The sequence below is a fragment of the Burkholderia sp. COPS genome (assembly GCF_019425585.1).
Classification (GTDB): domain Bacteria; phylum Pseudomonadota; class Gammaproteobacteria; order Burkholderiales; family Burkholderiaceae; genus Burkholderia; species Burkholderia cepacia.
Genome location: NZ_WIXR01000059.1, coordinates 1 through 55,562, shown reverse-complemented (window position 1 = coordinate 55,562; position 55,562 = coordinate 1). Strand labels below are relative to the sequence as shown.

General features: G+C 69.1%; 54 protein-coding genes and 1 pseudogene (1 of these 55 running past the window's edge). 17 read left to right on the top strand and 38 right to left on the bottom strand.

What is annotated here, in order from left to right; genetic code table 11:
- The 3 genes from FOZ70_RS33745 to FOZ70_RS33735 form a co-directional block, all read left to right on the top strand.
- A protein-coding gene (locus tag FOZ70_RS33745; protein WP_021161233.1) for a PRC-barrel domain-containing protein crosses the window boundary here: on the top strand, positions 1-110 show its end. 373 nt of this gene lie to the left of the window's left edge; the window shows 110 of its 483 coding nt (coding positions 374-483); its start codon lies beyond the left edge, outside the window; its stop codon occupies positions 108-110.
- Between the two features lie 457 nt (positions 111-567).
- Positions 568-1,242 (top strand): UdgX family uracil-DNA binding protein, encoded by a 675-nt coding sequence (locus FOZ70_RS33740; RefSeq protein WP_219707634.1) that lies wholly within the window; start codon positions 568-570, stop codon positions 1,240-1,242.
- A complete protein-coding gene (locus tag FOZ70_RS33735; protein WP_219707633.1) occupies positions 1,239-2,537 on the top strand; it encodes an Nramp family divalent metal transporter in 1,299 nt (432 codons plus the stop codon). The genes FOZ70_RS33740 and FOZ70_RS33735 overlap by 4 nt, the downstream gene beginning before the upstream one ends.
- Before the next feature lie 89 nt (positions 2,538-2,626).
- On the opposite strand, the gene FOZ70_RS33730 is transcribed toward FOZ70_RS33735, so the two are convergent.
- The 7 genes from FOZ70_RS33730 to FOZ70_RS33700 all read right to left on the bottom strand — a co-directional run bounded on the left by FOZ70_RS33730 (position 2,627) and on the right by FOZ70_RS33700 (position 7,357).
- Complete coding sequence (locus tag FOZ70_RS33730) at positions 2,627-3,235, bottom strand: DUF892 family protein (protein WP_048028552.1); 609 nt, start codon at positions 3,233-3,235, stop codon at positions 2,627-2,629.
- A gap of 56 nt (positions 3,236-3,291) precedes the next feature.
- Positions 3,292-3,897, bottom strand: a complete 606-nt coding sequence (locus FOZ70_RS33725; protein WP_219707673.1) for a DUF4142 domain-containing protein — start codon at positions 3,895-3,897, stop codon at positions 3,292-3,294.
- 36 nt (positions 3,898-3,933) lie between these two features.
- Positions 3,934-4,791: an SDR family oxidoreductase gene (locus tag FOZ70_RS33720; protein ID WP_219707632.1), complete on the bottom strand. Its 858-nt coding sequence runs from the start codon at positions 4,789-4,791 to the stop codon at positions 3,934-3,936.
- A 129-nt stretch (positions 4,792-4,920) separates the two neighbouring features.
- Positions 4,921-5,487, bottom strand: coding sequence for a hypothetical protein (locus tag FOZ70_RS33715; protein WP_219707631.1), 567 nt, complete (start codon positions 5,485-5,487; stop codon positions 4,921-4,923).
- Between the two features lie 61 nt (positions 5,488-5,548).
- Complete coding sequence (locus FOZ70_RS33710) at positions 5,549-5,848, bottom strand: DUF2795 domain-containing protein (protein WP_219707630.1); 300 nt, start codon at positions 5,846-5,848, stop codon at positions 5,549-5,551.
- A gap of 34 nt (positions 5,849-5,882) precedes the next feature.
- A complete protein-coding gene (locus tag FOZ70_RS33705) occupies positions 5,883-6,911 on the bottom strand; it encodes an SDR family oxidoreductase (protein ID WP_021161241.1) in 1,029 nt (342 codons plus the stop codon).
- Between the two features lie 26 nt (positions 6,912-6,937).
- Complete coding sequence (locus FOZ70_RS33700; RefSeq protein WP_042976175.1) at positions 6,938-7,357, bottom strand: BON domain-containing protein; 420 nt, start codon at positions 7,355-7,357, stop codon at positions 6,938-6,940.
- A gap of 242 nt (positions 7,358-7,599) precedes the next feature.
- Here FOZ70_RS33700 and FOZ70_RS33695 point away from each other — a divergent pair, with 242 nt between their 5' ends.
- Both FOZ70_RS33695 and FOZ70_RS33690 read left to right on the top strand, forming a co-directional pair.
- Entirely contained in the window at positions 7,600-8,919 is a 1,320-nt protein-coding gene (locus FOZ70_RS33695; protein WP_021161244.1) for a glycosyltransferase family 1 protein, read from the top strand.
- Positions 8,919-9,965, top strand: coding sequence for a UDP-glucuronic acid decarboxylase family protein (locus FOZ70_RS33690; protein WP_219707629.1), 1,047 nt, complete (start codon positions 8,919-8,921; stop codon positions 9,963-9,965). Before FOZ70_RS33695 ends, FOZ70_RS33690 begins: the two co-directional genes overlap by 1 nt.
- Before the next feature lie 19 nt (positions 9,966-9,984).
- Here the strand turns inward: FOZ70_RS33690 and FOZ70_RS33685 are convergent, their stop codons facing one another.
- Complete coding sequence (locus FOZ70_RS33685; RefSeq protein ID WP_219707628.1) at positions 9,985-12,297, bottom strand: ATP-binding protein; 2,313 nt, start codon at positions 12,295-12,297, stop codon at positions 9,985-9,987.
- A gap of 101 nt (positions 12,298-12,398) precedes the next feature.
- Between FOZ70_RS33685 and FOZ70_RS33680 the strand changes: the two genes are divergently transcribed.
- Both FOZ70_RS33680 and FOZ70_RS33675 read left to right on the top strand, forming a co-directional pair.
- Positions 12,399-13,109, top strand: a complete 711-nt coding sequence (locus FOZ70_RS33680) for a PIG-L family deacetylase (RefSeq protein ID WP_219707627.1) — start codon at positions 12,399-12,401, stop codon at positions 13,107-13,109.
- Entirely contained in the window at positions 13,088-14,011 is a 924-nt protein-coding gene (locus FOZ70_RS33675) for a glycosyltransferase (protein ID WP_219707626.1), read from the top strand. The genes FOZ70_RS33680 and FOZ70_RS33675 overlap by 22 nt, the downstream gene beginning before the upstream one ends.
- A gap of 17 nt (positions 14,012-14,028) precedes the next feature.
- Here FOZ70_RS33675 and FOZ70_RS33670 read toward each other — a convergent pair whose 3' ends face one another.
- Positions 14,029-15,396 (bottom strand): sigma-54 dependent transcriptional regulator, encoded by a 1,368-nt coding sequence (locus tag FOZ70_RS33670; protein ID WP_021161249.1) that lies wholly within the window; start codon positions 15,394-15,396, stop codon positions 14,029-14,031.
- Positions 15,397-15,746: 350 nt separating this feature from the next.
- Between FOZ70_RS33670 and FOZ70_RS33665 the strand changes: the two genes are divergently transcribed.
- Complete coding sequence (locus FOZ70_RS33665; RefSeq protein ID WP_219707625.1) at positions 15,747-16,775, top strand: sigma-54 dependent transcriptional regulator; 1,029 nt, start codon at positions 15,747-15,749, stop codon at positions 16,773-16,775.
- A 10-nt stretch (positions 16,776-16,785) separates the two neighbouring features.
- Here the strand turns inward: FOZ70_RS33665 and FOZ70_RS33660 are convergent, their stop codons facing one another.
- The 11 genes and pseudogenes from FOZ70_RS33660 to FOZ70_RS33610 all read right to left on the bottom strand — a co-directional run bounded on the left by FOZ70_RS33660 (position 16,786) and on the right by FOZ70_RS33610 (position 26,626).
- Positions 16,786-17,736, bottom strand: a complete 951-nt coding sequence (locus tag FOZ70_RS33660) for a glycosyltransferase family 4 protein (RefSeq protein ID WP_059492688.1) — start codon at positions 17,734-17,736, stop codon at positions 16,786-16,788.
- The gene (locus FOZ70_RS33655; protein ID WP_059813559.1) at positions 17,726-18,814 is read right to left on the bottom strand and encodes a glycosyltransferase family 9 protein; all 1,089 of its coding nucleotides are present in this window, start codon (positions 18,812-18,814) and stop codon (positions 17,726-17,728) included. The genes FOZ70_RS33660 and FOZ70_RS33655 overlap by 11 nt, the downstream gene beginning before the upstream one ends.
- On the bottom strand, positions 18,811-19,812 hold the full coding sequence (locus FOZ70_RS33650; RefSeq protein ID WP_219707624.1) for a glycosyltransferase: 1,002 nt from the start codon (positions 19,810-19,812) through the stop codon (positions 18,811-18,813). Before FOZ70_RS33650 ends, FOZ70_RS33655 begins: the two co-directional genes overlap by 4 nt.
- On the bottom strand, positions 19,809-21,554 hold the full coding sequence (locus FOZ70_RS33645) for a carbamoyltransferase C-terminal domain-containing protein (RefSeq protein WP_219707623.1): 1,746 nt from the start codon (positions 21,552-21,554) through the stop codon (positions 19,809-19,811). Before FOZ70_RS33645 ends, FOZ70_RS33650 begins: the two co-directional genes overlap by 4 nt.
- Before the next feature lie 3 nt (positions 21,555-21,557).
- Positions 21,558-22,760 (bottom strand): glycosyltransferase family 9 protein, encoded by a 1,203-nt coding sequence (locus FOZ70_RS33640; protein ID WP_219707622.1) that lies wholly within the window; start codon positions 22,758-22,760, stop codon positions 21,558-21,560.
- Positions 22,757-23,368 (bottom strand): HAD-IIIA family hydrolase, encoded by a 612-nt coding sequence (locus tag FOZ70_RS33635; RefSeq protein WP_219707621.1) that lies wholly within the window; start codon positions 23,366-23,368, stop codon positions 22,757-22,759. Before FOZ70_RS33635 ends, FOZ70_RS33640 begins: the two co-directional genes overlap by 4 nt.
- The gene (locus tag FOZ70_RS33630) at positions 23,359-24,108 is read right to left on the bottom strand and encodes an SDR family oxidoreductase (RefSeq protein WP_059486169.1); all 750 of its coding nucleotides are present in this window, start codon (positions 24,106-24,108) and stop codon (positions 23,359-23,361) included. Before FOZ70_RS33630 ends, FOZ70_RS33635 begins: the two co-directional genes overlap by 10 nt.
- A 183-nt stretch (positions 24,109-24,291) precedes the next feature.
- Complete coding sequence (locus FOZ70_RS33625) at positions 24,292-24,795, bottom strand: hypothetical protein (RefSeq protein WP_059555958.1); 504 nt, start codon at positions 24,793-24,795, stop codon at positions 24,292-24,294.
- A 135-nt stretch (positions 24,796-24,930) separates the two neighbouring features.
- Positions 24,931-25,206, bottom strand: a pseudogene (locus FOZ70_RS33620) (hypothetical protein); the annotation flags it as partial.
- 46 nt (positions 25,207-25,252) lie between these two features.
- Positions 25,253-26,056: a BON domain-containing protein gene (locus FOZ70_RS33615; protein WP_059485940.1), complete on the bottom strand. Its 804-nt coding sequence runs from the start codon at positions 26,054-26,056 to the stop codon at positions 25,253-25,255.
- Positions 26,057-26,248: 192 nt separating this feature from the next.
- The gene (locus tag FOZ70_RS33610) at positions 26,249-26,626 is read right to left on the bottom strand and encodes a hypothetical protein (protein ID WP_060223830.1); all 378 of its coding nucleotides are present in this window, start codon (positions 26,624-26,626) and stop codon (positions 26,249-26,251) included.
- 277 nt (positions 26,627-26,903) lie between these two features.
- Here FOZ70_RS33610 and FOZ70_RS33605 point away from each other — a divergent pair, with 277 nt between their 5' ends.
- On the top strand, positions 26,904-28,496 hold the full coding sequence (locus FOZ70_RS33605; RefSeq protein ID WP_219707620.1) for an ATP-binding protein: 1,593 nt from the start codon (positions 26,904-26,906) through the stop codon (positions 28,494-28,496).
- Between the two features lie 10 nt (positions 28,497-28,506).
- On the opposite strand, the gene FOZ70_RS33600 is transcribed toward FOZ70_RS33605, so the two are convergent.
- From FOZ70_RS33600 to FOZ70_RS33590, 3 genes are all read right to left on the bottom strand, one after another.
- Positions 28,507-28,830 (bottom strand): hypothetical protein, encoded by a 324-nt coding sequence (locus tag FOZ70_RS33600; RefSeq protein ID WP_059485944.1) that lies wholly within the window; start codon positions 28,828-28,830, stop codon positions 28,507-28,509.
- 29 nt (positions 28,831-28,859) lie between these two features.
- Complete coding sequence (locus FOZ70_RS33595) at positions 28,860-30,065, bottom strand: zinc-dependent alcohol dehydrogenase (protein ID WP_219707619.1); 1,206 nt, start codon at positions 30,063-30,065, stop codon at positions 28,860-28,862.
- A 120-nt stretch (positions 30,066-30,185) separates the two neighbouring features.
- Entirely contained in the window at positions 30,186-30,824 is a 639-nt protein-coding gene (locus FOZ70_RS33590; RefSeq protein ID WP_060309311.1) for an NAAT family transporter, read from the bottom strand.
- A gap of 134 nt (positions 30,825-30,958) precedes the next feature.
- Between FOZ70_RS33590 and FOZ70_RS33585 the strand changes: the two genes are divergently transcribed.
- Positions 30,959-31,177 carry a DUF6566 family protein gene (locus FOZ70_RS33585; protein WP_034189953.1) on the top strand — a complete coding sequence of 73 codons (219 nt, stop codon included), beginning with the start codon at positions 30,959-30,961 and terminating at the stop codon, positions 31,175-31,177.
- Positions 31,178-31,226: 49 nt separating this feature from the next.
- On the opposite strand, the gene FOZ70_RS33580 is transcribed toward FOZ70_RS33585, so the two are convergent.
- Positions 31,227-31,604 (bottom strand): DUF5594 family protein, encoded by a 378-nt coding sequence (locus FOZ70_RS33580; protein ID WP_059485948.1) that lies wholly within the window; start codon positions 31,602-31,604, stop codon positions 31,227-31,229.
- A gap of 37 nt (positions 31,605-31,641) precedes the next feature.
- On the bottom strand, positions 31,642-33,174 hold the full coding sequence (locus tag FOZ70_RS33575; protein ID WP_059620457.1) for an FAD-dependent oxidoreductase: 1,533 nt from the start codon (positions 33,172-33,174) through the stop codon (positions 31,642-31,644).
- Between the two features lie 235 nt (positions 33,175-33,409).
- On the opposite strand from FOZ70_RS33575, the gene FOZ70_RS33570 reads away from it, so the two are divergent.
- Positions 33,410-34,570, top strand: a complete 1,161-nt coding sequence (locus tag FOZ70_RS33570) for an NAD-dependent formate dehydrogenase (RefSeq protein WP_060125413.1) — start codon at positions 33,410-33,412, stop codon at positions 34,568-34,570.
- Positions 34,571-34,609: 39 nt separating this feature from the next.
- Here the strand turns inward: FOZ70_RS33570 and FOZ70_RS33565 are convergent, their stop codons facing one another.
- From FOZ70_RS33565 to FOZ70_RS33545, 5 genes are all read right to left on the bottom strand, one after another.
- A complete protein-coding gene (locus tag FOZ70_RS33565; protein ID WP_059555798.1) occupies positions 34,610-36,034 on the bottom strand; it encodes a PLP-dependent aminotransferase family protein in 1,425 nt (474 codons plus the stop codon).
- A 382-nt stretch (positions 36,035-36,416) separates the two neighbouring features.
- A complete protein-coding gene (locus FOZ70_RS33560) occupies positions 36,417-36,671 on the bottom strand; it encodes a hypothetical protein (protein ID WP_060223373.1) in 255 nt (84 codons plus the stop codon).
- Positions 36,672-36,705: 34 nt separating this feature from the next.
- A complete protein-coding gene (locus tag FOZ70_RS33555) occupies positions 36,706-37,161 on the bottom strand; it encodes a DUF1269 domain-containing protein (protein WP_048028537.1) in 456 nt (151 codons plus the stop codon).
- Positions 37,162-37,273: 112 nt separating this feature from the next.
- Entirely contained in the window at positions 37,274-37,723 is a 450-nt protein-coding gene (locus FOZ70_RS33550) for a phosphate-starvation-inducible PsiE family protein (protein WP_042973791.1), read from the bottom strand.
- Positions 37,720-38,139 carry a LysR family transcriptional regulator gene (locus FOZ70_RS33545; RefSeq protein WP_059485954.1) on the bottom strand — a complete coding sequence of 140 codons (420 nt, stop codon included), beginning with the start codon at positions 38,137-38,139 and terminating at the stop codon, positions 37,720-37,722. The genes FOZ70_RS33550 and FOZ70_RS33545 overlap by 4 nt, the downstream gene beginning before the upstream one ends.
- A gap of 368 nt (positions 38,140-38,507) precedes the next feature.
- Between FOZ70_RS33545 and FOZ70_RS33540 the strand changes: the two genes are divergently transcribed.
- Complete coding sequence (locus tag FOZ70_RS33540; RefSeq protein ID WP_042973787.1) at positions 38,508-39,569, top strand: Dyp-type peroxidase; 1,062 nt, start codon at positions 38,508-38,510, stop codon at positions 39,567-39,569.
- A 179-nt stretch (positions 39,570-39,748) separates the two neighbouring features.
- On the opposite strand, the gene FOZ70_RS33535 is transcribed toward FOZ70_RS33540, so the two are convergent.
- The gene (locus tag FOZ70_RS33535; protein WP_021157953.1) at positions 39,749-40,138 is read right to left on the bottom strand and encodes a GIY-YIG nuclease family protein; all 390 of its coding nucleotides are present in this window, start codon (positions 40,136-40,138) and stop codon (positions 39,749-39,751) included.
- A gap of 440 nt (positions 40,139-40,578) precedes the next feature.
- On the opposite strand from FOZ70_RS33535, the gene FOZ70_RS33530 reads away from it, so the two are divergent.
- From FOZ70_RS33530 to FOZ70_RS33515, 4 genes are all read left to right on the top strand, one after another.
- Positions 40,579-41,394: a family 1 encapsulin nanocompartment shell protein gene (locus FOZ70_RS33530; RefSeq protein ID WP_021157952.1), complete on the top strand. Its 816-nt coding sequence runs from the start codon at positions 40,579-40,581 to the stop codon at positions 41,392-41,394.
- 102 nt (positions 41,395-41,496) lie between these two features.
- Positions 41,497-41,766 (top strand): hypothetical protein, encoded by a 270-nt coding sequence (locus tag FOZ70_RS33525; RefSeq protein ID WP_059485958.1) that lies wholly within the window; start codon positions 41,497-41,499, stop codon positions 41,764-41,766.
- A gap of 628 nt (positions 41,767-42,394) precedes the next feature.
- Entirely contained in the window at positions 42,395-45,238 is a 2,844-nt protein-coding gene (locus tag FOZ70_RS33520) for an AAA family ATPase (RefSeq protein ID WP_059485960.1), read from the top strand.
- A gap of 124 nt (positions 45,239-45,362) precedes the next feature.
- Positions 45,363-47,642 carry an FdhF/YdeP family oxidoreductase gene (locus FOZ70_RS33515; protein ID WP_059623781.1) on the top strand — a complete coding sequence of 760 codons (2,280 nt, stop codon included), beginning with the start codon at positions 45,363-45,365 and terminating at the stop codon, positions 47,640-47,642.
- A 137-nt stretch (positions 47,643-47,779) separates the two neighbouring features.
- Here FOZ70_RS33515 and FOZ70_RS33510 read toward each other — a convergent pair whose 3' ends face one another.
- Positions 47,780-49,201 carry a cytosine permease gene (locus tag FOZ70_RS33510; protein WP_059485964.1) on the bottom strand — a complete coding sequence of 474 codons (1,422 nt, stop codon included), beginning with the start codon at positions 49,199-49,201 and terminating at the stop codon, positions 47,780-47,782.
- Between the two features lie 402 nt (positions 49,202-49,603).
- Here FOZ70_RS33510 and FOZ70_RS33505 point away from each other — a divergent pair, with 402 nt between their 5' ends.
- Positions 49,604-50,527, top strand: coding sequence for a LysR substrate-binding domain-containing protein (locus FOZ70_RS33505; RefSeq protein WP_059485967.1), 924 nt, complete (start codon positions 49,604-49,606; stop codon positions 50,525-50,527).
- Positions 50,528-50,585: 58 nt separating this feature from the next.
- Here the strand turns inward: FOZ70_RS33505 and argE are convergent, their stop codons facing one another.
- From argE to FOZ70_RS33475, 6 genes are all read right to left on the bottom strand, one after another.
- Complete coding sequence (argE, locus tag FOZ70_RS33500; RefSeq protein ID WP_219707618.1) at positions 50,586-51,749, bottom strand: acetylornithine deacetylase; 1,164 nt, start codon at positions 51,747-51,749, stop codon at positions 50,586-50,588.
- The gene (locus FOZ70_RS33495) at positions 51,742-52,419 is read right to left on the bottom strand and encodes a DUF1028 domain-containing protein (protein WP_219707617.1); all 678 of its coding nucleotides are present in this window, start codon (positions 52,417-52,419) and stop codon (positions 51,742-51,744) included. Before FOZ70_RS33495 ends, argE begins: the two co-directional genes overlap by 8 nt.
- An 8-nt stretch (positions 52,420-52,427) precedes the next feature.
- A complete protein-coding gene (locus tag FOZ70_RS33490; RefSeq protein WP_021157943.1) occupies positions 52,428-52,865 on the bottom strand; it encodes a RidA family protein in 438 nt (145 codons plus the stop codon).
- A gap of 85 nt (positions 52,866-52,950) precedes the next feature.
- Positions 52,951-54,291 carry an NAD(P)/FAD-dependent oxidoreductase gene (locus tag FOZ70_RS33485; protein WP_219707616.1) on the bottom strand — a complete coding sequence of 447 codons (1,341 nt, stop codon included), beginning with the start codon at positions 54,289-54,291 and terminating at the stop codon, positions 52,951-52,953.
- Positions 54,292-54,518: 227 nt separating this feature from the next.
- Entirely contained in the window at positions 54,519-54,965 is a 447-nt protein-coding gene (locus FOZ70_RS33480; protein ID WP_021157940.1) for a hypothetical protein, read from the bottom strand.
- Positions 54,966-55,122: 157 nt separating this feature from the next.
- A partial coding sequence (locus FOZ70_RS33475; protein WP_219707615.1) for a hypothetical protein occupies positions 55,123-55,562 on the bottom strand: 440 nt, incomplete at its 5' end.

The following is a 55,562-nucleotide window of genomic DNA, read 5'->3' as shown; positions in this document are numbered from 1 at the left end:
CGCTGCACGAGTTCTACGGCAGCGCGCCGTACTGGAGCGCCGGCGACGAACTCGGGCTGACCGACCCCACCGAGGAACTGAACGATCCGCGCGCGCGCGACCGTCACTGATCGCACGACGATGCGGCGCCGGTTCGCCGGCGCATCCGCTTTCTACACGCCCCGCTCGCGCGGGGCGTCTTTTTTGCAAGCCGGGACGGCGCGGGGTGAAGTGCATTGCGTGCGCGATGTGCGCTATGCGCTTTATGTGCGCAACGGCGCCGCGTCGATCGCGATGGAAAATACGCGCGATGCCGGGCGGCGGCCGGATCGTCGCCGGGGTCGGGCTGCATCGCGTTTCTCCTTTCCCGCTCGCGGGAAACCTGTCGCCGCGCAAGCCGCGCCCTCCCGACTGCATGCGGCATGCCGGTTGCTGCGTCGTTCGCATCGTCGACACGGAGTGCTTCATGCGCGCGATGCAGTTTCTGCCATCCGGTTTGCTTGCCTCGGCGCGGGCGACGGCCCGATCGCCACGTTGTTCCGCGCAACAACGTCATGCGGCCGCTCCGACCTGTACGTGGGGCGTCTCATGACCCACAAACCGCCGCCCGCTCCCGCCTCGCCGCCCGCCGCCACCGGCGACGACGACGCGCCGACGACGCTCGGCGCGTGCCGCCGCTGCGCGCTGTGGGAACACGCGACGCAGCCGGTGCCCGGTGCGGGACCGCGCGACGCGTCGATCATGCTGGTCGGCGAGCAGCCGGGCGACCAGGAAGACCGCGCCGGCGTACCGTTCGTCGGCGCGGCCGGCCGCCTGCTCGACCGCGCGCTCGACGAAGCCGGGGTCGAACGCACGCACGTCTACCTGACCAATGCGGTCAAGCACTTCAAATGGGAACCGCGCGGCAAGCGCCGCCTGCACAAGACGCCGGCGCAACGCGAAGTGGCCGCGTGCCGCTACTGGCTCGAACGCGAACTCGATGCGGTGCGCCCGCGCGTGGTCGTCGCACTCGGCGCCACGGCGCTGCGCGCGGTGCTGCAGGACAACGACGCGACGCTCGAGCGCACGCGCGCGCCGGTGCGGACCGCCGGCGGGCAACTCGTCGTCGCGACCTTTCACCCGTCGTACGTGCTGCGCACGCGCGGCGCCGATTCGCGCGAGCACGCGTACCGGACGCTCGTCGACGCGCTGCGTACCGCGTCGGACCTCGCGCACGACACACGCCGCGGCGGCGGGCGCGATTCGCACGGCAACGCCGGATGAGTGCGCCGGACGAAGGGGCGCCGCCGGCGGCCAATGCCGCGCCCGCCGGCACCACGGCGAAACCCTGGTACAAGCGCCTCGGCCCCGGCCTGCTCGCCGGCGCATCCGACGCCGATCCGAGCAACATCGCAGTCTACGCGCAGGCCGGCAGCCAGTTCGGCTTCAACATGCTGTGGATGATCGTCGTCGCACTGCCGATGATGGTCGCCGTGCAGCTCGCGGCGGCCTTCGTCGGACGCCGCAACCGCGAAGGCCTGGTCGCCGGCATTCGCACGCACTTCTCCGATCGTCTCGCCAAGACGCTGATCGTGATGGTCGTGATCGTCAACATTGCGAACGTCGGCGCCGATCTCGCGGCGATGGGCGACGCGACGGCGCTCGTCGCCGGCGGCCACAGCTACTGGTATGCACCGCTCTACGGGATCGCGTCGCTCGTGCTGCAGGTCACGCTGTCGTACGAACGCTACGCGCGCTGGCTGAAATGGATGACGCTCGGGCTGATCGCGTACGTGCTCGAACTCGGCTTCGTTCATGTCGACTGGCGCGGCGTGCTGCACGCGCTCGCGCTGCCGCAGATCGCGCTCACGCATGCGTATGCGACGACCGCCGTCGCGGTGCTCGGCACGACGCTGAGCCCCTACCTGTTCGTGTGGCAGGCGGCACTCGAAGTCGAGGAAACCGCCACCGAGCAACAGGACGCTACGCCGTCTGCCCGTGGCGAGACCGAACGGCGCGTCACGTTCGACACGTGGGCCGGGATGATCGTCACCAATGCGGTGTCGTTCTGCATCATGGTGATCGGCGCGGCCGTGTTCTTCGCGCACGGCAGGCACGATATCGGCACCACGGCGCAAGCCGCCGAAGCGTTGCGGCCGATCGCCGGCGAAGCCGCGTTCGTCGTGTTCGCGTTCGGCATCGTCGGCTGCGGGCTGCTTGCGATTCCGGCGTTCGCGGGCAGCGCCGCGTACGGCTGCGCGGAAGCGTGGCGATTCCGCGAAGGCCTGAACGAACCGGTGAGACGCGCACCCGCGTTTTATGCGGTGCTGGCGCTGTGCGTCATCGTCGGCATCGCGATCTGCATCGGGCCGATCGACCCGATCAAGGCGCTGTACTGGAGCGCCGTGCTCAACGGCATCGCGGCGGTGCCGATGCTCGTGCTCGTGATGCTGCTGGCGCGGCAGCGCGAAGCCGCCGGGCAGCCTGGTAGCGGAACGGTGTCGATGGTATTCGGCTGGCTCGCGGTGGGCCTGATGGCGGCGTCGGTGGTCACGATGATCGTCGACCTGCTGACCTGAGCCTCACGAGACGGTTGCGTCGGCAACCGGTGAAACATCACGCGGACAACCGGGCAGCCGCGCGAACGGCTGCCCGCTCAAGTCGAGCGTCACATCATCTTGCCGCGCGAGCGTTCGGCGCGCGCCGCCTCCGCCGCCGATTCGACCTTCTTCACTTCCTCCGGCGGCGGCAGCACGGCCTTGAAGCCCATCGAGTCGATCCACATCTCGCGCGCCCAGCCGCGCGTGTGATACAGGTGGTGATCCTCGTCGGCCTCGACCTCGTCGTGCGCGTCCTTCAATATCTTCGCCGCATCGCCCGACAACTGGTCGGCCGCGTAGCCGATCAGTTCCCAGTTCAGGTGGTCCTTGGTCTCGGCGAGCACCACGCATTCCGCCGCGACGACCTGCGCGACGGCCGGATCGGCCTGCTTCCGCGCCTGCTCGATCACGTGGACCAGCGCCTTGCCGGTGGCCGCGACCGCGCTGCGTCCGGGCGACTGCGCATCGGGGTCCATGCCTAACGTCTCGAACACCTTGCGCAGCACTTCCTGGTGATGCAGCGTCTCGCGGTGGTACTTCTCCCATTCCTTGTGCAGATCGCCGTCGGTCGCGCACTGCAGCGCGGCCTCGTAGAGCTTCGCGCCGCCAAGCTCGGTTTCGTATGCCTGACAGAGCAATTCGCGGATGCCTTCGTGTTTCGGTTGCCGATGGGCCATGACTGCTTCTCCGAAAAAAACGGGCCGCGCGCGGCCCGAGGATGAACGGGCACGCGTTATCGCGCGCCCACCTTGCGTTCGAGCGCCTCCGCCATGCTCAGGTGATGCCTGAGCGTCGGCAGCGTGGCGCTCGCGAATTCGCGCAGTTGCGGGTCACTGCCGTCGCGCGCCTCGCCTTCGAACAGCGCGACGGCCTTGCGATGCGCGTCGGGGCCGACCGCCGCGACATACGCGACGTCGAAGTCACGGCCGCTCTTGCCGCGCAGCGCCTCGACGTCGGGGTCCGAAATCTGTTCGACCTGCGGCTTCATGCCCTTGCGCGCGGCGATCGCGGTGAGCCGCGCGTTCGCCTTGCCGTGGTCGTTCACCATCTGCTTCGCGAAGGCGCGCACGTCGGGCGACTGCGCCTGCTTCAGCGCGAGCTGGCTGGCCTGCACCTCGGCCTTGCCGGCGATCGCGGCCTTGTCGATGAATTCCGCGTCACCGCCTTGCGGCGCCTTCGCGATCCGCGCGTCGCCCGCGCCCGACGATGGATTGATCACGCCGCCCGGCACATGCGAATTCGATGCGGGCGGCTCGCTCGGCGCCTGCGCGCCGGCAAGCCCCGACACGGCGAATACACCCGCGGCCAGTGCCGCGATCGTCCAGTTCGGATGTCTCATCATCTGCCTTCTCCTTTTCTTGCGTGGATGCGGCCGTCAGCCGCCGACGATCGAGCCGCCGTTCGGGTGCAGCGTCTGCCCGGTCATGTAGCTCGCGCCGTCCGATGCGAGCAGCACATAACAGCCGATCAGCTCGTCCGGCTGCCCCGGCCGCTTGAGCGGCACGTTCGAGCCGAACTTCGCGACCTGCTCGGCGGTGAACGTCGACGGGATCAGCGGCGTCCAGATCGGCCCCGGCGCGACCGCGTTCACGCGAATGTCGCGTTCGGCCAGCTCCATCGACAGCGAACGCGTGAACGCGACGATCGCGCCCTTGGTCGACGAGTAGTCGGGCAGCCTCGGGTTGCCGTGATAGGCCGTCACCGACGCCGTGTTGACGATCCGCCCGCCGTGCTTCATGTGCGGCAGCGCGGCCTGCGTGCAGAAAAACATCCCGTACACGTTCGTGCGGAACGTGCGTTCGAGCTGTTCCTCGGTCACGTCCTCGATGCCCGGCTGCGGATGCTGCTCGCCCGCGTTGTTCACGAGCACGTCGAGCCGGCCGAGCCGTTCGACCGTGCGCGCCACCGCATCCTGTGCCTGCCGGCGGTCGCCCACGTCGCAGGCGATCGCCTCGCAGCGACGGCCGGCCTGCTCGATCAGCTGCTTCGTCCGCGCGGCATCGTCCGATTCCTTCAGGTAGACGATCGCGACGTCCGCGCCTTCCTTCGCGAAACCGACCGCGACCGCGCGCCCGATTCCGCTGTCGCCGCCCGTCACGAGCGCGACCTTGCCGGCGAGCTTGCCGCTTCCGACATAGTCGGCCGCGTCGCCGCGCGGCTTCGGATGCATGTCGCGTTCGATGCCTGGCTGATGCGTCTGATGCTGGGGCGGCGGCGTCTGTGCGGTAGTCATCGGTTCCTCCTTGAACGGGTGCCGCTCATGCTGCGCAAACGGCATGCCGCTGCCGCCCCCCCCGGCTGACGGCAGCGCCGCCGCGCTTTCGCGGCCGGCATTGCAACGCGTGTGCAGGAAAGCGCGGGGTCAGCGAGGGGCGCCCGACGCGGGTTCGTCCGGCCGGCGCACCGGGTCGAAATCGCGCCATTCGCCGTCCTGCCAGTCGCCCTCGACGCGCTCGATCGAACGTGCGCCGGTCGCGCGCAGGACGGCTTCGGCCGCGCTCGCCGTGTCGGGCGTCACGCGCGCGGCGAGAATCACGCCCGTTTCGCTCTGCGCGAGCGTGCCCTTGCCTTCGGCCGGCTCGCCGCGCATCCTGCCGAGCGCGCCGCCGAATGCGCCGAGATAGGCACCGGCCAGCGCGCCGGCAGCCGGCACGAACCAGTAGCGCACGCCGATCGCGTAGACGACGAGCCCCGCGACGGCGCCGATCAGCAGCCCGCGAAACGCACCGATCATCGCGCCGCGGCCGCCCGGCTTCGCCGCCGTATCGGCATATACGTCGCCACCGATCGGAAAGCGCGCATGCTGGCCACCCGGATTCAGAAAGAAGATCGATACGTCGTCCGGACCGAACGCGCGCTTGTAAAGGTGCCGCGCCCCACCTTCCGCTTCATCGAACGTCGTGAAGCGGCCTGCGACGATCATTGCCATGCTCGTCCTCCTCGTGACGGATCGCGCGCCGCGCGCGGCGACACGCGCGACGCGGCCTCCCCTACATCAGCCGCCCGAGTTCCTTCGAGACCGATGCCGGCGTGGTGTACTCGCGGTCGGGAATCCGGCGCAGCATCTCGAGCACGGCGCCGTCCGCGTGCGAGCGTTCCGCGCACTGGACGACCGCCTCCTTGCTCGCCGGGTAGTCCATCCCCTTCAGCGCCTTCTGGACGTCGACCGGGCTCGGCGGCTTGCCGTGGCCGGTCTGGTGCCCGCCCTTGTCGTGGTCCTGCTGCGCGCGCTCGCCTTCGTGCGCGCGGGCGCGGCTGAGTTCGTGGCCCGTGTGTTGTCGGGATGTCATCGAAACCTCCTTGATCGAGTGAACGGAAACGGCATCACGCGGACCCGCGGCGCGCACGCGCGAGCGCGGCGAACACGAGCGCCGCCGCGCCGAGCGCGACCGCGCCGGCCATCTTCGGCCGCTGCACCACCGTGTTGTAGGCACAGCTGCGCAGCACGGGGCCATCCATCCCTTCACGCTCGTGCAGCGCATGACGCGAGTCGTACAGCGCGTTGTCGTCGCGCGGGCGCGCGGGCCGCACCGTGCGCTGGCCGCGCGAGAACAGCGTGGCCGCGACGCGATCGAACAGGCGCGGCGCGTGGTACGCGCTCGCCGACGTGAATTTCGCGGCACCGCCGACGAACAGCGTGCGGCGCGGATGGGCGGCCGCGAACAGGATCGCGTCGGCCACGAGGTCGGGGTCGTAGATCGGCGGCGGCAGCCTCGGCTCGACGTTCATGTAGTTCTTCGCGTGCATCACGAACATCGTGTCGATCGCGGCCGGCTTGATCAGCGTGACCGACACCGGCAGGTGGTCCGATTCCATCTCGAGCCGCAGCGAATCGGTGAAGCCCTTCACCGCGTGCTTCGACGCGACGTACGCGCTTTGCAGCGGCACCGGCGCATCGGATGCCTCGCTGCCCATGTTGACGATCGCGCCGCCGTGGAAATCGCTCTTGCGGCGGAAGTGGTCCGCCGCGACGAGCGAACCATGCACGACGCCCCAGTAGTTGGTCTCGAACAGACGGCGCTGATCCTCGAGCGGCACGGCGGCCGCCGTGCCGAAGATCGACACGCCCGCGTTGTTGACCCAGGTGTCGAAGCCGCCGTAAGTGTCGACCGCCTTCGCGGCCGCGCGCTGCAGGTCCTCGAGGTTCGCGACGTCGCCGGCGACCGGCACCGCGAGGCCGCCGTGCTGCCTGATTTCCTCGCACAACGTATTCAGCGCGCCCTCGTTGCGCGCGAACAGCACGAGCTTCGCACCGCGCCGTGCCGCCTTGCGCGCGGTGACGAGGCCGATGCCGCTCGTCGCGCCGGTGATCACGATCGTCTGCTCGCCGACCGGTTTGAGCATGCAGTTCATGACGAACTCCTGTTGCGGCAACGCCGTTACTTGGCCCGGATGGTCAGCTGGTCGTGCACGTCCTGCACGCCGTCCACCTGCTTCACGACGCCGACGGCCTGCGTGCGCTGCTGTTCGTCGGGCACGCTGCCGGTCAGCATCACGATGCCGTGCCGCGTCTTCACGTGGATGTCGCCGGACGACAGGCCGCTCGTGCCGACGAGCTCGGCCTTCACCTTGGTCGTGATCGTCGCGTCGCGGATCTTCCTGCCGGTCGTCGAATGCGACGACGTGGATGACGATGACGACATGGATGACGACGCGGCGCTGTCGTCGCCGGCGGCGAACACGTTCGGCGCGATCGACGCGCAGGCGGCGGCCGAGACGATCGCGATCGCCATGCCGACACGCTGGGCGCGATGGCGACGGATTCGCAGGGAACGGGCTGGGAGCGGGAATACCTTCATCGTGACCTCCTTTCGTCGAGCCGGCACGGCCGGCGGGCGGACACGACGGGCGCAAGCCGCGTGCCGCGGCCGCATCGCCGGTTGCAGGCGGCAATCGCCGGCCGGACGCGCTTTCGTCCAATGCGTTGTAATTTTTTCGACATGGCGGCTGGCGGTTTCCCCCGCAACGGCGCGGGTATGCCGCTTGCCGACAGGCACCCACGGCGGCCCGCCTGCGCGGCCCCGATACCGGGAGCAATGCCATGCAAAGAATCGCGTTGATCAGTGAACATGCATCGCCGCTTGGGGTGATCGGCGGTGTCGACGCCGGCGGTCAGAACATCTACGTCGCGAACGTCGCGAAGCAACTGGCCGAGCGCGGGCTCGACGTCGATGTCTACACGCGTTGCGACAATCCGCACCTGCCGGAAGTCGTGCCGATCGGCACGCGCATGCGCGTGATCCACGTGCGGGCCGGGCCGCCGGCCGACGTGCCGAAGGAGCAGCTGTTGCCGTACATGGTTGCGTTCGCGGACGCCATGATCGCGCGCATGCGGCGCGAGCCCGACCCGGTCGACGTGATGCACGCGAACTTCTTCATGTCCGGCGATGCGGCGCTGCGCGTGAAGCGGCAGCTCCGCATCCCGTTCGTCACGACGTTCCATGCGCTGGGCCGCGTGCGGCGCCTCCACCAGGGCGCGGCCGACGGGTTCCCGGACGCGCGCTTCACGATCGAGGACACGCTCGCGCGGCGCTCGGACCGCCTGATCGCCGAATGTCCGCAGGATGCGCTCGACCTGATCACGCACTATCACGCCGACAGGACGCGAATCGAGATCGTGCCGTGCGGTTTCGACCTCCAGGAATTCCGGCCGGTGCCGCGCATCGATGCACGCGCGCGGCTCGGCTGGCGGCAGGACGCGTTCGTCGTGCTGCAGCTCGGCCGTCTCGTGCCGCGCAAGGGCATCGATACGGTGATAGACGCGCTGGCACGCATGCCGCGCGATCCGCGGCGGCCGACGCACCTTTACGTCGTCGGCGGCAGCCAGGCGACGCCCGACCCCGCACGCGACCCGGAACTCGCGCGGCTTGCCGCGTTCGCTCACGAACTGGGGATCGCCAACCGCGTGACCTTCGTCGGCAGGCGCGAGCGCGACGCGCTGCACCTGTACTACAGCGCCGCCGACGTGTTCGTGACGACGCCGTGGTACGAACCGTTCGGCATTACGCCGGTCGAGGCGATGGCGTGCGCAACGCCGGTGCTCGGCAGCGACGTGGGCGGCATCCGCACGACGGTCGACGACGGCACGACCGGCTATCTGGTACCGCCGCGCGACCCGGCCGCGCTGGCCGCACGCCTCGTACAGTTGCGCGCGCAACCCGATCTGTGCGCGGCCCTCGGGCGCGCCGGCTACCTGCGCGCGCACCGGCTCTACACATGGCAAGGCGTGGCCGACCGGCTCGTCGACATTTACCGCGACGTCGCGCACCCGCAGCGTGCCGGCACATCGGCCGGCACCGGACGGCGCACGCCCGTGGCCGCCACGTCTGCCGTACTCGCGAACCGCAAGGAGAATACGTAATGAAGGGCTACGATCGAAAACGCGTGCTCGTCACCGGCGGCGCCGGTTTTCTTGGTTCGCATCTGTGCGAGCGCCTCGTGACGGCCGGCGACGACGTGCTGTGCGTCGACAACTTCTACACGGGCGCCCGGGACAACGTCGCGCACCTGCTCGACGCGCCCAACTTCGAGCTGATGCGGCACGACGTGACGTTTCCGCTCTATGTCGAGGTCGACGAGATCTACAACCTCGCGTGCCCCGCGTCGCCCGTCCACTACCAGCGCGACCCCGTGCAGACGACGAAAACCAGCGTGCACGGCGCGATCAACCTGCTCGGCCTCGCGAAGCGCGTGAAGGCGCGCATCCTGCAGGCATCGACGAGCGAGGTGTACGGCGACCCCGACGTCCATCCGCAGGACGAACGGTATTGCGGCCGCGTGAACCCGACCGGCCTCCGTGCGTGCTACGACGAAGGCAAGCGCTGCGCGGAAACGCTGTTCATGGACTATCACCGCCAGTACGGCGTCGACGTGCGGATCGCGCGGATCTTCAATACCTACGGCCCGCGCATGCATCCGGCCGACGGGCGCGTCGTGTCGAACTTCGTCACGCAGGCGCTCGCGGAAGCGCCGCTGACCGTGTACGGCGACGGCCGGCAGACGCGCTCGTTCTGCTACGTGGACGACATGGTCGAGGCGCTGATCCGGCTGATGGCCGAGCCGGGCGACGCGAGCGAGCCGGTCAATCTCGGCAGCGACGTCGAGATCGCGATGATCGACGTCGCGCGCGAGGTCGTACGGATCGTCGGCACGACAGTGCCGATCGAGTTCCGGCCGCTGCCATCCGACGATCCACGCCAGCGGCGACCGAACCTGGACGCCGCGCAACGGCGGCTCGGCTGGCATGCGACGACGACGCTGGCGAATGGACTCGCGCACACCGCCCGGTATTTCATCCAGCGCCAGGTCACGCACCATGCACCCGGCGACCTCGTGCGCAGCACGCGGATCGCGTCGCACCTGCTCGCGCGGGTACATACGCAGAACCGGCCGGCACCCGCGACGTAACGCGTCGGCGGCCCGCGCGTCAGCCGTCGCGCTTCGTCGCGTGCGCGATCTTTTGGGCCAGTTCGCGCACGTCGACCGGCTTGCACAGATAGCCGTCGAACCCGGCCTCCAGCGCACGGCGTTCGTCGGCGAGCCCCGCATGCGCGGTGACGGCGAGCACGCACACGTCCGGCTGGCCGCCGTCGCCGTTCATCGACCCGCGCCGCAGCGCATCCAGCAGCCAGAAGCCGTCGCCGTCGGGCATCGCGAGATCGGACAACACGACGGTCGGCCGCATGTCGGCCGCCACCGCAAGCGCTTCGCGGCCCGACGACGCGATCGCGACGGCCGCGCCGAAGGTGGTCAGCGCGGCCGTGAGGCTCGCGCGCGTCGTCCCGTCGTCGTCGACGATCAGGATCCGTTGCGCGTCGAGCGCAAGCGCCTCGCGCGGACCACTGCCCGCCTGCGCGATGCTCCATGCCATCGCGCCGGCCGGCTGCCAGCCGGCGGGCAGCGTTACCGTGAAGGTCGTGCCGAGATTGCGGCCCGCGCTCGTCACGGTCACGCGGCCGCCGTGCAGTTCGGCGATATGCCGCACGATCGACAGGCCGAGACCGAGACCGCGCCGCGACGACGCGGGCGAATCGTCCGCGCGGCGGAACATGTCGAACACGTACGGGACGAACTCCGCCGCGACGCCCTGCCCGGTATCGACCACGGTCAATACCGCACGCGCGTCGTCGCGCGCGAGCCGGACCGTCACGCTGCCGCCGCCCGGCGTGAATTTCAGCGCATTCGAAATGAGATTCGACAGCATCTGCCGCAAGCGCTCGGCATCGCCCGACACGATGCACGACGCGGCATCGCAATCGAACTCGAGCACGATGCCGGCGGACGATGCGGCTGTCTGGAACGCACCGACCGAATCGGCAAACAGCCGCACGAGGTCGACCGGCGTCGTGTCGAGCCGCAGCTTGCCGGTCGCGAGCGACGACGCATCGAGAATGTCGCCGACCATCCGCGTGAGCGAGCGCGCGCTGCGGTCGATCGCATCGACCGCCTGATGCTGCAGCGCGTGATCGGCGGAGTTGCGCAGCACCTCGACCCAGCCGTAGATCACGTTCAGCGGCGTGCGCAGTTCGTGCGATACCGTCGCCAGCAACTCGTCCTTCAGCCGGTTCGATGTGGCGGCCTGATCGCGTGCATCGCGCGCGCCCTGCAGCGAGCGCTGCGCGCGGAGGTCACGACGGCGCTGCGCACCGGTTTCGCGCAGCGTCAGCGACAGCGCAACGCATTCGCGCGCCTCGCCGCGTACCGGGCGCACCGACAACGTGGCGCGAAAACGCCTGCCATCGCGCCGCACGCACAGCAGTTCGATCGGCCCGACCGGTGCATGCATCCCGCCGAACGATTCGGTCAGCGGATTGCGCCGCAACCAGCGCATCGCGATCAGCGAATCGAACATGCGCCCGCGCGCGTCTGCCTCGTCGTAACCGAAGATCCGCTGCGCGGCCGGATTCCAGCTGACAATGCAGCCGCTTGCGTCGATGCCGACGATCGCGTCCGGCGATGCGTCGACGACCGCATGCTGCAACCGTGACGCATCGATGCGCGCGCGGTCCGCGCTGGCATCGCGCAGCAGCAGCACCGCGCCGTCGACGTTGCCGTCGGCGTCGCAGAGCGGCGACGCCACCTCGACGATCGGCACCGGATCGCCGGCACCGCCCGGATGCAGCCAGTGCCTGTCGGACGTGGCGTCAGCGCCATCGAGCGCGCGATCGAGCGGCGTCGTCTGTACGCGCCGCCCCTCATGGTCGACGATCCGCAGCACGTCGCGCACGGGCTGCCCCGTCGCGTCGTCCTGCCGGCAGCCCGCAAGTTTGGCCGCCGCCGCGTTGATATGGGTCAACCGCCCTTTCGTGTCGATCGCGACCACGCCATGCGGCAGCGCACGCAGCACGGCTTCGAGCTGCCGGCGCGCGGCCGCCTCGCGCCGACGGGCGCGATCGTTCGTGACCCGCGTGTGTCGCAACATCGACGCAATCGCACAGACCAGCGCACCGACGAGCATGAACGTACCGAGCTGCACGAGCCGCTCGGGCAGCGGCGCCGGATAGGCGGCCGGATCGGACAGGAACAGCGTCCACACGAGCAACCCGCTCACGACGGTCGACACGACGCCGAACAGGAACGACGTCGCCCACGCGGCGCCGGCGAGCAGCGGGTAGTACAGGACGAACGGCAGGTTCACGCCGCCGAAACGGATCGCGAGCGCCTGCAGCACGGTCGCGATCGCGACCAGCATCACCGCCGTGGCGTAGTTTCCGGCCGGCGGCCGGACCAGGTCGATCATCGAACGCGCTCCTCGGGGGAAAACCGGCGGCGGGCGGGCACGGCGCGTGCTCGCCGGAGGGAACCCGCGGCGCAGCCGCTCCCTCCAGGAATCGCCACGCCATGAACGCTCCAGCACGCTGGCTCGTCGTCTCGCCGCACCTCGATGATGCCGTTTTCAGTTGCGGTCGGCTGCTCGCGCAAGCACCCGGCTCGATCGTCGTCACCGTCTTCGCGGGCATTCCGCCGCGCGGCACGCCCGCGCCGCCCTGGGATCGCCGCGCCGGCTTCGACCATGCCGACGAGGCCGTCCGCGCGCGCCGCGCCGAGGACGGCCGCGCGCTCGCGCTGCTCGATGCGCACCCCGTCTGGCTCGACTTCCTCGACGACCAGTACGGCGTGCCGGCGGCATCGACCGCCATCGCCGCAAGCCTGGCCGAGGCGATCGATACCCATGATGGCTTCGGCGTGCTCGCGCCGGCCGGCCTGTTCCATCGCGATCATCTGCAAGTGCAGCAGGCCGTGCTGACGCTGCTGCCGCACAACGCCGACATGCCGACGCACGCGTCGCACGTCTGGCGCTTCTACGAAGACGTGCCGTATCGCCGTATCGGCGGACTGATGGCCCGACGCGTGATCGACTGGCGCGAACGCGGCTGGATCGCGCATCCGGTGGGCGCACCGGCCGGCAGCCATACGCGTGGCGCCGCCGCGAAAGCCGCCGCCGTCGCCGCGTATGCGAGTCAGGTTGCGCTGTTCGAGCCTCATATGCGCGCCGATCTCCAGGAACCCGAAACGTATTGGCGGCTCGCATGCGACGTCACGTTCGCGTAACGCCCGCGCGTATCGCGCTGCCACCGGCCGAACCGCGCGTGACCGCCGTCGTGCTGACCTGCCGGCGCGCGGCCGAACTCGCGCACACACTGGCGCGACTCACCGCATTGCCCGACCGGCCGGCGATCGTCGTCGTCGACAACGCGTCGACCCCTGCGACGGCCGCACTGATCCGCGACCGCTTTGCGCACGCGACGCTCGTGCATGCGCCCGCGAATCTGGGCGCGGCCGGCCGCAATCTCGGTGCGGCCATCGCACGCACGCGCCACATCGCATTCTGCGACGACGATACGTGGTGGGCGCCCGGTTCGATCGCCGAAGCCGCGAACCTGCTCGATGCGTATCCGCACGTCGCGGCCGTCACGGCGCGCGTGCTGGTCGGCCCCGAACAACGCGAGGATCCGACCTGCGGGTTGATGGCCGACAGCCCGCTCGACGCGCCCGTCGCGCTGCCCGGCCGCCCGATCCTCGGGCTGCTGGCCGGCGCGACCGCATTCCGGCGCAGTGCGTTCGTGCAGGCCGGCGGCTACCATCCGCGCTACTTCCTCGGCGGCGAGGAAGCACTGCTCGCGTTCGACCTGTACGGCGCCGGCCACTGGCTCGTGTACGCGCCGCATTTGACCGTGCATCACTACCCGTCGCCCCGCCGCGACGGGCCGGCACGCGCCAGCGTCGCCGCCCGCAACGCGACGTGGACCGCATGGCTCAGGTGGCCGGCCGCGGCCGCATGGCTGTACACCGTGCGACGGCTGCCGCTGCTGCGTCGCGAACGCGCGATCGCGCGCACGCTCGCCGGGCTGCCGTGGATCCTGCGCGAACGGCGTGCGATCCCGCCGCATGTCGAACGCATGCGCCGCCGTCTCGACCGCGATGCGCGTCGTGATGCGGAAACGAGGGGGTGAGCACGATCGAGACGGCATCAGGAATCCGGCTTTTCCGCTTCGTCTTCCAGTTGCGCGAGCCGGTTATAGATCGTTTTCAGGCTGACGTCGAGCACCTCGGCCGCCTGCGCCTTCACGCCGCCGCACTGCGCGATCGTGCCGAGGATCAGCTTGCGGTCGACTTCCTCGAGCGGCGTGCCGAACGGCACCGTCACGCGATCCTCGTGCGAATCGACCATGTTCGACAGCTCGTCCATGATCGGAGGCGGCAGCGTATCGATCACGTCGGCGTCGGTGAAGATGCTCGCGCGCTGCACGAAGTTGCGCAGCTCGCGCACGTTGCCGGGCCACTCGTAGGTCTTCAGCGCTTCGCGCGCGGCCGGCGCGAAACGCAGGTTGCGGCCGCTTTCCTCGTTGTAGCGCTGCAGGAACGCATCCGCGAGCATCGGGATGTCATCGCCGCGCTCGCGCAGCGACGGCAGCGGAATCGGGAACACGTTGATCCGGTGAAACAGGTCGGGCCGCAGCTTGCCGTCCGCCATCGCGGCTTCCGGATCGCGGTTCGTCGCAGCGACGATGCGCACGTCGACGTCGATCTCGCGCGTCGAGCCCAGCCGCGTGACGCGCCCCGTTTCCAGCACGCGCAACAGCTTGACCTGCGATTCGAGCGGCATTTCGGTGATCTCGTCGAGAAACAGCGTGCCGCCGTCCGCGCGTTCGAAGAAGCCCTTGTGCTGACGCTCGGCACCGGTGAAGCTGCCGCGGTCGTGGCCGAACATCTCGCTCTCGACGAGGTTCGCGGCGATCGCGCCGCAGTTCACCGCGAGGAACGGGCCGCGGCGGCGCAGGCTCAGGTCGTGCACGGTCTGCGCGGCGAGTTCCTTGCCGGTGCCCGATTCGCCCGTGAGCAGTACCGACGCCTCGGTGCGCGCGACACGACCGATTGCGTCATAGACAGCCTGCATCGCGGGAGAACTGCCGAGCATGCGGCCGAAGCGGCCGAGGCGCTTCAGTTCCGAGCGCAGCTCCGCGATTTCCTCGTGCAGCGCGGTGGTGCGCGGCACGCGCGCAAAGATGCTGTTCAGCCGCTGCATGTTGAGCGGCTTCACCAGATAATCGGTCGCGCCGCGCCGCAAGGCGTCGATCGCGGTTTCCAGGCTCGCGTGGCCGGTGGTCAACACCATTTCGCAATGCGCGCGCTTGGGCAACGCGTCGAACAGATCCATGCCGTTGCCGTCCGGCAGCACGAGATCGCATAGCACGAGATCAGGCGTATGAGTCGAGACCAGCGTACGCGCCTCTTCGAGCGTGGCCGCCGTATCGCACGCAAGCTGCTGCGTGCGTGCGAGCGTGGCCAGCATTGTTCGCGTATCGGCATCGTCTTCGACGATCAGGACGTATGGCATCGAGGCTCCTTGGAATGCGGCCCGGCGCGATCGTCGGCGGGCACCGCGGCAGGTTCGGCGCAATGCGCGCCGCCGCGCAGCCCGCGGCGGCATGCTTGATGCCGCATGCGAACGGGCAGACAAGTTGTCCGGCACGGACAAACAGGTGCTTAGCAGTATAGAAGAACGAGGTCGCGCATTCGTCGTCCATCTAATAAATCTATCTGTCGACGCTATCTGCATTGCCAGATTCAATGCCGGGAAATCGGCACAAAATGTATCCTCGGTACATGAAAAACGACGTGTGCCACGTCAATTTTTCATCCGGCCTCGACACATTCGGTCATATTTTCCCCATTCGATCTCACATCATGTCGAAATCTGTCGATGAGGGTGCACGTCTGTTCGGTCACTCACGTACGATCCAGGATCTGCTGTTGAAGGTATCGCGCGTGGCGGCAACGCGCATCAGCGTCCTGATCGTCGGCGAAAGCGGTGCCGGAAAGGATATCGTCGCGCGGCTGATTCACGACATGAGCCCGCGCCGACGCGGGCCATTCGTCCCCGTGAATTGCGGCGCGATCCCGCACGACATCGCGGAATCGCAATTGTTCGGCCACGAAAAGGGCAGCTTCACGGGCGCCATTTCGCAGCATGTGGGCATGTTCGAAGCCGCACGCGGCGGCACGCTGTTTCTCGACGAGATCGCCGAAATGCCCGCCGAGCTGCAGGTCAAGCTGCTGCGCACGCTGGAGACGAACACGATCGTGCGCGTGGGCGGCCACGAGCCGATTCCGATCGACGTGCGGATCGTGGCGGCCACCCATCACGATCCGGTCGAGGCGCTGCGCACCGGGCGGCTGCGCGAAGACCTGTTCTACCGGATCGCGCCGGTCGCGCTGCACGTGCCCGCGCTCAGGCAGCGCGAGGACGATGTCGGCGATATCGCGCTGCAGATCGTGGAGCGGCTGAATGTGCGGCACCGTACGAGAAAGCGGCTGTCCACGCAGGCGATGAAGGCGCTGCGCGCCTATACGTGGCCCGGCAACGTGCGCGAGCTGCGCAACGCGCTGGAGCGCGCGTTCATCCTCGCCGACGAGCAGATCGAACTGCAGTTGCCGCGCCGCCAGCCGCCGCGCGAGGAAGTGCGCCACAACGCAATGACGCTGCATATCGGCACGACGCTCGCACACACGCAGCAGCGCTTCATCGTCGCATCGCTGCGGCACTTCAACGGCGACAAGCCGCGTACCGCGAAGGCGCTCGGCATCAGCCTGAAGACGCTGTACAACCGCCTCGCGCTGCTGCCCGAGCACGAGCGCAATGCGGTGAGCGGCACCGCCCAGTCCAGTGGTGCGAACGGCGCCGACATGCCCGCTCCGCCCGCGGCGAACCCGTAAGCGCCGCGCATCACGTGGTCACGTCGCGCAGCGCCGTGTCCCAGTCGCGCACGAACCGTTCGATGCCGAAGCGTTCGCAGGCGTCGCGGCGCGCAGCCGCGCCCCACTCGCGCGCGAGTTCCGGCTCGCGGATCAGCGTGCGCATCGCATCGACGAGCACGGGCAGCCGCGTATCGGCCACGCCGTTACAACCGCTCCTCACGAGCTGCGCCATCTCGGTCGTCGCGAGCGCGACGATCGGCAGCCCGATCATCATCGCCTCGATCACCGCGAGCCCGAGGCTCGTGTAGCGGATCGGGTTGAAGAAGAACCGGTAGTGCGACAGGAACTGCGGCAGCGCCGGGTTCGGCACTTCGCCGATCCCGCCGAGTTCGCTCGAACCCATGCCGACCAGGTCGATCGGCACGCTGTGCCGCACGACCTCGAACAGGTCCGCGCCGAGGCGCCGGCCGCGGCGCGCGAGATTGTTGACGACGGCCACGCCCTTCGGCAGCGTGCCGTGATACTCGACGCCTTCCGGCATCAGCACGCCGTGCTCGATCACGCGCGTCGGCGTCACGCCGTTGTCCCACATCAGCGCGTTGAACGGCGTCACGTGCACCAGCAACACGTTCGGGTCCTGCACCGGATGCAGCGTGTCGGTCGGATGCTCGCGCGGCGGATCGTGCTCGACGAACAGCGTCGGCAGCGCGCGCTGCGCTTCGCTCAGCAGCCGCAGGCGGTCGTGCTGGTAATGCTTCACGTGCTGGTACAGCACGCAGTCGAATTCGGTGTCGCGCACGCACTCGGCCGGCACCTCGTGCACGTTGTCGCCCCACGGCAGGTGCCCGACGCGGCCCGCATAGCCGGGCGGATGCTGCGGCTTCGTCACGATGTAGAAATCGTGCGGCGCCTGCGACAGGTAATACAGGTAGTTGCCATGCACGTGCCAGGTCAGCACGCGCAACCGCTTACGTGACATGACGTCTCTCCTTCGCGAGCAGGTCGCCCGCCTGGTCGATCACGTCGCCGACGCCGATGGCCGTCGCGCATTCGTGCCCGTACGGGCACGTGTCGAACATGCAAGGCCGGCACGCCGGGTAGTTGGCGAGCACACGATGGCGCGCACCGTCGAGCGGCGCCCAGCGCGCGGTATCGCTGCCGCACGCGACGACGACGCTCGGCGTGCCGAGCGCCGCCGCGATATGCGACACACCGGTGTCGTTGCACAACAGCAGCCGTGCGCGGCCGATCAATGCCGCGAGCGCACCAAGCGGCGTGCGCCCGCACAGGTTCACGCACGGCCGCGCAAGGTGCTCGGCGAATGCGCCGGCCAGCGCCATTTCCGCGCGCGTGCCGGTCAGCACGACCTGCCAGCCGTCGTCGGCGAGCTGCCGTGCGGCGAGCGCGAAGCGCTCGACCGGCCAGCGCCGCGACGCCATCCGCGCGCCGGGATGGACGATCACGTAGCGACCCGGATCGAGTGCGTGTTCGTCGCGGAGTACGTGCCACAGCGCATAGTCGAGGCCGCCGAGCGGGAATTCGAGGTAGTCGCCGCAATCCGCGTAGCCGAGCTTGCGTGTGAGCGCCAGGTAGCGTGTCACTTCCGGTTCGTCGTCGCGCCACACGAGCGCGCAATCGAGCGCGGTCGTGCCGCCGTCGGCCGGCATGAAACCCGCCGTGCGCGTCGCGCCCAGCGACGCGACGATCGCGTTCGTGTGCGCGCCGCTGCCGTGCAGCTGAATCGCGAGGTCGAAGTCGCGCGAACGGCATTCGGCGATGAACGCTTCGCGCGTGGCCGCATCGGGTTCGGGCTGCTCGCCAAGGCCCGGCGCGCCGGGGAACGCGATGAAGCTGTCGATGTAGTCGGAGAAGCGCGACGCGAACTCGCGCGCCCACGGCAGGCCGATCAGCGTGATGCGCGCGTCGGGTTCGCCGCGCCGCAGCGCGCGCAGCGCGGGGACGGCGCACAGCATGTCGCCCAGTTGCAGCGCGCGAAATACCGCGATCCGCGTCGGGCCGTGCGAGCTGTCGGCATCGAGACCGTGGTCGGGCGTCATAGGAAGATCACGCGGAAATGCAGCGCGCCGCGCATGCGCCAGTACACCGACACGGGCGGAATCGCGATGGACGTGACGATCATCTCGGCCACATGCGACGGCGTGAGCTGCGTGCCGCGCAATCGTTTCGCGCAGAACCCCGCGGTAATCGCGGCCCACACCGCCGCGCACACGATCGCCGGCGCCGGCCAGCCGGCGGCGAAACAGCCGATCGCGCCAAGCGCCGCCAGCACGGCCGCGTAGTAGTGCCAGGGCGGCACCCGCCGGATATGACGCCGGTAGGTCGCGCGATGCTTCTTGTACAGCAGCGCGTCGAAATACACCTTCGACTGCTGGCCGATGCTCGCCCCCCAGTGTGCGGGACGCACCGGATGCACGATACGTGCGGCGTCGGCGCCGACGATCGGCCCCGCGTGCTCGCGCAGCGCGAACATCAGGTCCGCATCCTCGCGCCATGCACGCGTGAAGCGTTCGTCGAACCCGCCCACCCGTTCGAGCGCCGCGCGCCGCACAAAGCAGTTCGCGGTCGCGAATTCCGCATGCGCGAGGCCCGCCGCGTCGCGTTCGTAGTCGGTCGGGCACGGCCGCAGCGGCACGTCGATACGGCCGGCCGCGGCGGCGGCCGCCGGCTCGGCGAGCAGCGCGGCCGCGCCATGGCGCAGCCACGTCGGGTCGGGAATCGTGTCGTCGTCGGTGAACGCGATCAATGCGCCGCACGCGCTGCGCCAGCCCACGTTGCGCGCGCCGGCCGGCCCCTGCGTGGCGGGCGCTGTCATGTAGCGGATCGCCGGCCTGGAGGTCACGCGCGCGCGGCACGCGTCGACGACGGGCCGCGCGCTGCCTGCCGGATCGTCGTCCACGACGACGATCTCGTAGGCGTTCGGGTCGAACACCTGCACGCACAGCGCGTCGAGGCAGCGTTCGAGCAGGTCGGGCCGCCGGTAGGTCGGCACGACGACCGACACCACGGGCGACAGGTGCGCGGCGCGTCCGTTCATCTCGGCTTCTCCAGCAGGAACGGACCGATCACGAGCGCGTCGAGCGGCGACGTCCAGAAGCATTCGATCGCATCGCGCGGCGTGCAGACGATCGGTTCGCCGCGCGTATTGAACGATGTGTTGACGAGCACCGGCACGCCGGTGAGCGCATCGAACTCGGTCAGCAGTGCGTGCAGCAGCGGATGCTGCATCTCGTCGACGGTCTGCACGCGCGCGGTCCCGTCGATGTGACGCACGGCCGGAATCCGCGCGGCGCGTTCGGGCACGACGTCGTAGACGAACAGCATGAACGGCGCGCGCAGCGGCGTATGCCGGCCGCCTGCGAACCAGTGATGCGCGCGGCTTTCGAGCACGACCGGCGCGACCGGCCGGAAGTCCTCGCGGTCCTTGATTCGGTTCAGCTTGTGCTGCATGTCCGGGTCGATCGGCGAGGCAAGGATCGAGCGAGCGCCGAGCGCGCGCGGGCCGAATTCCATGCGCCCCTGGAACCAGCCGATCACGCGGTTCGCCGCGAGCAGCGCGGCCGTCTGCGCGGCGACGTCGTCGAGCCGCCGGTACGGCAGCTGCGCATCCTTCAGGAACGCCTCGATCGCGTCGTCGCCGTACGACGGCCCGAGATACGCGTGATCCATCCGCCAGCCGCCGCGTGCGCCGCGCATCCGGAAGTCGGTCCACAGCGCCGCGCCGAGCGCCGTGCCCGCATCGCCCGCGGCCGGCTGCACCCACACGTCGTCGAACGGACCGCGATCGCGAATCTTCGCGTTCATCACGCAGTTCAGCGCGACGCCGCCCGCCATCGCGAGCTGCCGCTCGCCCGTCTCGGCGGCCAGCCAGTCGACCGCCTGCAGCGTCGTTTCTTCGAGCACGAGCTGCAACGCATGCGCGATGTCGCAGTGATGCGGCTCGATCGCGCCGCCCCCTTCGCGCGGCGCGCCGAACAGCGCGGCCAGATCGGCGTCGACGACGTCGTAGCGACCTTCGCCGCGATACCGCACCAGTTGGCGCATCGTGTCGGCAAACACCGGTTTGCCATACGATGCGAGCGCCATCACCTTGTACTCGTCGGACGAGTGCAGGAAGCCGAGATAGCGCGTCAGTCGCTCGTACAGCAGGCCGAGCGAGTGCGGCAGGTTCACCTGCCCAAGCCGCCGGTAGGTGCGGCCGTCGAATACGCCGTAGCTCGTCGTCGCCCGCTCGCCGCGCCCGTCCATCGTCATCACCGCACAGCGCTCGAACGGCGCCGCGAGAAACGCGCTCGCCTCGTGCGCGAGATGGTGTTCGACGAAATGCCAGCGGAACGGCCCTTCGTGCGTGACGCCGCGAAAACGCCGCTGCAGGTGATGCGGCGCGCCGCCCGCGAGCTGGCGCGGCGCGTTGACGATCGACGACAGGAACAGCGGATGCCACGGCGACGCGCCGTCGTCGCGCGGCGCATGCGCGGAAGGCGACAGCGGCAACGTCAGCGCCGGTGCGGTGCCTTCGCGGTCGAGTTCGAACCACGGGTCGTACGAGTATGCGACGTGATCGACGTCCACCAGCGCGATGCCGGCTTCGTCGAGACAATAGTCGATCGCGTGGTAAGGCAGCTCCCAGGTCGAGAACGGCACCGGGCGCTTCGCGTGCTTCACGTGCGTGAAGCGTTCGTCCTCGGCCGCCGCGATCACGACGCCGTCGCGCACGATGCATGCGGCGCTGTCGTGGAACGCGGCGTTGATGCCGAGCGTATGGATCGGGTTTGGCATGCGTCAGTTCCTCGTGATGGCGTGCGCGAACGGAATCACGTTCGATGCGGGCCTCTCGACCGGCTCGCCGCCGCGTGCGGCGGCCCGCGCGGCCGTGCGTTGCGCGTGACGCGCGCGGCCACGCAGCAGCGTGTGCACGGCGGCAACCACGTCGTCGACACGCACGCCGAGCAGGCACGGATGGCCCGGCTGGTTGCATGCGCTGCGGTAGCAGTTGCGGCACGGCACGTCGACGTTCAGCACACGGTGCGGCACGCGCCACGGCGTGTGCTGCGGGTTGGTCAGCGCGTACAGGTCGACGACCGGCGTGCCGAGCGCGGCCGCGAGATGCACCGGGCCGCTGTTGTTCGACAACAGCAGGTCGGCCGTCTCGATCAGCGCACCGAGCTCGCCGAGCGGCAATGCGCCCGCAAGCGGCACCGCGCGCGGCCCGGCGCGTTCGCACACCGCGTCGATCAACGCGCGTTCGCCCGCACTGCCCGTCACCGCGATGCCGTCGAACAGCGGCGCGACCGCGGCGGCCGCTTCGCCGAACCGCTCGGCAGGCCAGCGCCGCGACGCCGCGCTTGCGCCCGGATGGACGACCAGCCAGCGCGCCCGGCCCGCCTCCGGCCGGCGCACACCGCCGATGCGCTGCAGCGCGGCCTGCAAACGCACGTGAACCGCGCGCCGTGCCGCGTCGCCCGGCTCGAACCCCATCCGCCAATCCGATGTCGTCGCGCCGATGGAGCGCACCAGCGCGAGCTGGCGCGCAACCTCGTGGCGCACATGGGTGTCGGGCTCGGTTTCCGGCACGCGATCGGTCAGCAGTTCATACGGATTCTCGCGGCAATGCGCGAGCCGCAGCGGGATGCCCGCGAGCCAGCACATCATCGCCGCGGGCAGCGGGTTCTGGCTGTAGACGGTGAAGATCACTGCCGCGTCGAAGCGCCCCGCCAGCAGCCGGTCGATCATGTCGAGATCGGCGACCGGGTCGCCGCGCACGTCGGCATGCCGGACCCACGGCGCGTCGTAACGCCACACGTCGTCGACCATCGGCAGGTGCTTCGCGAGCGCGGCACCCGTGCGCGACGTCAGCAGCGTGAGCCGGCGGTCGCGGCCGCCCTCCTTCAGCGCACGCAGCGCCGGCGTCGTCATCAGCACGTCGCCCAGGCTGTCGAGCCGCACGCACAGGATGCGGCGCGCGCGATTCCACGCGGCATTCATCGCCGCACCCACGTGCCGTGCCGGCGCACGGCCTCGCGCGCGACGATGTCGGCGGCCAGGTCGAGCCGGTCGACGACATGGTGCGGCGTGCGCGCCGCGTTGACGCGCCACTCGGTCTCGTGACCTCGGTCGACGAGAATCGTGCCGCAGCGCGCGGTGCGGCCGGCCTCGACGTCATCGAGGATGTCGCCGATCATCCAGCTCCATTCGGGAACGGCGCCGAGCGCGGCCAGCGCGCGGCGCAACATGCCGGGCCGCGGCTTGCGGCAGAGGCAATCGCACGCATAGTGCGCCACGCTGCCCTGCGGGTGATGCGGACAGTAAAAAAAGTCCGTCAGCGTCGCACCGTTTGCTTCGAACAGTTCGGCGAGACGCTGGCGGACCGCGCCAAGCTCGTTTTCGCCAAAGCGGCCGAGCGCAACCCCCGGCTGGTTCGATACGACCGCGAGCGGCATGCCGGTCGCGCCGAGTATGCGCAGCGCCCGCGCCGCGCCCGGCGCGAGGCGCATGCGCGCGGGATCGACGTTGTACGGCACGTCGTCGAGCAGCGTGCCGTCCTTGTCGAGCAGCACCGCGCCGGGCAGCCGCCGTTCGTGCCTCAGGGCCATGACGACTCCTTCATCGGCAGCACCATCACTTCCGGCACGACGGTGCCCGGCGGCTGTGCGAGCACGAAGCGCACGGCGGCCGCGACGTTCTCCGGCGGCTGCAGCGTGTCCTCGTCGATGTCGGGAAAGCGGTCGAGCAGGAACGGCGTGCGCATCCCGCCCGCGACGATCGCCGACACACGCACCCCGCTCGGGCGCAGTTCGGCATGCAGCGCATGCGACAGGCCGAGCAGCCCCCACTTCGTCGCGTGGTACGCGGACGCATTGGGCCATGCGCGCTTCGACGCGGTCGACGCGATGTTGACGATATGCCCGCCGCCGCGCGCCTTCATCATCGGCACGGCCGCATGACACATCAGATACGGGCCGAACAGGTTCGTCATCAGCACCTGGCGCCACGCGTCCACGCTCACGTCGTCGATCGGCGCGGTCACGTCGATCGCCGCGTTGTTGACGATCACGTCCAGGTCGCCGAGCGTTTCGCGCGCGTCGCTGACGACCTCCAGCACCGACGCCTCGTCGCGCACGTCGAGCGGCCGGCCGACGGCCTGTCCGCCGTGGCGTTCGAGCCGCTGTGCGACGGCCGCCGCGCGATCGCCGTCGAGATCGGCGACTACCACGTGCGCGCCATGCCGCGCCAGGTCTTCGCAGATCGCTTCGCCGAGACCGCGGCCACCGCCGGTCACGAGCGCGATTCGTCCCGCGAGCGGGGGGTTGGCTGATTCGTAAGTCACGTTCACGTGCACCTCCTGTCGACGTTCAAGCGCCATGCCGTTGACGGGACGCTTGTCGCGACAAGCATCGATGCACGAGGTACAGCGAGAACCGTGCCGGGCCGCGCGCGTCCGCGCCGCATCGTGCGCGGCCCGGCGATCGCCGACTTTTTTATAAGCTGCTGTAAAAACGGGCCGGGGCGGCCGGGCTCAGATCGCGAGCGCGTCGGGCGTCGCCTGCGCGCGGTGCTTCGCGAGCGCGCGCAGGCAGTGCGCGATGCATCCCGCGAACGCCTCGTCGAACCACGGCTGCGCGCCCGACACGCCGACCACGATTCCGCCGAGCGCGACACCGCCCCACAGATTCGTGTCGCCCGCGCGCAACCGGTATGGCTCCAGCGCCTGCACGACATGGCCGTCACGGCCCGTCTCCCACGACAGCCGCGCCTTCGCGCGCGCATAGGCACGGTAGTCGGCGTCCCAGTCCTTCGCGTCGGGCAGCGAGAACTCGTACAGGATCGCGTCCTCGAACGTCGCGTCGAGCGGCCCGAGCGCCGGATCCATGATCACGATGTGAAGGCAGCCGCTGTCGCCGACGAAGTCGCTCTGCAGCGCGGCCGACAGGCTCGGCAGCAGCAGCTCGACGGCCGCCACCGCGGCCTGGCGGTTCGCGAACGCGCTACCGGCGCGTCGGTCGGTCGACGTGGCGGGCATCGGGTGGGAAAGGTTCGGCATGGGATTCTCCAGGGGGGGAAAACGCGAGCGCACGCAACGCCGCGATCAGGTCGGCCGCTACCGCGGGCCGGGTCACGTATGCGCGGAAACCGGCCTCGACCGCGCGCGTGCGGTCGCGTACGCGAGCAGCAGCAGCACCGGCGATGCGACGGGCTGCCCGGCCGCACGGCCGGAACCGTCGACGATGTCCGTGAGCAGCGACGGCACCGAGATGGCCGCCGCCTTCGCGAGCACCAGCAGCGCGATCGCCGCCAGCACGTGTGCACGGTAATGCCGGATCGCGCGCCACGGTTCGACCGCGATCCGCCGGCGCAGGCCGCGTTCGTCGCGACGGTCGTGGCCTGCGCCGGCGCGCCGCGCGGGCCGCGTATCGTCGACGCCGGCCGTCATGCGCGCGCGGCTCGCGGTCGGGATCGCGCCGTCGCGTGCGCGGCCGTCAATGGTGCGGTTTGCGCTCGCGGCCGGGCACGACGGCGCCCGGTTCGGGATCGCGCGCGGCCGGCAGCGTCGGCGTGACGGTTCGCTGGTCGGGATGCAGCACCATGCCCGTATCGTGTTCGCCGTCGCGGTGCACGCGCACGCGATTCTCGACGTCGCGCACGCCCAAGCAGCCATCGGCCAGATCCTCGATGTCGTGCTTCATCCAGCGTGACGGCACGGTGCCGTCCAGGACGACGCAGCCGTCCTGCACCTGCACGGTGACGTCGCTCACGTCGATGTCGAGCGCATGCGCAAGCCGCTCGCACACGTCCTCGCGGATGCGCTCGTCCGAACGCGTATAGCCTTTCGGCCCGCGACGATGGCGCAGTGCGTCGCGTTCGGCGTCGCCGCCGTACCGCGACGGGTCGGGCGCGTAGCCGCCGTAGCGCGGCGGGTCTCGCGGGTCGCCACGATCGTGCTCGCCGCCGTACCGGCCCATCCGGAAATGACCGCGGAATTCCGGGCGGTCGCCGCCATACGGGCCTTCACTGCCCTCCGCACGGCGGCCCGGTTCGCGGTAGCCGCGTTCGGCGTCCCATGCGGGCGAGCGCGCGCCGCCCTGCCAGTCCGGGTCGGACATGCGGCGCCGCTGGTCCGCCGGCCGCGCGGCGCGCTCGGTCCATTCGCTGCCCCAGTCTTCCGCGCCGACGCTCTCGCTCGCCGAGCGACGGCGGGGCGATTCATGGTCTTCCTCCGGCCATCGTGCCGGGTCGTCCGGGAGGCCGCGCTCGCCGTGCCGTCCGGGATATCGTCGTTGCATCGTGTCTCTCCTTGTTCGCGCCTGCGCCGCGCACGGCCCCATGCCGGGTCGCGACACGGCGCATGCCGGCCGGCTCGAACGCAAGCCGCGTGCCGCTATCGTTGCCGTCGCACGACACATGCGCGCCGCGCCGTCGATCCGCTGCCGGGCGCGCGAATCTGCAATGCGATTGCAGTTTTTGCGTACCGGGCGTCATGGCGCGCCGCCGGCGCCCCGATCGTCCGGATCGTCCGGGGCCGCGGATTCTTCGTCGCGATCCGGCCCGCCCAGCCGCTCGGTGCGGTCGGGCTCGATATCGGCACCTTCTACGAGCGTCGAATCGCCGTCCGCCGATGCGCGCTCGCCGGTGCCCGCGCGATCCGTATCGCTGTCGAGCGACGCATCGCCGCGTTCGAGCGCGTGCTCGTCGAGCGGCGAATCGATGTCGAACGGATGGCGCCGCGCGCCGGCCGTGTCGCTGCCGCTGTCGGACGAGTCGCTCGGCCCCAGCGCGCGGCCGTCGCGGCCGCGGCTGGCGTTGTCGTCGTCCGGGCCGGCCGGTTCGTTGTCGGGGTTCAGCGTGCTGTTCATGTCGACCTCCTTGCGTGGCTTGCCGTCGCGTGCGGCCACACGGCCGCCGCCCGACGGGCGAACCGGGCGGTCACGCAACCGGCATGCCGCGTCGCGCGGCCGCACCCGGTTCCGGCCGCCAGTACGACGGACGGCACAACCGATGCGCGCCCATTGGTCAGGCGAATCGAGTTCCCTTATGCTTTGCGGGGTGCCAATCCGATTCCCGTAGCCGCCGCCGGTTCGTCCTGCGGCGGTCCGGCAGCGTTTGCCTGCCCGCCTCCAACCCGCTCCCACGATGAATAGACACGACGCCGATCCTCGCTCGCATCCCCCACCGCCCAGTTCGCCCGACGCGCGCGACCTGGTGCACCGCTTCGCCGAGTTCCGTTTTCAGACGGTCGTCGGCTCGATCACCGATTACGCAGTGTTCATGCTCGATCCGCACGGCAATGTCGCGACCTGGAACGCGGGTGCCGAGCGCATCAAGGGCTATCGCGCGGCCGAGATCGTCGGCCAGCACTTCTCGCGCTTCTATCCGCCCGACGCGATCGCGGCGGGCCGGCCGTCGCGCGGGCTCGACGAGGCGGCCGCGCGGGGTCACTTCGAAGACGAAGGCTGGCGTGTGCGCAAGGACGGCTCGCAGTTCTGGGCGAGCGTGACGATCACCCCGGTGCACGATCACGACAACCAGCTGTGCGGCTTCATCAAGATCACGCGCGACATGACCGAGCGCAAGCGGCTCGAGGAACTCGAAGCGTCGACGCACCGGCTCAGCGTGTTCATCGCGATGCTCGCGCACGAACTGCGCAACCACCTCGCGCCACTGCGCCATTCGGTCGGCATATTGCAAAACCTGGCCGACCCGGCGCCCGCGCTCGCACGCTGCCGCGACGCCGTGGATCGCCAGGTCGGACAACTGACACGGCTCGTCGACGATCTGCTCGACGTCGGGCGCATCACGGCCGGCAAGGTCGAGCTCGACGATCGCCCCGTCACCGTGCGCGATATCGTGTGTCGCGGCGTCGAGAGCATCCAGCCGAAACTGGCCGCGCGCGGGCAGCACATCCACGTCGATCTGCCGCCCGATGCCGTGCTGCTGCACGGCGACGATGCACGGCTCGTCCAGGTGCTGCACAACCTGCTCGACAACGCGTCGAAGTTCTCGCCGCACGGCGGACGGATCGACGTCGGCGCACGGACGGAAGGGCCGGTGGTCGCGATCCGCGTCTCCGACCAGGGCGTCGGTATCGCGAACGGCGCACTTGAAACGATCTTCGACCTGTTCGAGCAGGAAGGTGCGCCGGGGCGCCGGCCATCCGACGGCTTCGGGCTCGGACTCGCGATCTGCCGGACGTTCGTCGAACTGCATGGCGGACGGATTTCCGCCGAAAGCGCCGGGCCCGGCCGCGGCGCGACGTTCACGGTGCGGTTGCCGATCGACCGGATGGGGCGCACGGAACGCGTCTGCGAGCCCGAGCCGGCCGCCTTCGCTCAGCCGGTCGCCACGCCGCTGCGCATCGTCGTCGTCGACGACAACCGGGATTCCGCCGACACGCTCGCCGTGCTGCTGCAAATGAAGGGACACGCGCCGCGCGTCGCCTACCGGGCCGACGAAGCGCTGGCACTCGCCCGCGACTTCGTCCCGCACCTGATGCTCGTCGACCTGACGATGCCCGACGTCGACGGCTTCACGTTGCTGTACGAACTGCGCGCGATCGACGCGTTGCGCGACACGACCTGCGTCGCGCTGTCGGGCCACGCGCGCGCGTCGGATCTCGCGCGGACCGAACGCGCGGGCTTCGACGACCATCTCGTGAAGCCTGTCGAGATGGTCGTGCTCGACGCGCTGCTGGAGCGCGTCGCCCACCGGATTCAGCGTACGCCGTAGCCGGCCGTGCTCAGGCCATCGCGCGGCACATCGCCGCGCACGCTTCGCACGCGAGTGCGCAGCGACGGCAATGGGCGTGCGCATGCCGCAGGCACTCGGCCGCGCACAGGTCGCACGCATGCGCGCACAGTGCGCAGACGCCCGGCGCAAGCACGCTGCGGCGCGCCATCGCACCCGACGCGAAGCGGCACAACTGCGCGCATTCGATGTCGAGCGCAATACAGTCGGCCATCGTGTGCGTGTCACGCTCCGCAAGGCACGCGGCCGCGCATGCGTCGCACGCGTGCGCGCACGCGTCACACGCAGCCATGCAGTTGTCGTATCGATCGTTCATCGCGGTACTCCCTGTTTCGGTTCGTGTCGTCATGGCGCCAGCTTCACCTTCATCCAGCCCGGCTCGCGCACGTCGAACGCACGATACGCTTCGATCGCGTTCGTCAGCGGCTCGCAGCGCGTAAGGACCGACAGCGGGTCGAACGCGCCGCTGCGCACGAGCTCGACGAGCGGCGGCGTGACCGTGCGGTGATTGCAGTTGCCCATCTTGATCGTCAGGTTACGGTTCATCGCGTCGCCCACCGGAAACACGCGCGATGTCGGCGGATACACACCGATCACCGCGATCGTGCCGGCCTTCGCGACCGCACTTACCGCCCATTGCAGCACCTGCGACGGCCCGTCGCCCGGCACCCAGTTGCGGCCGTCCGGCTTGCGGCGCGGTGCGATCGCGTCGACTTCCGCGTCGAACGCGCGCGCGGCGTCGCGATCGGCCGCGGCCGGCCCGTGCGTTGCGCGCATCGCGTCGACGCCCACCGCGTCGATCACGCGATCGACCCCGATCCCGCCCGTCAGCCGGAGCACGGTTTCGACCGGATCGTCCTCGGAAAAATCGACGATCTCGGCGCCCTGCGCGCAAGCCATCTCGAGGCGCGACGCGATGCGGTCGACCGCGATCACGCGCCCGGCGCCCATCAGCTTCGCACTCGCGATCGCGAACTGGCCGACCGGCCCCGCACCGAACACGGCGACCGTATCGCCCGGCTTCACCTCCGCGAGCTGCGCGCCGAAATAACCGGTCGGGAAAATGTCCGACATCAGGATCGCGCGATCGTCGTCGATCGCGTCGGGCAACCGGATCAGGCTCGCGTGCGCGAGCGGCGTGCGCGCGTATTCGGCCTGCAACCCGTCGAACGGGCCGCTGTCCGCCGGGCCGCCGAAAAACGCGGTGCCGGCGCGCGGCCCGCCCGGGTTCGCGACGTCGCATTGCGCGGTGTAGCCCGCGCGGCAGTATGCGCAACTGCCGCAGGCAATCGTCGACGGAATCAGCACGCGATCGCCGCGCCGCAGGTTGCGGACGTCGCGCCCGACCGCCTCGACGATGCCGACGCCCTCGTGGCCGAGGATCGTGCCGGGTTTCATCCCGCCGAGCGTGCCGCGCACCATGTGCAGGTCGGTGCCGCAGATCGCGCTGGCCGTCAGGCGCACGACCGCGTCGGTTGGCGCTGCCACTTCCGGATCGGGCACCGTGTCGATGCGAATGTCGCCGATGCCGTGAAATACGACTGCTTTCATGTCTGGCCCTCCTTGTCGATGGCGTGAACGGTCGATCAGACCGTCAAGCCGGTCGAGCAAGGCGTGCGCCCGGTCGCGGGCCGCGCGCGGCCATGCAGTGCGTCGGTACCATCGCCGCGTTCAATGCGGCAGCCCGAACGCGGCCTTCAGGCTCGCGACGATCATCTGCATCGCGATCGCCGCGAGGATCATCCCCATCAGGCGCTGGGTCACCGCCGTCACGCGCGGCGACAGGTAATGGCCGATCAGCGGCGCGGACAGCAACGAAACGGCCAGCAGCACGAGAAACGCGGCGAGCCCGAGCGCGAATGCGAGTTCCTGTCCGGTCGAGAACGCGCTGTGCCCGAGCACGATCATCGTCGCGATCGTGCCGGGGCCGACGAGCAGCGGGATCGTCAGCGGATAGATCGCGACGCTCTCGGCCGCCGCCGGGTCGGCGCCTTCGTCCTCGCCCGGCGAATGCTGGCGGCTCGGCGCGCCATGCAGCATCGACAGCGCGATCAGCAGCACCAGCAGCCCGCCCGCAAGACGGAAATCGTCGATCGTCAGGCCGAATACGTGCAGGATCGCGCCGCCCGCGACGGCCGACACGATGCAGCCGACCGTCACGCCGATCGCAGCCGTCATCGCGACCTTGCGGCGCACGCCGTCCGCCGCGCCTTCGGTCAGCGACAGGAACACCGGGATGTTCGCGATCGGGTTCATGATCGCGAACAGCGCCGCGAACACCTTGATCGAAAAGGTCAGGTCGAAGGCCACTGGTTCGCTCCCGTCTCACGCATCGGTTCGTACACCGAATCGCACGCAAATTCCGTTTCGTTTCCGGTGCACGACGCGCGCCATGCTGCTACGATCGACGCACCGCGTTCACGCACGACGGAGGGCCCCGACCGATGCAAGCCACCGACACCTTCATGGATCACGAGATTCGCGTCGAGGCGACGCGCAACGCGAACGGCGCGTGGGTCGCGCAGGTGCGGATCTTCCGCGACGGCGCGCCGGTCGACCTGCCCGCGCCCGAACTCGTCACGCCCGAATGGCTCACGTGCGACGAAGCGCTGCGCGGCGGCATCGACCAGGGCCGCGTGATCGTCAAGACACGCGACCGTTAACGTCGCGCGATTCATTGCCGCATCGCCGGCGGGCAGCGCACCGCGCGTTTCACGCATCGAAATCGAGATCGCCGATCAGGATTTCGCGGTCGCGCTGGGTCCGTGAACTGAAGTCGACCGGCAATTCCATCTGCCAGCGTTCGATCGTGACCGGCAGCGCCGCGAGATAGCGGTCGAAGCGGCTGCGGTCGGGCTCGGCCAGCAACGCATCGATCGCGTCGTCGCGCCACGCGAGCCGCGCATTCAGCCGGTTCGGCAGCCCGGCCGTCGACGTGAGGCCGATCACGTCGACACAGGTCGGGCTCCCCTGCCCGTCGTGCGGCACGACTTCCACGCGCACTTCACCAGGCTGATACAGGCCGAGCACGCGCGCCGCGATGCGCGGCGCGAACTCGGTTTCGAAACGTGCGCGGATTTCAGGGCTCATCTTGCCTCCGGGTTCGAATCATGTCGTCACATGGCCGTCATGCGGCTGCAATCTGCCGCTCGAATGCCGCTTCCGCCTTCAGGCTGTCGAGATCGCGGCCGATCGTCGCGACCGCGAGCCGCGTGTCGCCGCGCCAGTACGCGATCGCGCAGTCGTGCGCGCCGAGGTCGCCGTCGATCTCGACGCGATCCCATTGCTCCGCATGCCCGACGTAGTTGATCGTCAGGTCGTAATGCTGGCTCCAGAAGAACGGCACCGCGTCGAACGGGCGCTGCTGGCCAAGCATGTTGCGCGCCGCGACGATGCCCTGCCGCTCGGCGACGACCCAGTGCTCGACGCGAATGCGCTCGCCCGTCAGCGGATCGGGCCAGCGCGCGATGTCGCCGGCCGCGTAGATGCCGGGCACACTCGTCTGAAGGAAGCGGTCGACCGTCACACCGCGCTCGACGGCCAGCCCCGCGTCCTGCGCGAGCGCGACGTTCGGGTGCACGCCGATGCCGACCAGCACGACGTCGGCCGGCAGCACGTCGCCGGTCGACAGCGTCACGCTGTCCGGCGTGATCCGCGCCGGCGTCGCACCGAGATGGAACACGACGCCGTGCGATTCGTGCAGGGCCTTGATCGTGTCGCCGAGCGCTTCGCCGAGCACGCGCGCCATCGGATGCGCATCGGGCGCGACGACCTGCACGTCGAGCCCGCGCGTGCGCAACGCGGCGGCCGCTTCGAGCCCGATGAAGCTCGCGCCGACCACCACGCAGCGGCGCGCCGTTTTCAGCTTGCCGATCAGTGCGTCGCAATCGGCACGCGAGCGCAGCACGCACACGTGCGGCAGATCCGCGCCGGGCACGGTCAGCCGGTTCGGCTCGGCGCCCGTTGCCAGCAGCAGCGCGCCGTACCCGACACGGCTGCCGTCGGCCAGTTCGACCGCCTGCCGCGCGGGGTCGATCCGCGCGACACGCGTGCCGCACCGCACGTCGATCCGGTGGTCGGTATAGAACGACGGCGCACGCAGCGGCAGCCAGTCGGCGTCGGCCGTGCCGGCGAGATAGTCTTTCGACAGGTTCGGCCGGTCGTAGGGCGGATCGGCATCGGCGGTGAGCAGCGTGACGGGATGCGGATAACCCGCCTGCCGCAGCGTCACGGCGGCCGCGATCGCAGCGGCGCCGCCGCCGACGATCACCACCGACGCGGGCAGCCCGGCGGCATTCAGCGCGGGAGGCGCAGCGGCCGGCCGCGCATCGAGCACGACGGCACGGCCGTCGCGGCGTTCGACGCGCCAGCACGGGAGCCCGTCGAGCGCCGGTGCGCGCAGCAGTGCGCCCGTGCGCAGGCAGAACGCCGCGTGATGCCATGGGCAGTGGATCGTGTCGCCCTCCAGCAGGCCGTCGGCCAATGGCGCGCCGTAGTGCGGGCACTGCGCGCCCACGGCAAACAGTTCGTCGGCGCGGCGCACGAGCAGCACCGCGGTATCGCCGACATGGCCTTCGATCATCGCGCCGTCGGCGAGATCGTCGAGCGCGATGCCTTGCGTGAGGTCGGGGCGTGAAGACGAAGCGTCGCTTCCAGTCATGACGTGGCTCCCTGAGAGTCAGGTAACGATCCCATTATCGACATCCCATTTGAAAAGAACAGGTACAGACGCCTCCGCAGCGCACGCAAACACCGACTGTAGCTTGTACGCGAGCCATGACGGGCATAGAACGTCATCAACGTTGCGGCGCAACACACCCGTTGCCTGCGAGGGCACGTCGCGCGTCCTGCGCAATCCGTGTGCCGCATCCCCCCTTCACCAGGAGTGCTACCCGATGGCCACCGTCCTGTGCGTGCTCTACCCCGATCCGGTCGACGGCTACCCGCCGCGCTACGTGCGCGATGCGATTCCGGTCATCACGCGCTACGCGGACGGGCAAACCGCGCCGACGCCGGCCGGCCCGCCCGGCTTCCGGCCCGGCGAACTCGTCGGCTCGGTGTCCGGCGCGCTCGGGCTGCGCGGCTATCTGGAGGCGCACGGCCACACGCTGATCGTCACGAGCGACAAGGACGGCCCCTATTCCGAATTCGAGCGCCGGCTGCCCGAAGCGGACGTGGTGATCTCGCAGCCGTTCTGGCCCGCGTACCTGACGGCCGAACGGATCGCCCGCGCGCCGAAGCTGAAGCTCGCGCTGACGGCCGGCATCGGCTCCGATCACGTCGATCTCGACGCCGCCGCTCGCGCGCATGTCACCGTCGCCGAAGTCACCGGCTCGAACAGCATCAGCGTGGCCGAGCACGTGGTGATGACGACGCTCGCGCTGGTGCGCAACTACTTGCCGTCGCATGCGATCGCGCAGCAAGGCGGCTGGAACATCGCCGATTGCGTGTCGCGCAGCTACGACGTCGAGGGCATGCATTTCGGCACGGTCGGCGCGGGCCGCATCGGGCTCGCCGTGCTGCGCCGGCTGAAGCCGTTCGGCCTGCAGCTGCACTACACGCAGCGCCACCGGCTCGACGCGTCGGTCGAGCAGGAACTCGCGCTCACGTATCACGCCGATGCCGCGTCGCTCGCGAGCGCCGTCGACATCGTCAACCTGCAGATCCCGCTTTACCCGTCGACCGAGCACCTGTTCGACGCGGCGATGATCGCGCGCATGAAGCGCGGCGCATACCTGATCAACACCGCGCGCGCGAAGCTGGTCGACCGCGACGCGGTCGTGAATGCCGTCACGTCCGGACATCTCGCGGGCTACGGCGGCGACGTGTGGTTTCCCCAGCCGGCGCCGGCCGATCACCCTTGGCGTGCGATGCCGTTCAACGGGATGACCCCGCACATCTCCGGCACGTCGCTGTCCGCGCAGGCACGCTATGCGGCCGGCACGCTGGAGATCCTGCAGTGCTGGTTCGACGGCAAGCCGATCCGCAACGAATACCTGATCGTCGACGGCGGCACGCTCGCGGGAACGGGCGCGCAGTCATACCGGCTGACGTGACGTGACGCCACGCGCCGCGCCCGACGCGCGGCGGTATGGTCAGTCGACGCAGCAGGCGGCGAGCTTGCCGACGGTCACGACCGCCTGCTCGATCTCCGGCGACCACGGGCTGCTGTAGTTGAGGCGGATGAAATTCCGGTAGCTGTCCGCGATCGAGAACATGTAGCCGGGCCCGATCGTGATGCCCTGCTCCAGCGCGAGCTGGTACAGCCGCATCGCATCGACCTGCGCGGGCAACTCGACCCACAGCACGTATCCCCCCGCCGGGCTCGAGATGCGCGTGCCTTCCGGGAAGAATCGCGACACCATCGTGCGCATCAGGTTCGCCTGCTGCGCATACGCCTTGCGAATCCGCCGCAGGTGATGCTCGTAGCCGTCGCGTTCGAGAAACTCCGCGATCGCGAGCTGCGGCAGCGACGGCGTCGCGAGCGTGTTCAGGAATTTCAGCTTCTCGACCTGCTCGCGATAACGGCCCGGCAGCGCCCAGCCGATCCGGTAGGCGGCCGTCAGGCTCTTCGAGAACGACGCACAATGCAGCACGATGTCGTGGCGGTCGAACGACTTCAGCGTGCTCGGATGCATGTTGCCGAAGTACAGTTCGTTGTACACACCATTCTCGATGACCGGCAGGTCGGCCTTCGCGGCGAACTCGACCAGTTCGCGCTTGCGTTCGTCGGGCATCTGGAAGCCGAGCGGGTTCTGGAAGTTCGGCATCACCATGCACGCGGCGATCGGTTGCGACTTCGCGATCGCGGCCAGCGCCGCGATGTCGATCCCGTATTCCGGATGCGTGGCCACCTCGATCGCCTTCATCCCCATCCGCTCGATCGCGTGCAGCATCGCGTAGAACGTTGGCGATTCCACCGCAATCGTGTCGCCCGGCTTCGCCACCGCCTGCAGGCACAGGTTGATCGCCTCGGTCGCGCCGACCGTCACGATGATCTCGTTCGGGTCCACCGACATCCCGTTTTCGAGGTAGCGGCGTGCGATCTGCCGGATCAGCCGTGGATGCCCCGGCGGCAATCCGTCCGTCACGCCCCACAGCGACTTGTCGCGGCCGGCCGCGTACGCATAGCGGTTCAGCTTCTCGAACGGGAACAGGCTCGGGTCCGGGTACGGCGAGCCGAGCGGCACGGCGTCGTCGGTGCCGATCGAGCGCAGCGTCGACAACACGAGCCGGCTCACGTCGACCGACGACGAGATCGCGATCGGCTTCGACGGCCGCAGCTCGCGCACCGGCGCATGGCCGTCGTCGCGCCGCAGGTTCACGAAATAGCCGGACTGCGGGCGGCTTTCGAGCAGCCCGCGGCTTTCCAGCAGCAGATACGCGTGCAGCACGGTCGTGATGCTGATCCGGTGCTGCTGGCTCGCCTGCCGCACCGACGGCACACGATCGCCGTGTCGATATACGCCTTGCCGGATGAGTCTCTCTACGTCGTTTGCAAATTTCTCGTAGAGCTTCATCCGCCTCGCCCCGCCAGCGGTGAACCGGCCTGCGCTGCACGGGCGGCATGGCCGCGCCGGTGCACGAAGCCGGATAGCCGTGCCCGGGCGCGGGGGGCCCGGTTCGAACCTCGTCCGTTATCGAAATTGAAGGCGGATAGCAACGCGAATCTCATCTAGACAAGGTTCGGCATCCTACTGCGTCATTTCGACGAATGTAAGTGACAGTTTGGCGAGGAAACGCCAAATCCGGTTGGCGTGGTGAACAGATTCGAACGCGGCGGAACGGCCCGGCGCGGGGCCATTCATCGGGCGCACATGCAGGCGCATGGGCTCGCGTATTGCCGCCGGCCGGCGGGCGGCCATCACGCGAAGCCCGGTCATGCTCGGGCCTCGCGTGCGATCAAGCGTCGTCGACGTTGTCCGCGTAGTGGTCGATCGCGACCTTGCACTCGTCGAACACCACCGTCAGCGACGCGACGTCGTTCGACTCGACCCACTTGCGGATCTGCAGGAATTGCCCGGTGCCGAGATCGGCGACGCGCGCCGGATCGTCGGTCGTCACGTCGACGGCCGCGATCGCGCGCTTGCCGCTGCCGGGCAGCGGCGTCAACGTCGCCGCGATGTCGAAGCGCCGGTACGATTGATCGATGCGCATGCGGTTCTCCCGAAGCAGGCCGAAAGGAAGCGTCTCAATCGAGCGCCTGGCGGAACACCTTGCCGCCGAATCCGGTCACGACGTTGTCGACCGAGAACGGCGTGTCCTCCTTCGCTTCGAGGATGACCGCGACGCTGCCGGGCACGAGCCGCGCCGCAATCGTCTCGACGAACGTGCCGTCGAGCAGCGCGTTGCCGGCCGCTTCCGCGAGAATGCCGGCCCCCGCGCCGGCCGCCATGCCGGTGACCACGCCGAGCGGCCCGGCGAGCAGACCGAGCAGCCCGCCTGCGATCGCGCCGATCACGCCGCCCTTGAACGGCCGCGATTCGGCATCGAGCACCGCGAGCTTGCCGGTCGCGTCCTTCTCGACGACGACGCCGTTCTCGATGTGGAATCCCTCATGCTTGTCCGACAGCGCCCCGAAATCGCTCGCGGCCCGACGGGCCGTGTCGACGCTGCCGAACACGGCGACGATCAGTTGCCTGGTCATTCGATACCTCGCCCGGTTGGTTGGTCAGTTTGATCAGTTTGGCCGCCTTGGCTAGTTTGGCCGCCTTGGCCGCTTACAGCCGCCGTGCCACATGCGGCACGCCGCCCGCTCCTCACCTGCGCGCATGCACATCGTCCTCGACATCGTCGACGTCCGCCGGAAAGCGATGCTGGCCGAAACTCAGGATCAGCACGCCCACCGCGAGCAGCACGATTCCGAACGTCGTCATCAGCATCCGCTCGGGGCTGTCGGTCGCCCCGCGCAGGATCAGGTCGCGCGCGAGCGACGTCATCGCGATGAACAGCGGAAACCGCACGGGCAGCCGGCCGAGCCGCAGGTAACGCACGTCCATCGCGAGCACTTCCAGGTACAGGAACATCAGCAGCAGGTCGGTCAGCGACACTTCGCCCGCCAGCACGACCTTCCACGCTTCCTGCGCCATCGCGAACGCGGTCGCGAGCCCGATCACGATCAGCCCGGCCAGCTCGGCCGCGTGAAGGAAATGGCCGAAGCGGCGGCGAATGCGCTCGGCCGGCGAGCGGGGAACGGTGGTCGTATTCAAGGTGACAGTCGCGTTGAGGAAACTTGAACGGCGCCGGGTGGCGGAAACGCCGCGTCGCGCGCGGCAGCATGCACGGTCCCGCTATCGGGTGCGTCGGGTGCGTCGGGTGCATCGTGCGCGTCGGCCGCGTCGAGCGCATCCGGCACCGCCGGCGCGTGCGGGCCGGCCGCGCCGATCGCCTGCTCGACCGCGGACAGCGTCCGGCGGCAGCATACGTGGAACGCGACGCCCGCATCGGAGCAGGCCACGTCGTCGTGCTCGCGACACAGCAGCAGGCGGCAGCCGAGATACCGTTCGAGGCAGTCGATCCGTTCGCTCACCTGCGCTTCGTCGAGCCGCAGTTCGGACGCCGCACCGGACAGGCCGCCACGCTCGACCACCGCGACATACACACGCATCGCTTCCAGCAGGTTCATGATGACGCTCCTCGTCGGCGGGCGCAGCGGAACCTAATCTACTGCACGCGGCATGCGCGCTCAAGAGCACAGCGCCGCCCACGCCAGGAGTACAGCTGCGCGTGCGCTGCCCGAAACCCGGCCCTGTTTGACGCATTCGCATGACAGTTCGGCGATACGGGTTCCAAAGCCCCGCCGAAGCTGCTAGATTGCTTGCTCGACGACGTTACGCGGTGCGGGCCGGTCACGCGCCGCGCGGCCGGCCGCCACCGCCGCGGCCCGTTGCGCGAGGCACGCGCGACGTCCTTCATCCGCATGACACAAAGAGAACAGTCGCATGACACAGTTCAACCGTTCGCCTTCGCGCGCCACGGCCCGCCCGTCCCGACATGACTGACCGGCAGCCCGCGATGCAGACACCTCCCCCGCTCTCCCAGGCCGTTCACAGCCCGATCACGCGCAGCGCGATCTTCCTCGTGGCGACGATCAATCCCGGCGCCGAGCACGCCGACACGATCCGTTCGTGGTGCGGCGACATCGCCGCGCTCGTGCGCTCGGTCGGCAAGCGCGTGCCGGGCGGCAACCTCACCTGCGTATGCGGCTTCGGCGCCGACGCATGGGACGCGCTGTTCGGCGCCCCGCGCCCCGCCGCGCTGCATCCGTTCCGCGAGTTCGGCGCGGGGCAGCGCGTCGCGGTCGCGACGCCGGGCGATATCCTGCTGCACATCCGCGCGGAAGCGATGGACCTGTGCTTCGAACTCGCGACGCAGTTGCTCGGCGCGCTCGGCGATGCCGTCACGGTGGTCGACGAGGTGCACGGCTTCCGCAATTTCGACCAGCGCGCGATGATCGGCTTCGTCGACGGCACCGAGAACCCGGAAGGCCGCGAGGCGGTCGACTTCACGGTGATCGGCGACGAAGACGCGGAATTCGCGGGCGGCAGCTACGTGATCGTGCAGAAGTACCTGCACGACATGGCCGGCTGGAATGCGCTCGCGGTCGAGACGCAGGAACGCATCATCGGCCGCACCAAGTTGTCGGATATCGAACTCGCGCCGGACGTGAAGCCGTCGTGCTCGCACAGCTCGTTGACCACGCTCGACGAGAACGGCCAGGAAGTGAAGATCCTGCGCGACAACATGCCGTTCGGGCGCCCGGGCGCGGGCGAATTCGGCACCTACTTCATCGGTTACGCGCGCTCGCCGGCGCCGATCGAGCAGATGCTCGAGAACATGTTCGTCGGCCGCCCGCCCGGCAACTACGACCGCCTGCTCGACTACAGCCGCGCGGTCACCGGCTCGCTGTTCTTCGTGCCGTCCGCCGACCTGCTCGAAGCGCTCGCCGATCGCGCGGCGCCGGCCGCCGACGCCGCGCAGCCGGAAGCGTCGCCGTCCGCGCCGCATCGCGACGGTTCGCTGAAAATCGGCTCGCTGAAAGGCGTCCCGTCGTAACGCGCAGGGTACCGATGGCCGTCCGGCGCGCGACCGCGCGCCGGGCGTGTCCGGAACCGCCTCTGTCCAGTCGGCACGCAGTGCGCGTGCAGCGCCGCGCAACAGCCCCCTCCACCGCGCCACCGCTTATGGACGGTTACGCGCGCAGGCGTGCATTCCCGGCACGCCGCCCACGCGACTCAACCCACCAGAATATAGAGCCAGTTCTTCGGCAACGCCCCGCCCGGGCCGTTGCTGCATGCCAGCAGCCGTTCGCCGGATTGGGGGTGCGTGATGCCGGTACGGAACGTCTCGATGGCCTTGCGCTCCAGACGGTCGAACGCGTTCCCGACCAGGTTGTGCGCTTCGAGATAGATCGGTGCCATCAGCTTGAAGTCAGGCTTGGTGGCGCGATGTTTCGCCAGCCGGGTGTACAGGTCGCTGGTGATGCCGATATAGAACTTGCTGTACTCCGGCTTCGCGGCAAACGCGTTCAATACCTGCCGCAAATGCCCGATCACATCCTCGTGATTGATGACGCCCGTCTTCAGCATGTATTTGTCTTCGGGCGAGACGAGTTGTAACGCCATGAACGACCTCCACTTGTTGTGAAGCATCAATAGGCTGCGTCTATGATTCATCCGGGCCCCGGCTCCGACGACCGCCCAACCCCTGCTGGCAGACACCCGGCTGGATGAATGTTCGTAAGAATGCACGACTCGCGACAGGACGTCGACCGGAATTGATTCCGCACAGCGTCGAACGCGGCCCGGGCGACGGTGCCGCCGGCACGCCCCGGGTATCGCGGCAATCCGGTCGCGGCATTCCGTGTTCGCCCACCCCCGCACCGCGCGAATTGCATCACAGTTGCGCGACCGCACGGTGTCGTTTCGATTTGTGCTGCAGCGGTGTCGATCGAGCCTGCTAATATTCATTTTCGTCCGCGATCGGCAGGCTGGCATCACGCACAGCCCGTCAGCCGATCGGCCCGCCATCAAGTGTTTCCGCTGACGTGAGGCAATCCAAATCCATGAATAACCTGCACCGCGAACTCGCCCCGATCTCGTCTTCCGCCTGGGAACAAATCGAGGAGGAAGTGGCACGCACGTTCAAACGATCGGTGGCCGGCCGCCGCGTCGTCGATGTCGACGGCCCCGAAGGCCCCGAGCTGTCGGCCGTCGGCACCGGGCACCTGGTCGCCGTCGACGCGCCGCGCGAGCACGTGAACGCGCGGCTGCGCGAAGTCCGCACGATCGTCGAGCTGACGGTGCCGTTCGAGTTGAGCCGCGATGCGATCGACAGTGTCGAGCGCGGCGCGCGCGATGCCGACTGGCAACCGGCGAAGGACGCCGCGCAGCGGCTCGCGTTCGCCGAAGACAACGCGATCTTCGACGGCTACCGGGCCGCCGGCATCGTCGGCATCCGCGAAGGCACGTCGAACCGCAAGCTCACGCTGCCGGCGGACGTCAGCGCGTATCCCGACGCGATCAGCGATGCGCTCGAGGCGCTCCGCCTGGCCGGCGTCGACGGCCCGTATTCGGTGGTGCTCGGCTCGGATGCGTACACGGCGCTCAGCGAGGCGCGCGACCAGGGTTATCCGGTCCTCGGCCATATCAAACGGATCGTCAGCGGCGAGATCATCTGGGCGCCGGCGATCAGCGGCGGCTGCGTGCTGTCCACGCGCGGCGGCGATTACGAGCTGCATCTCGGGGAAGACGTATCGATCGGCTACACGAGCCATACCGACAAGGTCGTCCGCCTGTACCTGCGCGAAACGTTCACGTTCCTGATGCTGACGAGCGAAGCATCGGTGGCCGTCGCACCGCAGGGCAACCCAACGGCCTGACCTCCGCTGTCCGCGCGATGCCCGCCGGGCGTCGCGCGCGGCCGGCCGCACCGCCGGCCGCATGTTCGTCGCCGATCGAGCCCACTTTGCATGGAGTGTGTGATGAGCGAGTCGAATGAGGCATTACAGGCGCTGCAGGCGTCGGTCGACCAGCTGAAGAAGGCGGTCGACGCGAACGCGAGCCGCCAGGCCGGCGATACCGCCGTGCTGTTCACCGTCCTGTCGCTGGTCCTGGCCGAGTTGCCGCCCGACACGCGCAACCTGATCGAGGATTCGTTCTCCGTCTGGGCCAATGGCCTGCCGGATACGGCACTGTCAACCGACGTGAAGCAGATCGCCCGGCAACGGCTCGCGATGACCCTCCCGGACTGACCGCGGCACGCCGCGGTTGCGCCCCGTCCGCGCCGGACCGTGCAACCCGCCTGCTCCTTCGGCCGCCACGCACGCATCGTCCGCGGTGCGCGCATGGTTGCATCCGGCCGCTCGCCGCACGTCCCCGTTGCGGCGCTTCCGTCGCGCCCGGCCACCCGCGGCACCCGCCATCCACCTGCAACCGGCGCCCTGCGCGCCCATGTCGCACCGCGCCCCGTTCGCGTGGCGCCCGCCCCGCTTTCCCGTCACCACGCGTTACGCGTGCCGCGCACGCCCGCGCCGCCGTGCATCCGCGCGTCTGTGCTCCTCTTCGTCCGTTCGCGCCCGCATCCGAGGGTGCAATTCGCGGCCGGGCCGGCGTGGAACTGTGTCTTGGATGGCCTCCGCCGATTCGCTATTTTGAACGCAGTCGAAGCGATGCCGTGGGCTCCTCCCGGCACGCACGCCTGCCGTCCTGACCGCGACCGCGCACGACGCCGGCGCGCACTGCGCGACAGCCCGGGCACGGCCCGCGCGCCGCCGTGCCGCCCTGCTTCATGTCGTGCGTTCGCGGTCGGGCCGCGCAAGCGCCGCACCGCATCGGGACTTCACCCTTCGACCCACTTTCACCGACAGGAGCCAGACCACCATGCCCGCACTTTGCGATATCTGCCACGCCCGGCCGGCCGTCGCGCGCGCAACCGTGATGCAGGACGGCGAGCGCAAGACCATCTCGATCTGCGACTACCACTTCCGTCAGCTGATGCGGCATCAAAGCATGCTGAACCCGTTCGATTCGCTGCTGGGCGGCGGCTCGTCGTCGCTGTTCGGCGGGCTCGGTGACGAATCGCCGCTCGCCGCCGAAGTCCCGCGCGAATCGGTCGACCCGACCGACGCGTTCAGCGAGCAGACGCTGGAACTGCTGCAGCGCGCGGCCGAGAAGGCGCACGAGCTGCGCCGCAGCGAGCTCGATTCCGAACACCTGCTTTACGCGCTCGCGGACACCGACGTGTGCGCCGCGCTGCTGAAGGAACTGAAGCTGTCGCCGCAGGACATCCGGTCGTACATCGACGAGCACGCGCACACCGGCACGGCCGACCCCGATGCGCCGCTCGACAAGCTGTCGATCTCGCCGCGCGTGAAGAAGGCCGTGCAGTACGCGTTCCAGGCGTCGCGCGATCTCGGCCACTCGTACATCGGCCCCGAGCACCTGCTGATCGGGCTCGCATCGGTGCCGGACAGCGTCGCCGGCACGCTGCTGAAAAAATACGGCGTGACGCCCGAGGCGTTGCGCCAGAAAGTCGTGAAGGTGGTCGGCAAGGGTGCCGAGGACGGCCGCGTCGATGCGCCGACCGGCACGCCGAACCTCGACAAGTTCGGCCGCGACCTCACCGCGATCGCGCGCCAGGGCAAGCTCGACCCGGTGCTCGGCCGCGCGCAGGAAATCGAGAGCACGATCGAGGTGCTCGCGCGCCGCAAGAAGAACAACCCGGTGCTGATCGGCGAGCCGGGTGTCGGCAAGACGGCGATCGTCGAGGGGCTCGCGCAGCGGATCGTCAACGGCGACGTGCCCGAGGTGCTGCGCGACAAGCGGCTCGTCGAAGTCAACATCAACTCGATGGTGGCAGGCGCCAAGTATCGCGGCGAGTTCGAGGAGCGCGCGAAGCAGCTGATCGACGAAGTCACGGCGAAGCAGGACGAACTGATCCTGTTCATCGACGAGCTGCATACGATCGTCGGCGCCGGACAGGGCGGCGGCGAAGGCGGCCTCGACATCGCGAACGTGCTGAAACCCGCGCTCGCGCGCGGCGAGCTGAGCCTGATCGGCGCGACGACGCTCAACGAATACCAGAAGTACATCGAGAAGGACGCCGCGCTCGAGCGGCGCTTCCAGCCGGTGTTCGTGCCGGAGCCGAGCGTCGAGCAGACGATCGTGATCCTGCGCGGGCTGCGCGACAGCCTCGAGGCGCATCATCAGGTGACGTTCGCCGACGACGCATTCGTCGCGGCCGCGGAATTCGCCGACCGCTACATCACGTCGCGCTTCCTCCCCGACAAGGCGATCGACCTGATCGACCAGGCCGCCGCACGCGTGCGGATCGGCGCGACGTCGCGCCCGGTCGACATTCAGGAAGGCGAAGCGCAGATCGCGCAACTGAAGCGCGAGCAGGACTACGCGACCTCGCGCAAGCGCTTCGACGAAGCGAAGCAGTTCGAGGAGCAGATCAACGCGAAGCAGAAGTCCGTCGACGAGATGATGGAGGCGTGGCAGCGCAAGACGGGCTCCGAGACGCTCGAGGTGACGGTCGAATCCGTGGCCGAGGTCGTGTCGCGCCTGACCGGCATCCCCGTGTCCGAACTCACGCAGGAAGAACGCCAGAAGCTGCTGAAGATGGAAGAGCAGCTGCGCGAGCGCGTGGTCGGCCAGAGCGACGCGGTGGTGGCCGTCAGCGATGCCGTGCGGCTGTCGCGCGCGGGGCTCGGCCAGACGCACCGGCCGATCGCGACGTTCCTGTTCCTCGGGCCGACGGGCGTCGGCAAGACCGAGCTCGCGAAGGCGCTCGCCGAGACCGTGTTCGGCGACGAACAGGCGATCATCCGCATCGACATGTCCGAGTACATGGAGCGGCACGCGGTCGCGCGGCTGATCGGCGCGCCGCCCGGCTACGTCGGCTACGACGAAGGCGGCCAGCTCACCGAGCGCGTGCGGCGGCGCCCGTACAGCGTGATCCTGCTCGACGAGATCGAGAAGGCGCACCCCGATGTGTACAACGTGCTGCTGCAGGTGTTCGACGACGGCCGCCTGACCGACGGCAAGGGCCGCGTGGTCGACTTCAGCAACACGATCATCATCGCGACGAGCAACCTCGGCGCCGCGATCATCATGGACAACCTCACGCAGCCGGAAGCCGCGCGCAAGACCGACAAGGCGATCCGCGAGGAACTGATGCAGGTGCTGAAGGGCCATTTCCGCCCCGAGTTCCTGAACCGCATCGACGAGGTGATCGTCTTCCACGCGCTGTCGAAGGAGAACATCCGCTCGATCGTGCAGATCCAGCTCGACCGCGTGATCCGCACGGCCGCCGCGCAGGACATCACGCTCGTGATGGGCGATTCGCTCGTCGAGCACCTGACCGAAGCCGGTTACCAGCCGGAATTCGGCGCGCGCGAGCTGAAGCGCCAGATCCGCCAGACCATCGAGACGCGGCTCGCCAAGGAGATCCTCGCCGACCGGCTGAAGTCGGGTGACAAGTGCGAAGTCGACTACGACAAGGACAGCGACGAAGTGAAGTTCAACAAGCTCGCCGCGCCTGAAGCGAAGGAAGCGAAGGAAGCGAAAGAGACGAAGGAAGCCGACGGCAAGGCCAAGCCCAACGGCCGGGCCGCCAAGGCGGCAGCAGACGCGAAGCCGCACGACACGCCCGCCGACGCCCCGCCGCCCGCGGCGAAGCCCGGCAAGAAGTCGTCCGGCGCGAAGAAGGACGCCCACTAAAACAACGCATGCCCTGCAACCCGGGGCACGCATGACCGGCTCCGTCCGCCGGACGGAGCCGCCCCACGCCGCGACACGGCGCAACCGAGCCACCCGCACCGGGCCCGGCTATTGGAGATTCACCATGACAAATCGACGCGAAGTGCCAGGCATCAGGAAGTACGACGGGCCGGCCGGCGGTTGGGGCGCGCTTCGCGCGACAGCCGACGCGGTGCGCACCCAGATGGAGACCATCGAGGCGCCGATCGTGCTGATGCGGACCAACCAGCCCGACGGCTTCGACTGCCCCGGCTGTGCGTGGCCCGACAAGGAACACAAGTCGACGTTCCAGTTCTGCGAGAACGGCGCGAAGGCCGTCACGTGGGAAGCGACGACCAAGCGCGTGACGCCCGAGTTCTTCGCGGCGAACACCGTGTCGTCGCTGCTGCGCATGTCGGACTACGAACTGGAGAACATGGGCCGGCTCACGCATCCGCTCGTCTACGATCGCGCGACCGACACGTTCCGCGAGATCGCATGGGACGATGCGTTCGCCCGCATCGGCGAAGTGCTGCGCGCGCTGCCGCCGGAGCAGGTCGAGTTCTACACGTCGGGCCGCGCATCGAACGAAGCCGCGTACCTGTACCAGCTGTTCGCGCGCGAACTCGGCACCAACAACTTCCCCGACTGCTCGAACATGTGCCACGAGCCGACCAGCGTCGGCCTGCCGCAGTCTATCGGCATCGGCAAGGGCACAGTGTCGCTGGAGGATTTCGACCACTGCGAGCTGATCATCTCGATCGGCCACAACCCCGGCACGAACCACCCGCGGATGATGGGCACGCTGCACGAATGCTCGCGGCGCAACGTGCCGATCATCGTGTTCAACCCGCTGCGCGAGCGCGCGCTCGAACGCTTCGCGGACCCGCAGGACATGATCGAGATGGCGTCGTTCGGCTCGACGCGGATTGCGTCGACGTACTACCAGGTCGACGCCGGCGGCGACGCGGCCGCGCTGAAGGGCATCATGAAGGCGCTGCTGAAGCTCGAAGCCGAGCAAGGCAACGTGCTCGACCGCGATTTCATCGCGCAGCACACCGACGGCTTCGACGCGTTCTCGGCCGACCTCGAAGCCACGTCGTGGGACGACATCGAACGCGCGAGCGGCCTCAGCCAGGCGCAGCTCGAACAGGTCGCGATCGCGTACGCGAAGTCGAACGCGACGATCATCACGTACGGGATGGGCGTCACGCAGCACAACAAGGGCACCGCAACCGTGCGCTTGATCGCCGACCTGCTGCTGATGCGCGGCAACATCGGCAAGCCGGGTGCCGGCGTGTGCCCGCTGCGCGGCCATTCGAACGTGCAGGGCAACCGCACGGTCGGCATCACCGAGAAGCCGTCGGCCGAGTTCCTGAAGAAGATCGAGGACGTGTGCGGCTTCACGCCGCCCGCGCATCACGGGCACGACGCGGTGCAGGCAATGCAGGCGATGATCGACGGCACCGCGAAGGCACTGCTGTGCCTCGGCGGCAACTTCGCGGTCGCGCTGCCCGATCCGGAACAGTCGTTCCCGGCGATGGCAAAGCTCGACCTGAGCGTGCATCTCGGCACGAAGCTGAACCGCTCGCACCTGCTGGTCGCGAAGGAAACCTTCATCCTGCCGGTGCTCGGCCGCACCGAGCTCGACATGCAGGCCACCGGCCGGCAGTCGATCACCGTCGAGGATTCGATGTCGATGGTTCACGCGTCGGCCGGCAAGCTCAAGCCGGCGTCCGACCAGTTGCGCTCGGAGCCCGCGATCGTCGCGGGGATCGCGCATGCGACGCTGCCGAACAGCAAGGTCGCATGGCTCGACCTGATCGCCGACTACGACCGCATCCGCGACCTGATCGACCGCACGGTGGACGGCTTCGAGGCGTTCAACGAACGCATCCGCACGCCGGGCGGCTTCCGGCTGCCGCTGCCGCCCACCGAGCGCGTGTGGCCGACGCCGACCGGCAAGGCGATGTTCTCGGTCTACAAGGGCGTGAAAGAGGATGCCGACGTGCTCGGCGGCGAGCAGGTGCTGCGGCTCATCACGCTGCGCAGCCACGACCAGTACAACACGACGATCTACGGGCTCGACGATCGTTATCGCGGCGTGTTCGGGCGTCGCGACGTGCTGTTCATGAACCCGGCCGATCTCGCGAAGTACGGGCTCGAACACGGCGACCTCGTCGACATCGAGACGATCACCGCCTCGGGCCGCACGCTGCGTCTCGAAAAGATCACCGCGATCGAGTACGACATCGCGCCGGGTTCGGTCGGCGCGTACTACCCGGAAGCGAACGTGCTCGTGCCGCTCGACTACATCGACAAGGAAAGCGGCACGCCGTCGTACAAGTCGGTGCCGGTGCGGGTGGCGCGCTCGGCGGTGGTCTGATCCGCAGGCAGGCAGGTTCGCGTCGCGGCACGCCGCGTGCCTGAACCCGCCTGCCGCCCCGCTCCCGCCTTTCCCGGCCGCCGCATCGCAACCGATGCGGCGGCCGTTTCGTTTCATCGCGCCGAACAACGCCCGGTTTACCGCACCGCCGTCGGCGGCATCGTCGCCCCCGTCTGCCGGCGCCGATACGCGCTGTCGCGCGTCGCGAGCCAGTAGTACAGCGGCGACGTCAGCGCGAGCCCCACGAGCCACGACAGGTCCGCGCCGCCGAGATGCGCGGGAATCGGGCCCGCATACATCGGCGTGTTCATGAACGGGATCTGCACCAGGATGCCGATCGCATACGCGAGCAGCGCCTGCGGGTTGAAGCGGCCGTAGATCCCGCCGTCGGCCATGAAGATCGACTGGATGTCGTACTTGCCCTTGTGGATCACGTAGAAGTCGATCAGGTTGATCGCGGTCCACGGCACCAGCACGACGAGCAGCGCGAGCACGAGATCGACGAGGTTGCCGACGAAGTTCGTCGACGCGCCGATCGCCGCGTAGCAGCACGCGACGAAGATCACGACCGACACCACCGCGCGCGCCTTCGCGGTCGGAATCCATTTGTACGCGAACGTCTGCACCGACGTGATCACCGCGAGCACCGCGCCGTACAGGTTCAGCGCGTTGTGGCTGATCACGCTCAGCAGGAACAGCACGAGCATCAGCGGGCCGAGCGGGCCGGTCGCCTGCTTGACCGCATCCATCGTGTCCGCGCCGGCCGGCACCGCGAGCACCGCGACCGCGCCGAAGATGAACGCGAGCGTCGAGCCGATCGTGCAGCCGAGGTAGGTCGCCCAGAACGTCGACGCCACGCCGACGTTTTCCGGCAGATAGCGCGAATAGTCCGACACGTACGGCGCGAACGCGATCTGCCACAACGCCGACAGCGACACCGTCGCGAGCCAGCCCGCGAAGTCGAAGCCGCCGCGCGTCAGGAAATCGTCGGTCGTCACGTGCGTGAGGATCATCCAGAAGCCGACGACGATGCCGATGCCGAGCACCCACGTGCCGATCCGGTTCAGGATGTGGATGAACCGGTATCCGACGATCCCGATCAGCCCCGAACCCACCGCGCCGATCACGATGCCGACGGGCACCGGCACCGACGCTGCGATGCCGTGCACCGACTTGCCGGCGAGCACGATGTTCGACGCGAAGAAGCCGACATACATCACGGCCGCGATCACGGTCACGAGCAGCGCGCCCCACGAGCCGAACTGCGCGCGGCTCTGGATCATCTGCGGGATGCCCATCTGCGGCCCCTGCGCAGAATGCAGCGCCATCAGCACGCCGCCCACCGCCTGGCCGACGACGATCGCGACGATGCCCCATAGCAGGTTCAGGTGGAACATCTGCACGCCGAGCGCGCCGGTCACGATCGGCAGCGGCGCGATGTTGCCGCCGAACCAGAGCGTGAACAGGTCGCGCACCTTGCCGTGGCGCTCGGCGGGCGGCACGTAGCCGATCGTGTGCTTCTCTATCATCGGGGACGCATTGCGTTCCGCGTTCGTCATGGTGAAGTCTCCTGTCCTGCGCGGCGATGCGCGCGTGCCGTGTCAGCCGGCGCGCGTCGGGGTGCGCGCCTGCAATCGGGTCCGGATACGCGAACGACGACGCACCGCGTGCACACGCGGCGGAGTCGAACGCAGCAGCCAAAACACTCGCGGGGACGGATGACATGCCCCGCCGGCGCGTGTGCGGCCGCTTCGTGATCGTGGTGATCGTCGCGATCCAGGTTGGAGACGATGGTGCGCCACGGGTATCGCGACCGGAAAATACTAAAAATATTTCCGGGACATACGAAAAAGCTCTGCAGCGGAAATTCCGGCGCCGGGGCCTTTCAGGTAAGGTGCTACGCACAACCATGGACAGATTGCGCCCGGGCGGCACGCCGGGGCCGTGCATCAGAGGTGCGTGTGGCTCACTACACTTTGCGGCAACTGAAATACTTCGTGACGACGGTGGAATCCGGCAGCGTGGCCGAGGCCTCGCGCCAGCTCTTCATCGCGCAGCCGTCGATCTCCAGCGCGATCAAGGGGCTGGAAGAAAGCTTCGGCGTGAAGCTGTTCATCCGCCATCATGCGCAGGGCGTATCGCTGACGCCGGGTGGCACGCGCTTCTACCGGAAAGCGCAGGAGCTGCTGCGCATCGCGCACGAATTCGAACAGAACGCGCTCGCCGACAACGACGTGATCACCGGGCAGATCGACATCGGCTGCTTCGAGACGGTCGCGCCGCTCTACCTGCCGCAACTGATCGCGGGCTTTCGCGAGCGCTACCCGGGCGTGAACATCCGGCTGCGCGACGGTGACCAGCAGGAGCTCGTGCAGGGCTTGACGTCCGGCACGTTCGATCTCGCGCTCATGTACGACCACGATCTCGACGGCACGATCGAGACCGAACCGCTGATGCCGCCGCAGCAGCCGTACGTGCTGCTGCCGGAGAACCACCGGTTCGCGGGCCAGGCGCACGTGTCGTTGCGTGACCTCTGCGTCGAACCGATGATCCTGCTCGACGTGCAGCCGAGCCGCACGTATTTCGTCAGCCTCTTTCACGAACTCGGGCTGACGCCGAACATCGTGTTCGGGTCGCCGTCGATCGAGATGGTGCGCGGGATGGTCGGCCAGGGATTCGGCTTCTCGCTGCTCGTCACGCGCCCGCACTCCGAATACACATACGACGGCCAGCGGGTCGTGACGATCGGCCTCAGCGAAACGGTGAGCCCGTCGGGGCTCGTGAGCGCGCGGTTGAAGCGCGGCCAGCTCACGAAGCAGGCGCAGTCGTTCGTCGACTTCTGCCGCGAGCGGCTCGCGCAGATCGTCGCGGAAACGGCGAGATAAGACGCGCAAACACGCACGCACCGCGCGAGGCGGTGCATGCGTGTTTGCAGTGACGACTTCAGGCGGCCGACGACAAATAGGCGGCCAGACGACCCAGCATCGCGTCGCATCCATGCAGCTGGTCGAGCGTGACGAACTCGTCGGGCTTGTGCCCCTGGTCCATGCTGCCGGGCCCGCATACCACGGCCGGAATCCCGGCCTGCCCGAACAGCCCGCCCTCGGTGCCGAATGCGACCGTGCCGAACGCATCGGAACCGCTCAGCATCGCGAGCAGGCGCGCGGCCTCGCCGTCCGGCGCAGTGGCCAGCCCCGGATACGCGCCCAACGGCTGCAATCGAATATCGGTGTCGGGCCGCACCGCACGCATTCGCGGCAACAGTTCGGATTCCGCATAGTCCTGCAGCTTGCGCGGCACGTCGTGCGCGTCGAAATCCGGCAGTGCTCGCACCTCGAAGTCGAATTCGCATTCGGCCGGCACGATGTTCAGCGCGCGGCCGCCCTTGATCAGCCCCGTCTGCACGGTCGAGAACGGCGGATCGAAACGGCCGTCGTGCCGTTCGGGCCGCGCGAGCGCCGCGCCGATCTCGCCGAGCCGGCCGATCAGCTTCGCCGCATAGTCGATCGCGTTGACGCCCGACGGCGCATACGCCGAATGGCAAGCGGCCCCCTTCACGTGGCAGCGCATCGCGAGCTTGCCCTTGTGGCCGAGCACCGGCTTCAGTTCGGTCGGCTCGCCGATCAGGCACAGGCGCGGCCGGTGCGCACGCGCGGCCAGTACGTCGAGCATCGGCCGCACGCCGAGGCAGCCGACTTCCTCGTCGTACGAGAACGCGAGATGCACGGGCACGCGCAGCGGCCGTGCGACGAACGCCGGCACGGCCGCGAGCGCCGACGCGATGAAGCCCTTCATGTCGGCCGTGCCGCGCCCGTACAGGCGGCCGTCGCGCTCGGTCAGCCGGAACGGCTCGACCGTCCACGCCTGCCCTTCGACCGGCACCACGTCGGTATGGCCCGACAGCGCGATGCCGCCGCGATCGCGCGGACCGATCGTCGCGTACAGGCTCGCCTTCGTCCGTTCCGCGTTGTAGAACAGTTCGCTCTCGACGCCGAAGCCCGCGAGATAGTCGCGGATGAAACCGATCATCTCGAGATTCGAATCGCGGCTGACCGTCGCGAAACCGATCAGCCGCTCGAGCAGTACGCGGCTCGACGTGTCATTCATCGCCCGGTACTCCGTAGCTCGGCGCGGCGGTCGGGTTCAGCGCGCGCGTCTGGTAGTCCTGCATCTGCGGCCGATACGCCCGCCACAGCGCATCGAGCTGCCCGACCGGATCGGCATCGGCCCAGTCGACGCGCAGGTCGACGATCGGCCAGGTCACGTCGCCGGCCACCTTCAGCGCGGCCGAATGCACCGGCCCCGCCTCGCCGCCGGCCGCCATCGCCGCGTGCATCGCGGCGAGCAGGCGATCGGCGAGCAGGCCGGGGGCCTGCTCGAAGGCGCGCGCCATCGCGTCGATCACGTCCGGCGAAGCCAGCAGGTTGCCGGCCGCCACGCACTGTTCGCCGCGCACCGCGTGATGCGTGCCGAGCGCTTCCTTGCCGGTGAAGCACGCCGCCTGTCCCTGCCCGTCGATCACCGTGACCTGCCGGTACTGGCTCCAGCCGTTCGCGCTGAGCGCGCGGTCGAGCGCCGCGGCGGGCGCGAGCTGTTCGTGCTCGATCAGGTCGAGGATCTGCGGGCCGAGCGCCGGCAGCGTGATGTTCTGCGTCGCGACGGCGCCGACGCCCGCGCGCACCCACGGGCAGCGCGCGCCCACCGCGATGCTCGACGAGCTGATCGCGATGCCGAGCTGGCCCGTCTCCGTGCAGCGCCCGACGATGGAAAAAGTCATGTCGCCTCCTATGCGCGGTTCGGCTGCCAGTTGTCCGGAATCACGGCGATCACATCGATTTCCATCAGCCACTGCGGCTGGCCGAGCGCGGACACGACGAGCCCCGTCGAGATCGGATACACGCCCTTCAGCCACTTGCCGACTTCCTGGTACACCGGCTCGCGATAACGCGGGTCGATCAGGTAGGTCGTCGTCTTCACGATGTGCGTGAGGTCGCTGCCGGCTTCCTCCAGCAACTGCCTGACGTTCTTCATCGCCTGCTCGGCCTGCGCGCGCGGGTCGCCGAGGCCGACCAGGTTGCCGTCGAAGTCGGTGCCGACCTGGCCGCGCACGTAGACGGTGTTGCCGGCCCGCACGGCCTGGCACAGGTCGTTGTCGAGCGTCTGGTTCGGGTAGGTATCCTTCGTGTTGAACATGCGGATACGGGTATGGGTCGGTTGGCTCATGGAAATCCTTCAGTCGTCAGGGGGCACGCCGCCGCGCCGGGCGCGAACACCGTCGCGGTGCGGCAGGCGGGCGGCATGGGGTCGGTCAGTTGACCGCGTCGGCGAGCGGCCGCGCGTCGGCCTGCGACGCGGCGCCGCCCGGCTCCGGGCGCGATGCCGAGCGGCGCTGCGATGCGTCGTGGTATTCGAGGTAGGTGCGCTGCGTCGCGATGTGATCGGCGATGTGCCGCGCGTCGTGCCACACGCCCCAGATGAAGCTGGAGCCGCGCCGCGACAGCCATGGCAGCCCGAGGAAATAGATGCCCGGCTCCTTCGACACGCCGCGCTGGTGCTGCGGCTTGCCGTTCGCGTCGAACGCATCGACCTTCAGCCAGCCGTAGTCGACCGCATATCCCGTCGCCCAGACGATCGACGTGACGCCCGCGCCAGCGAGATCGAGCGCGAGGATCGGGTGCGCGACGCAGTCGGGGTTCGGCAGGATGTGGCGGGCGTCGGGTTCGGCCGGCAGGTCGAGGCCGTTGCGGGCCGCATAGGCGTCGGCCGCGTCGAGCAGCGACAGGTAGTTCTCGTCGCCGCGCGCAAGATTGATCGCGAGGTCGCGCTCGAACGTGGCCACGCCGCCGCTGAACGACTTCGTCAGCCCGACGAGCGTCACGCCCTGGTTCGCGAGCTTGCGGAAATCGACCGTATGGCCGCCGCGCGCGCCGCTCACCGCGATCGTCACGTGTTCGCGGCCGGGCGTCGCGACTTCCTTGTCCCATTCGCCGAGCACGCCGAGCCACCAGCAGAAGTCGCGGCCGCGATACGCGCGCGGCGGGCGGTCGTGCGGGCCCACCGACAGGTAGACCCGGCGGCCCGCGCGCTGCAGCTCGTCGGCGATCTGCACGCCCGACGAACCCGCGCCGACCACCAGCACCGCGCCGTCCGGGAGCTGGCCCGGGTTGCGGTAGTCGGCGGAATGAAGCTGCACGAGGCGCGCGTCGTCCGGTGCGATCGGCGGAATCACCGGGCGCTGGAACGGCCCCGTCGCGACGACCACGCGGTTCGCCTCGAACGTGCCGTCGGAGGTCTCGACGACGAAACCCGGCTTGCCCGTATTGCGCACGACCCGCGTCACCTCGACGCCGGTGCGGATCGGCGCGTCGAACTTGCGCGCATACGCTTCGAAGTAGTCCGCGACCTGGTCTTTCGACGCGAACGCGTCGGGGTCGAGGCCGTCGAATTCGAGCCCCGGGAAGCGGTCGTGCCACGCGGGGCCGTTGGCGACCAGCGAATCCCAGCGCCCGGTGCGCCAGCGTTCGGCGATGCGGCTGCGCTCCAGCACGAGATGCGGCACGCCCAGCTTGCCCAGGTGCTCGCTCATGGCCACGCCGGCCTGACCGGCGCCGACGACGAGCGTATCGATTGAGGTTGTTTCGACTGCCACGGCTGTCTCCTTCTGAAGTGCGGCTCGGCGCGACGCGCGTGCTGTCGCTCGAGCTGGAATGGAGACATTCTGCTGACACGCCGCTTGCGGCGAAATGATGATTTTTGTTGGTGTTGATGAGCAAAAAGCTGGGGGGCGCGCGGGCGGCGAGCGGCACGGAACGACGCGCCCGTGTTGCACCGGCGCCCGCCCGGACGGGGGGCGCCGGCTTCAACCGGTCGCGCCGGCTACGCGTTCGTCCATGCGCCGGCGCCCTGCCGATACTGGATCACGCCGCCGTTGATCCGCACCCGCAGGTTGCCGTCCGGCAACGGCACCCAGTTCTGCATGTCGAGGCTCAGCATCAGCGCGGCGAAGAAATCCCGCAGTTGTTGCGACTCGCTGGCCTGCCAGAGATCGATGCGCCCGAGGCAGGTACGCAGGTCGCCGCTCTGCTGCATGATCGTCTCGACCTGCCCGGCCACGTTCGCCGACGGGTCGTACACCTTGGTACCGTCGTCGCTGACGATCGACAGATGGATCGCGCGCACCGACGCCGGCTGGCCCGGCGTCTGCTCGACGAGCGCGATGCAGCTCGTCATCGCGCCGAAATCGATTTCCGCCGCGTCTCCCCAGATGCGCTCGCCAACCGCCAGCGGCGCGGGACCTTGTACGTTCTGAATGTCGTAGGGCATGGGTTCCTCACTTGACTCGATGGGACTGCCGGTGGCGGGGCCGCGACGTGTCCGCGAAAGCGGACACGCGTCGTTCCCGCCGCTCACCTCCCGCGTCGGGCCTGGCGGCCCGGCGGGTCGTGTCGATTGATTCCTGGCCGCCGCGCGCGGTCGCGCGCTACGCCCCCTTCTTGTCCAGCAGCGCCTGATACCGCTGCAGGCTCTCGTCGATCTTGTCGAGCGCGATGCTCGCGGCCTCGCCTTCGATCGCCTCCGCGGCACCCGCGACGACCGCCGCGGTCGCGACGAACAGATCGGTCAACAGCAGGCCCACCGCATCCATCGCCATCCCGCGCACGTTCTCGTCGATGGTCTTCTGCGCCAGGTCCTTCATCAGCACGCTCTTGCCCGCGATCGCCAGCGACGTCGACGCCTCGAAGTAGTTGGCCGCCGCCTGCGCGACCATCCCGCCCGCCTGCGTGATCATCATGTTCGGGCCGACGGCGATCTGCGTCGTCGCGTAGGACGCCGCCTCCGCGTTGATCGCCTGCACGGTCTGCAGCGCCGAACCGCCGCCCCCGGCCGGACCGGCGACCTGGTTCGGCGCTGCAGACCGTG

Bases quoted from the DNA above. Each gene is read 5' to 3' on its own strand.
- FOZ70_RS33740 (WP_219707634.1), top strand. From the start codon at position 568: ATGACCCACAAACCGCCGCCCGCTCCCGCCTCGCCGCCCGCCGCCACC.
- FOZ70_RS33735 (WP_219707633.1), top strand. From the start codon at position 1,239: ATGAGTGCGCCGGACGAAGGGGCGCCGCCGGCGGCCAATGCCGCGCCC.
- FOZ70_RS33730 (WP_048028552.1), bottom strand. From the start codon at position 3,235: ATGGCCCATCGGCAACCGAAACACGAAGGCATCCGCGAATTGCTCTGT.
- FOZ70_RS33725 (WP_219707673.1), bottom strand. From the start codon at position 3,897: ATGAGACATCCGAACTGGACGATCGCGGCACTGGCCGCGGGTGTATTC.
- FOZ70_RS33720 (WP_219707632.1), bottom strand. From the start codon at position 4,791: ATGACTACCGCACAGACGCCGCCGCCCCAGCATCAGACGCATCAGCCA.
- FOZ70_RS33715 (WP_219707631.1), bottom strand. From the start codon at position 5,487: ATGGCAATGATCGTCGCAGGCCGCTTCACGACGTTCGATGAAGCGGAA.
- FOZ70_RS33710 (WP_219707630.1), bottom strand. From the start codon at position 5,848: ATGACATCCCGACAACACACGGGCCACGAACTCAGCCGCGCCCGCGCG.
- FOZ70_RS33705 (WP_021161241.1), bottom strand. From the start codon at position 6,911: ATGAACTGCATGCTCAAACCGGTCGGCGAGCAGACGATCGTGATCACC.
- FOZ70_RS33700 (WP_042976175.1), bottom strand. From the start codon at position 7,357: ATGAAGGTATTCCCGCTCCCAGCCCGTTCCCTGCGAATCCGTCGCCAT.
- FOZ70_RS33695 (WP_021161244.1), top strand. From the start codon at position 7,600: ATGCAAAGAATCGCGTTGATCAGTGAACATGCATCGCCGCTTGGGGTG.
- FOZ70_RS33690 (WP_219707629.1), top strand. From the start codon at position 8,919: ATGAAGGGCTACGATCGAAAACGCGTGCTCGTCACCGGCGGCGCCGGT.
- FOZ70_RS33685 (WP_219707628.1), bottom strand. From the start codon at position 12,297: ATGATCGACCTGGTCCGGCCGCCGGCCGGAAACTACGCCACGGCGGTG.
- FOZ70_RS33680 (WP_219707627.1), top strand. From the start codon at position 12,399: ATGAACGCTCCAGCACGCTGGCTCGTCGTCTCGCCGCACCTCGATGAT.
- FOZ70_RS33675 (WP_219707626.1), top strand. From the start codon at position 13,088: ATGCGACGTCACGTTCGCGTAACGCCCGCGCGTATCGCGCTGCCACCG.
- FOZ70_RS33670 (WP_021161249.1), bottom strand. From the start codon at position 15,396: ATGCCATACGTCCTGATCGTCGAAGACGATGCCGATACGCGAACAATG.
- FOZ70_RS33665 (WP_219707625.1), top strand. From the start codon at position 15,747: ATGTCGAAATCTGTCGATGAGGGTGCACGTCTGTTCGGTCACTCACGT.
- FOZ70_RS33660 (WP_059492688.1), bottom strand. From the start codon at position 17,736: ATGTCACGTAAGCGGTTGCGCGTGCTGACCTGGCACGTGCATGGCAAC.
- FOZ70_RS33655 (WP_059813559.1), bottom strand. From the start codon at position 18,814: ATGACGCCCGACCACGGTCTCGATGCCGACAGCTCGCACGGCCCGACG.
- FOZ70_RS33650 (WP_219707624.1), bottom strand. From the start codon at position 19,812: ATGAACGGACGCGCCGCGCACCTGTCGCCCGTGGTGTCGGTCGTCGTG.
- FOZ70_RS33645 (WP_219707623.1), bottom strand. From the start codon at position 21,554: ATGCCAAACCCGATCCATACGCTCGGCATCAACGCCGCGTTCCACGAC.
- FOZ70_RS33640 (WP_219707622.1), bottom strand. From the start codon at position 22,760: ATGAATGCCGCGTGGAATCGCGCGCGCCGCATCCTGTGCGTGCGGCTC.
- FOZ70_RS33635 (WP_219707621.1), bottom strand. From the start codon at position 23,368: ATGGCCCTGAGGCACGAACGGCGGCTGCCCGGCGCGGTGCTGCTCGAC.
- FOZ70_RS33625 (WP_059555958.1), bottom strand. From the start codon at position 24,795: ATGCCCGCCACGTCGACCGACCGACGCGCCGGTAGCGCGTTCGCGAAC.
- FOZ70_RS33615 (WP_059485940.1), bottom strand. From the start codon at position 26,056: ATGCAACGACGATATCCCGGACGGCACGGCGAGCGCGGCCTCCCGGAC.
- FOZ70_RS33610 (WP_060223830.1), bottom strand. From the start codon at position 26,626: ATGAACAGCACGCTGAACCCCGACAACGAACCGGCCGGCCCGGACGAC.
- FOZ70_RS33605 (WP_219707620.1), top strand. From the start codon at position 26,904: ATGAATAGACACGACGCCGATCCTCGCTCGCATCCCCCACCGCCCAGT.
- FOZ70_RS33600 (WP_059485944.1), bottom strand. From the start codon at position 28,830: ATGAACGATCGATACGACAACTGCATGGCTGCGTGTGACGCGTGCGCG.
- FOZ70_RS33595 (WP_219707619.1), bottom strand. From the start codon at position 30,065: ATGAAAGCAGTCGTATTTCACGGCATCGGCGACATTCGCATCGACACG.
- FOZ70_RS33585 (WP_034189953.1), top strand. From the start codon at position 30,959: ATGCAAGCCACCGACACCTTCATGGATCACGAGATTCGCGTCGAGGCG.
- FOZ70_RS33580 (WP_059485948.1), bottom strand. From the start codon at position 31,604: ATGAGCCCTGAAATCCGCGCACGTTTCGAAACCGAGTTCGCGCCGCGC.
- FOZ70_RS33575 (WP_059620457.1), bottom strand. From the start codon at position 33,174: ATGACTGGAAGCGACGCTTCGTCTTCACGCCCCGACCTCACGCAAGGC.
- FOZ70_RS33570 (WP_060125413.1), top strand. From the start codon at position 33,410: ATGGCCACCGTCCTGTGCGTGCTCTACCCCGATCCGGTCGACGGCTAC.
- FOZ70_RS33565 (WP_059555798.1), bottom strand. From the start codon at position 36,034: ATGAAGCTCTACGAGAAATTTGCAAACGACGTAGAGAGACTCATCCGG.
- FOZ70_RS33560 (WP_060223373.1), bottom strand. From the start codon at position 36,671: ATGCGCATCGATCAATCGTACCGGCGCTTCGACATCGCGGCGACGTTG.
- FOZ70_RS33555 (WP_048028537.1), bottom strand. From the start codon at position 37,161: ATGACCAGGCAACTGATCGTCGCCGTGTTCGGCAGCGTCGACACGGCC.
- FOZ70_RS33545 (WP_059485954.1), bottom strand. From the start codon at position 38,139: ATGAACCTGCTGGAAGCGATGCGTGTGTATGTCGCGGTGGTCGAGCGT.
- FOZ70_RS33540 (WP_042973787.1), top strand. From the start codon at position 38,508: ATGACTGACCGGCAGCCCGCGATGCAGACACCTCCCCCGCTCTCCCAG.
- FOZ70_RS33535 (WP_021157953.1), bottom strand. From the start codon at position 40,138: ATGGCGTTACAACTCGTCTCGCCCGAAGACAAATACATGCTGAAGACG.
- FOZ70_RS33530 (WP_021157952.1), top strand. From the start codon at position 40,579: ATGAATAACCTGCACCGCGAACTCGCCCCGATCTCGTCTTCCGCCTGG.
- FOZ70_RS33525 (WP_059485958.1), top strand. From the start codon at position 41,497: ATGAGCGAGTCGAATGAGGCATTACAGGCGCTGCAGGCGTCGGTCGAC.
- FOZ70_RS33520 (WP_059485960.1), top strand. From the start codon at position 42,395: ATGCCCGCACTTTGCGATATCTGCCACGCCCGGCCGGCCGTCGCGCGC.
- FOZ70_RS33515 (WP_059623781.1), top strand. From the start codon at position 45,363: ATGACAAATCGACGCGAAGTGCCAGGCATCAGGAAGTACGACGGGCCG.
- FOZ70_RS33510 (WP_059485964.1), bottom strand. From the start codon at position 49,201: ATGACGAACGCGGAACGCAATGCGTCCCCGATGATAGAGAAGCACACG.
- argE (WP_219707618.1), bottom strand. From the start codon at position 51,749: ATGAATGACACGTCGAGCCGCGTACTGCTCGAGCGGCTGATCGGTTTC.
- FOZ70_RS33495 (WP_219707617.1), bottom strand. From the start codon at position 52,419: ATGACTTTTTCCATCGTCGGGCGCTGCACGGAGACGGGCCAGCTCGGC.
- FOZ70_RS33490 (WP_021157943.1), bottom strand. From the start codon at position 52,865: ATGAGCCAACCGACCCATACCCGTATCCGCATGTTCAACACGAAGGAT.
- FOZ70_RS33480 (WP_021157940.1), bottom strand. From the start codon at position 54,965: ATGCCCTACGACATTCAGAACGTACAAGGTCCCGCGCCGCTGGCGGTT.